Here is a 57,025-nt window from a genome sequence, read left to right on the forward strand (position 1 = left end):
CTCCCCGGCATCCCGAGCATTCCCGGCATCGGGGACATCGGATCCGGGCCCGCCGGTAGCTCCGGCGACGGCAGCCCTTCCTTGTCCTTGGAGGAGCCCGAGAGCGGCGGGGACACGCCCACCGGTACGGGCGACCAGCCGGGTCCGGCCACTCCGAAGACGTTCCCGAAGACCAGCGGGGGTTCCAAGCTTCCCGCCTGGCTCGAACGGGTTCTGGAGCGTGGCGCGAACGCCGCCATCGACCGGTACATCGTCGGCCGCCCGGGAAGCGGCCAGCCGCAGCGTCCCTCCCAGGGCTCCCCGGCACCGGCGCAGCGCGGCACGCCGGGCCAACCGGCCCAGCAGGCTCCCCAGGCCCGGCAGGACTCCTACGGCCGGCAAGGCTCGTACGACCAGGAGGGCTCGTACGGACGGCAGGGCTCCTACGGCCAGGACGGTTCGTACGGACGGCAGGGCTCGTACGGGCGGCAGGTCATGCGGTTGCGGCCGAGCCTGCAGCGGCAGACCTGCCGCGTCCCCGCCTACGTCCGCCTGTACGGGACGACGGCCCGCACGGGCAAGTTCACCCCGAGGTTCTACATCGGCGGCGACAACCTCGGCAAAACACTCGTCATCGGCGGCAACACCTATCTGGCACCCTTCGGCGACAAGCTCGCGAAGAGCAGCACGGCCGAGTACGCCTTCCTGTCCGAGTCGGGCGACGAGCTCCTCAACCGGCAGCCCACGGTCGCCAAGAACACCGTCCTGGAGGACCGCACCAGGTACGCCGCCTCCTTCCTGACCAGGGGCGTCCGGTACATCGTGATCGTCCGGTACGTGAACACGTGCGGCGAGCCGGTCGTCGACATCCTCGGCAAGGTCAAGGTGGGCTGACGATGAGACTCATAAGCCCGCGCCGCCTGCTGCCCGTCCTCGCCGCGCTCGCGGTGATCACCGGAAGCGGAGCCGTGGCGACCGGCCCGGCCCGCGCCGACGTCATCGACCTGTGGTCGGACCCGGAGGAGCCCAGCTGGTACGAGGACCTCTATGACGATGACACGGATGACGAGCCCGTGATCGAGGAGGAGGAAGAGAACCAGCGGCCCTCCCCCGGACCGACCCCCCTGAGGCCGCCCGACCCCGCGACGGCCGACAAGGAGTTCCACCTGGCCGTGGACACCGCGCTGTACCTGCTGGAGCGCCGCCCCCGCTGCAACAGCTTCGTCACCGGTCTGGACAGCCCCGGCGGCGAGAGCGCCCTGTCGATCCTGCGGGCGATCTGGAAGGCGCCCAGGCTGTTCGACCTGTACTCCAAGCACGGCACGCCCGCGCCGGACGGGCGCCTGCCGTACGCGGAGTCGACGACGGGCCGCGGCTCGGCCGGAACGATCTATCTCTACCAGGAGTGGCACCAGTCGAAGCCGCAGCCGGTGCAGTACAACAACGACGACGGCGGCACGCCGCTCGACCCCGACGAGTGGCGCACGCTGGTCCTGCTCCACGAGCTCGCGCACCTCACCGGCGCCATGGCGAGCCACCGGACCGAGGCGGGGAACACGAAGAACACCTACACGATGAACGAAGGCATCGTCCTGACCTGCCTGCGGGGCAAGGGCAGAGGGTAGGAAGCCGGACGCCTGGCGGGGAGCGGACGCGCCCCCGCCAGGCGCTTCGCCGCACGTGCAGTCCGCCGGCCGTGTGCCCACGAATAGGGGGCGACACTTCACGGCAGGGGGCACGATGACACACGACGGCACCACGACACGTGGGCGGCGGGAGCGGCCGGTGCCGCCCGGCCCGCTCCAGGACTTCGCCCAAGGATTGCGCGACCTCCGGGGGGCGGCGGGCAATCCGAGTTACCGGGCGATGGAGCGCAAAGCGGGTTACTCGGCCTCCGCGCTGTCCGCGGCGGCGGCGGGCGACCGGCTGCCGAGCCTGGCGGTCACGCAGGCGTACGTCGGCGCGTGCGGCGGCGATCAGGACGAATGGACCCGTACCTGGTACGCGATCAGAGCGAGGCTGGACACCACGACGTCGCCGCCGCCGGCCCGTCCGCGCCGCCGCTCGGCGCTGCTCTGGCTGGCCCTGGTGGCGCTCGGGCTGATCGCCCTGGTCACGGCCGGCACGCTCCCCAAGGACCTCATGGCGGCGACCGGGCCCGACCTCGCCTTCACGGCGGTCGCCGCCCCCAGCTGCCCGCGCGACGACACCCGCGGCACACCGGGCACGGGCTGCGGGAACACCTTCCAATGGCGGTTCACCACCGGACTGCGCGGCCGGCACCAATGCTTCGTGGACGTCTCCGTGGGCAGCCCTCCCCTCCCCACCCGGCAGGTCCGGTACACGGTCAAGGACGGCTTCGGCGACGACGCTCGCACCGTCGCCGAATTCACCCTCGACCAGCACACCCGCCAGGGCACCTGGGTCCCCGTCGACACCTCGGACGGCCTGGTCACGGTGGAGATCGCGGACCCGGCAGGCGCGCAGTCGACGGCGGCCGGCCCGGTCCGCCTCTCGTGCCGGTGAGCCTGACGAATAATTCGGTGCGTCGCGGTAATCCAGGGGCGTCCGGAGGGACTACTGGGTGTGGATGATCCCGAGGAACGATTCACAGACCTCTACGACCGGCACTACCGGAGCGTCCTGGGCTACGCCCTGCTGCGGGCCGAGCGCGACCTGGCCGAGGACGTCTCCAGCGAGACGTTCCTGGTGGCGTGGCGGCGGCTCGACGACCTGCCGGAGCCGCCGCTGCCGTGGCTGCTCGGGGTGGCGCGCAACCTGCTGGCCAAGCAGCGCGACTCGCGCCACCGGCGGCAGGCCCTGGTCGACCGGATCGTGGCCCTGACCACCCCGCGCGACCAGGTGGCCTGGGACGTGGCCGAGCACGTCATCGACCGGGAGACCGCGCTGGCCGCGCTGTCGGCCCTGCCGGAGCACGACGTGGAGGCCATGATCTTCGCCACCTGGTACGGCCTGCCGCCCGAGCAGGCGGCCTCCGTCGTGGGCTGCTCGGTCCGTACGTACAACGTCCGGCTCCACCGTGCGCGCAAGCGCCTCACCCTGGCCCTCCGCCTGGGCGGCGCGAGCCCGGCCCGCAGCCTCGACTCCTGACCACACCCTTGGAGGACCCCTCATGACCGACCGAATCTTCGCCGAGCTCAAGCCCGACGGGCTGGACGAGCTGGCCGAGGACGGCTACCGGCGGCGCCGCTCGGCCGACCTGGCCCGTGCCTTCGCCACGCCGCGCGTCAAGCGGCGCTCGCGGTGGCCGCTCCTGCTGGTGGCGAGTACGGCGGCGGCCGGGCTCGCGGCCGCCACCGTGGTCGTCGCCTCCGGCGGGACCCCGACCCCCAAGGCGCCAAGCCCGGCAGTCGCGGCCAAGCCGCTGACCGCCCGCTCCTTCCTGCTCGCGGCGGCCTCGACGGCGATGCGAGAGCCGGCCGAGTCCGGCCGCTACTGGTACTTGCGGGAGCGCACGTTCGCGAAGGTGCACAACGTGCCGGGCGACTACGAGGCCAAGCTCAATGCCCTGCTCAAGGCGCAGAAGGACAAGGAGGCGGGGCTCAAGGGCGCCCCGGAGCGGCTGGCCGCGGCGAAGAAGGAGTTCGACCGCCAGGTCGTGGAGCTGAAGACCAACGGGGTCGCCGAACTGCCGTACACGGCCTTCACTGCCGACACCCGTGAGACCTGGCGGCCGATGAAGGCGGGCGAGACCGGCCGCAGCGTGAGCAACCAGGACGTCGAGGTCACCTTCGGCTCCCCGCAGGACGAGGCCGACTGGCGGGCGGCCGGCTCCCCCGAGCTGGCCGAGAAGAAGCCCAAGACCTACGACGACGCCACCGAGCGGATCCTGTCGATCGACAACCCGAGCCTGAACCTGCGCAACCTCGCGGACCTGCCCACCGGCGAGGACGCGTTGCGCCGCCGCCTGGACGACCTCTGGAAGCGCAGCCCGAACAGCGCGGACATCGGCAAGGCCGGCTACCTCTGGCAGACCGCCGTGGACCTGATGACCGCGCCGCTCCAGCCGGGCACCCGCTCGGCCCTGTTCCGCGTGCTGGCCGACCAGCCGTCCGTGACGCTCGAGGGCAAGACCTCGGACGCGCTGGGGCGTACCGGGGTCGCCCTCTCGACGCCGACGGCGCGCGAGCTCACGGTGCGGCTGGTCGTGGACGAGCAGTCGGCGGAGCTGCTGCAGTACGAGCTGGCCGAGAAGGGCAAGCTCCTGCTGCGGGTGGCGCTGGAGGACATGGGCTGGTCCGACGAGCTCGGCAGGCGTCCGGCCGGCTGAGGCCCTGGGAGGCCCTGGCCGGACGCCTGCCGCTGCCCCGGGGGCTCAGCGGCGCCAGATCACCGCGGAGGGGGTGCCGGCGTCGACGGTGACATCACCGTTCCAGGTGAGGAAGGACGGCTGCGGCAGGTAGTCCTGCCCCAGGAAGAAGCCGCGCTTGATGCCGGTGACGTGCACGACGGCGCCGTTGTCGGTGCCGACCACGACGCGGTTGGCGGTGATCTCCTGGATGTCGTCGGCCGTCGTGCCGGGCGGCAGCTCCACCGTGGTCGCGGCCGGGTCGTCCCGCTGGATGGACCAGGTCGGCTCCACGTGGTTCGACAGGTAGACGGTGGCGCCGCTCTTGAGGCGTACGCCGAGCGAGACGCCGACCCAGGACGAGCCGGTGTTGGGCCGGTCGGTCGTCTTCTTGAGCACCGCGTACAGGTAGTTGCGCTGGTCGCTGACCTCCGGCGTGGCAGGCGTCGTGCCGGAGGCGGCCTCGATCTTGCCCTCCCGGATCATCTCCTTGGACATGATCTGGTAGGTCCAGGAGTTGGTGTCCATCATGTACTCGCGGGCCTCGGCGGCCGGCCGGGTCTGCAGCGCCGACAGGAAGAACCGCATCGGGTCGGTGACCTTGTCGCACATGTTGTTGTTGTTCGTGCAGGTCTCCAGCTGGGCGTGGTCGCCCTCGTACGTGCCGGCGAACTGCAGCGTCTGGTGGTTGGCGGCCTGGTAGGTGTCGCTGCCCGCGACCCGGTTGCCGCGCTCGTCGACCTCCATCGCGTAGACCCACTCGATGTCGGTGGTCCGGCCCCAGCGCGCCATCAGCGCCGGCGTGTTGGTCCCGCCGTCCTCGTTGCTCCACACGACGGAGTACGTGAGCTTCGTCCGGCCCGGCGCCGACCCGGGGCCGACCTCGTGCCAGGCGATGAGCGGCGTGTCGGTCGTCGCGTTCTGGTAGGGGGTGCCGAGCTCGGAGAGGTTGCGGCCGTAGACGATCGGGGCGTAGCGCAGCGCCAGGTACTCGGCGCTGCCCGGCGCGTACGTCGTCACCTTCACCCGGTCGAGCAGGACGGACGTGCTCCCCCCGGCGGACCGGTCACCGGCGAAGCGCAGCCGCAGCACGTGCGGCCCCTGCCGCACCGAGCCCAGCGCGAGCTGCCGGGGCAGCCGCTGGTCTCCGGAGACGACGAGGTCGGTGGCGTAGCGGTTGTCGACGTAGACCGACACGACGGCCGACTCGCCGCCCTTCACGGCCCAGTCCGTGCCGGGCGCGGCGGCGTTCAGGTCGACGACCGCCTCGCCGGCCCGCTTCACGAGGAACGGGACCCGTACGTCGGAGTGGTCGCGGCGAACCTGGATCGGGCGATCGTGATCGGCCTGCGCCACGGCGGGAGCGGCGAGCACGGCCGCCGTGGCGAAGGCCGCGGCCGCGGCGGTGAGCAATGGGACGACTCGCATCAGAGTTTCCTCCGTGGGGGATTGCACCGCGAACCCGCGGTCAAAGAGATTGTCAGACCTGTCGGCCAACGCCGAGAGAGCAATCGCTGAAAATCAGGACAACGCCCCAGATCTCCGGCATATCCGACCCAGAGGCGGACGTCTACGAACGCGAAGGCGGCTCCGGGCAGGGCTGACCGGACGAAAATCCAGCACGAAACTCGTGCTCCCGCACAATCCGGCCCACCACCCCGGCCGGGTACGGTGCGCCCATGGACACCCATGACCTCGTGCTGAGCGGCGCCCGGGTCCTCGACCCGGAGACCGGTCTCGACACCGTCGCCCACGTAGGCGTGACCGGCGGCGCGATCTCGGCCGTCTCGACGCGGCCGCTGTCCGGCCGCGAGCACCTCGACGTCTCCGGGCTGGCGATCGCGCCCGGCTGGATCGACCTGCACAGTCACTCCCACACCGTCGCCGGGCACCGGCTGCAGGCGCTCGACGGCGTCACCACCGTGCTCGACCTGGAGGCGGGGATCAGCCCCGTGGCGGAGGCGTACGACACGGCCGCGGCGGAAGGGCGCCCGCTCAACTACGGCTTCTCCGCCTCCTGGGGCATGGCCAGGATGGCCGCGGTCGGCGGGATGCCGCACGGCGGAGGGCTGGCCGCCGCGCTCGGCGCCATCGGCAGCCCGGCCTGGCAGGCGGAGGCGAGCCGGGAGCAGCTCCAGGCGCTGCTCGGGCTGATCGAGGCCGACCTCGCCGACGGGGCCCTCGGGATCGGCCTGCTGATCGGGTACGCGCCCAGGGTGGACCCCCAGGAGTACATCGCGGTCGCCGGGCTCGCCGCCAAGGCGGGCACGCCCACCTACACCCACGCCCGCGACCTGGTCGAGCAGACTCCTGACCTGCCGATCGACGGCGCCGAGGAGATCGTCATGGCGGCCGTCGAAACGGGCGCCCACATGCACTACTGCCACGTCAACAGCACGTCGCTGCGCCAGCTCGACCGGGTGCTGGCGCTGGTGGAGCGGGTGCGGGCCGAGGGCGCGCGGGTGACCACCGAGGCGTACCCCTACGGCGCGGGGATGACCGGCATCGGCGCCGCCTTCCTCGCCCCCGAGGCGCTGCCCGCCTCCGGCATCGGGCCTGAGTCCATCGTCTACGTCCCCACGGGCGAGCGGGTCGTCGACGCCGACATGCTCCGCCGGCTGCGTGCCGCCGACCCGGGCGGGCTCGCGGTCATCCACTTCTTCGACGAGGACGACCCCGCCGACCTGGCCTTCGTCGACCGGGCGCTGCTCAGCCCCGGCACCGTCGTGGGCTCCGACGCCATGCCGCTGACCTGGGTGGACGGGCCGCCCGAGCCGCTCGCCTGGCCGCTGCCGCCGTCCGCCGTCACGCATCCCCGTACGGCGGGGACCTTCTCGCGCGTGCTGCGCCGCCACGCCAGGGAGACGGGCCGCCTCACGCTGCTGGAGGCGGTGGCCCGTTGCAGCCTGCTGCCCGCCCGGGTGCTGGAGGACGCCGTGCCCGCCATGCGGCGCAAGGGCAGGATCCAGCCGGGCTGCGACGCCGACCTGGTCGTCTTCGACCCGGAGACGGTCGGCGACCGGGCCACCTACGCCCGCAGCACCACGCCCTCGGCCGGTTACGCGCACGTGCTGGTCGGCGGCCGGTTCGTGGTGCGGTCGGGAGAGCTCCTCCTCGACGCGCTGCCCGGCCGTCCCATCAGGCGCTGAGCCCTCAGCCGGCCTCCCCCGGCAGCAGGCGGAGTTCGAGCGCGGTCGCCGGGGATCCCCTGCGCGACATCGAGGCGCCGCGCCGGGTGCGCTTCGTCATGCAGGACGGCAAGGTGCGCATGAATTCCGATTAAACAAAGAATGTTCCAACGGTGAACAGACGATTCCCGACATCGTTTTAATAACCGATTGACTCGGGTTATCCTCTCGACCGAAACCCCTATAAGGTTGGCCCCGGCGCGCGGGCGGACGCGGCAGTCCGCGGCGATATATGAGGTCGAGGGGACACTGGTGGGCGACAATACTCTCCGTGAAGAACAGGCGATAAGCCGGGCCACCGACCACCTGGTTCAGGTTTACGCGGGCACTCACTCAACGGAGCACGTCAGAGCCGTTATGGAGGCCGCCCGTAAGCGTTTCGACGGCTTTCCCATCAGGGATTTCGTCCCCATTCTGGTGGAACGCATCGCGCACGGAGAGTTGGCGGCTGAGGCGCGGGCCGACGAGGTCGTGGACATTGAAGTTCCGGAGACGGCCGACGATGTCCCCGATTCACCGGAAATTCACTCGCCGGAAAACGATCGGCCATCCCCGCAGCCGTCCTCCCTCATTCGCAGTAAGGGATTTCTTTCACTCGTCGCGGCGGCGGTCGTCGTGGCCGCCGCCGTCGTCGTGGTGGTGAACGTCAGCCAGGACGACCCCCCGCCACCTCCCCCGCTCACGATCGTGCGCGGTGTGATCGGCTCCGAGAAGAAGGCGTTCTTCGAGGATCCGCGCGTGCAGCAGGCCCTCGCCGGCCAGGGCCTGAAGGTCGAGGTCGAGTCGGCGGGCTCGCGCCAGATCGCCACCTCGATCAACCTCGATCGGTACGACTTCGCGTTCCCGTCGAGCGCGCCCGCGGGCGAGTCGATCCAGCGCACGCGTCACGTCAGCACGAAATACACGCCGTTCTCCTCGCCGATGGCGATCGCGACGTTCCAGCCGATCATGGACGTGCTGACCAAGGCGGGCGTGGTGAAGAAGGGGCCCGTCCCGACCTTCAGCGTCGACCGCTACCTCGGGCTCGTCACGTCGGGCACGAAGTGGGCCCAGCTCTCGCGCAACTCCGCCTATCCCGTCGACAAGAACGTCCTGGTCTCCACGACGGACCCGCGCACGTCGAATTCCGCGGCCATGTACCTGGCGACGGCCAGCTATGTCGCGAACGGCAACGCGGTCGTGCACGGCGCCACCGCCGAGAAGAGCGTGCTGCCCCTGATGACCCGGCTCTTCACCAGCCAGGGCTACACCGACAACACCTCCGAGGGCCCGTTCAACGAATACCTGACGGTGGGCATGGGCCCGACCCCGATGGTCTGGATCTACGAGGCGCAGTACGTGGACGCCGCCGCGCGGGGCCGGCTCAAGCCCGGGATGGTGCTGATGTACCCGTCGCCGACCGTGCTGTCCCAGCACACGCTGGTGCCGCTCACCCCGACGGGCGACCGGATCGGACGCCTGCTGAGCACCGATCCGGAGCTGCAGGGGCTCGCCGCCGAGCACGGGCTCCGCTCGGGCGACGCCACCCGGTTCGCCAAGGTCGCCGCCGATCACAACGTGCCCGTCCCGAAGGACCTCATCGACGTGGTCGACATCCCTTCGTACGACACGCTTGAGCACCTGCTCGACGGCGTCGCCAAGTCGTACGGCTAGAGCCTCAGCGCTCGCGCGGGGCGTCGTTCAGGATGTCGAACGCCTGGCGGGCCAGGCCCCGCGCCGACTCCAGCGTGCGCTCCTCCTCGGGCAGCGCGTGGAAGGCCAGGACGGTGGCGCGCAGCGCGGCCACGCAGGCGCGGGCGAGCACGGAGGCGCGCAGTGACAGCGCCCGCTCGTCCTGCCCGCCGCCCGAGTCGCCCAGCCGGTCATGCAGGGCGGCCGTCAGGCCGTCCTCCAGCTCCAGCAGCACCGGCTGCGCGGTCCTGGCCGGGTGGGAGAACACCTGGCCGGGCAGGCCGCTGAACAGCAGGGCCACCCCGGTGCCGCGCACGGCGGCGAGGTGGAACAGCGCGTTGCGGACGGCGAGGTAGGGCCCCTCCTCCGCGGGCCTGCCCCGCACCAGCCGCGCGAACTCGGGGAACAGCTCGAGGATCTCCCCCAGGATCAGGTCTTCCTTGGACGGGAAGTAGCGGAAGAAGGTCCGCTCGGTCACCCCGACGGCATCGGCGATGTCGCGCACCGTGGTCTCGGCGTATCCCCGCTCCTCGAACATGCGCGTCGCGGCCTCCTGCAAGGCCTGCCTCGTCGCCCTCTTGTGCAGCTCGCGCCGTCCGGCAGTGACCATGACCGCATTGTGCCACGCCTCCGGAAACCTAACCCTCAAGAAAGTGTCAGGACTGACAGATTCTCATCTAAAGTGTCAGTCATGACACTTTTACGGAAGAGCGCCCTCCTCCTCTCAGGAGCGCTGACCCTGTTCGCCACGGGGGTGACCGCGACCAGCACGCGGGCCGCGACCGACGACCGCCCCAACGTCGTCATGATCCTGGCCGACGACCTGGACGACCGGACCACGCCGTACTGGGACGCCATGCCCAAGACCAAGGCGCTGTTACAGCAGACCGGCCTGACGTTCACGAACTCCTTCGTCACCACGCCGATCTGCTGCGCCGCCCGCGCCTCGATCCTGACCGGCAAGTACGGCCACAACAGCCACGTCCTGACGAACTTCGGGGAGTTCGGCGGGTTCGCGGCGTTCGAGGCCAACGGCAACGAGGACAGGACGTTCGTCAAATACCTGCACGACGCCGGCTACCGCACCGGCATGGCCGGCAAGTACCTCAACGGCCTCGAGGACTCCCCCGAGCACATCCCGCCCGGCTGGGACGACTGGAACGCCGGCGTCACCCAGACGCTCTACACCGGCTACAACTACACCCTCAACGAGAACGGCACGATGATGCAGTACGGCGACCAGCCGTCGGACTACCAGGTGGATGTCGTCGCGGCCAAGTCCAACGCCTTCATCAAGGAGTCCTCGGCCGGCGGCAAGCCCTTCTTCTGGTACGCCGCCTCCACCGCGCCGCACCTGCCCATGCCGCCCCCGCCCAGGTACGCGGACAAGCGCTTCGGCCCCACGCCTCACCTGGCCAACTTCCAGGAGAAGGACGTCAGCGACAAGCCCACCTGGCTGAAGCAGAGCAAGACAGTCCGCTCGGCGCTCGTCGCCGCCACCAACGACCGCGACTACCGCAACCGCATGGGCACCCTGCTCGCGCTGGACGACATGGTGGCCGGCATCGTCAAGACGTTGAAGGAGACCGGTGAGTACGACAACACGTACCTGATCTTCGCCAGCGACAACGGCTACAACCTGGGCGCCCACCGGCTGGTCCAGAAGATGGCGCCGTACGAGGAGTCCACCCGGGTGCCGCTGGTCGTCTCCGGCCCCCACGTCAAGCGCGGCGCCACCACCGCGATGGCCACCTCCATCGACTACGGGCCCACCATCCTCGACCTGGCCGGGGTGCCGATCCCCGGCGACGTGGACGGGGCCTCGCTCGTCCCGCTGTTCGGCGGCCGCACCCCCGGCGGCTGGCGCACCGACTTCTTCGGCCAGTACGCCGGCGACGGCGTCACCGACCGGGACGGGATCTTCCAGGAGTACACGCCGGGCGACACCAAGGAGGTCTACCTGATCGACGTACCGTCCTGGAGTTCGCTCCGCACCGAGCGCTACGTCTACACCCGGTGGTACGACTTGGAACGTTCCGCGGCCAAGCGTGAATACGAGCTCTACGACCTGACCACGGACCCGTACGAGCTGCACAACCTGCTGGCCACGGCGAAAGGCCGCGAGCGGCATACCGGCCTCGTGGCCCGCCTGAACAAGCGCATGGCCGAACTGAGCTCCTGCCAGGGCGCCACCTGCCGCACCTCCGGCTGACCTCACGCCTCCGCTTCACCTTCCCCCGGGAGGTGGAGCGGAGCTGTTTCACCGTACGCAGCCGGGGGCACACCGCTCACGACCGGAGGCCGTTGAGCGCGATCTCGGTGAACCGCCGCCGGTCACCGGCGGAGTGCCGGATGACGGCCGCCAGCCCGCACACGATCATGTTGACGTCCGCGGCCGTCACGTCCGCCCGGACCGTGCCGCCGGCTCGCGCCGCATCGATCAGCTCCCCGACGACGGCGTGGAGCTTCGCGCGCGGCTCTCCTTGCGGCTCGGTCGAGCCCATGGCCTGCTCGATCACCTCCGACATGCCGCGATCGCCCGCCAGCACCTCGCCGACATGCCCCAGGAACCGGGCCAGCGCCTGGGACGGGTCACCCTCGGCCAGGCATCGCTCCCGCGCGAAGGCGACCATCTCGGCGGAGCGGTGCGCGGCGACGGCCTCGATCAGGGCCTCACGGGTCGGGAACTTGCGGTAGAGGGTGCCGACGCCGACCCCGGCCACGCGGGCGACCTCCGACATCTGCACGTCATAGCCGTGCTCCGCGAACAGCGCGCGGGCCGCCTCCAGGACGCGGTCACGGTTGCGCTCGGCGTCGGTACGCGGCTTGCGGCGGGTCGGCGGAGTTGACATGCCTGGCGATCCTCTGTCTAGACTCAATTACGGAATCAGGATTCCGCATTCCATTATGCCACGTCCGAAAGGGCCGCCATCATGTCGAAGGATCGTTTCATCCTGCTCAACCCCGGCGAGGTGCGGCCGAGCCGGGTCCCCATGCCGCCCGTGTTCGGCCTCAAGGCCAGGACGGAGGACACCGAGGGCAGGCTCTCCCTCCTGGAGGTGACCCTGGCCCGCGACATCCCCCGGCACGTCCATCACGTGGCCGACGAATGCGTCTACGTGCTGGACGGCGTGCTGGAGGTCGAGTTCGACGACCGGGTCGAGCACGTGGCGGCGGGCGGGTTCGTGCTGTTGCCGCACGGCGTCCCGCACGCCCTGCGCAGGGGATCCACCCCGCCTCCGCGGGTGCTCCAGATCTCCACGCCGGGCGGATGGGAGTGCTACCTCGAGGACGCCGCCGAGGCCGGACCGGACGCCACCACCACTGACGGACGGTTCGACGCCAAGAAGCTCAACCTCATCGCCGCCAAGCACCAGATCACCTACGAAGAGCGGTAACCCGAGCCGGGCGGCTCAGGCCTTGACGACCTCCACCCGGTAGCGGCCGTCGCCGTCGCGGTGGGCGCCGTGGATCTCGGTGGCCAGGTCGGGGAAGGCCCGGTCGAAGTCCTCCAGAGCCCGCAGATAGGCCATCAGCGGACCGTCGGCCGGGCCGGTCGCCTCGCCGGGCATCAGCATGGGGATGCCGGGCGGGGTGACCACCACCGTGGCCGCGGCGACCCGGCCCGGCAGGTCGGCCAGCCGGACGCGTTCGGTGCGGGCCCGGATCATGGCCTGGTAGCAGTCGGCGGGGGTGGACACCGGCTCGGGCAGGGTGGTGAAGACCTGGTCGAGCAGCTTCCCGAGCTCGGAGTCACGCAGCTTCTCGTGGACCAGCGTGCAGAACTTCTGCAGCGAGACCGCGGGCGGCCCGAAGCCGGGCAGCACCTCCGCCAGGGGCAGGTCGTCGTCGTAGGCGTTCTTGAAGTCGGTGAGCGCGTCGATCAGCGTGCCCCATTTGCCCTTGGTGATCCCCATGGAGAACAGCACCAGCAGCGTGTGGTCGCCGGTCTTCTCCACCACGATGCCGCGCCGCTGCAGGTAGGCGGCCACGATGCGGGCCGGGATGCCCCAGTCGAGCGTGCCGGTGACGGCGTCGGCCCCCGGGCAGGTGATCGTCACCTTGACCGGGTCGAGCAGGCCGTAGCCCTCGGACATCCCGTCGAACCCGTGCCACGCCGCCCCCGCCTCCAGGGTCCAGCACCGGGGCTCGGCGCACAGCAGCGCCGGGTCGGCCTCGGCGAACGAGACGCTCTGCCCGGTGCGCGGGTCGGTGACCGTACGGGGCTGCCAGACGCCGAAGAACCAGTCGGGCCGCCGGCCGTCCTCGCGGATGCGCGCGGCCAGCCGCACCATCGCCTGCCGGAACCGGATCGCCTCGACGATCGCCTCCCCGGTGAGGAACGGCCCCGACGGGCCGTCCATCATCGCCGCCGCGACGTCCAGCGAGGCGATCATCGGGTAGAGCGGCGAGGTGGAGGCGTGCATGAGGTACGTCTCGTTGAACGCGTCGTAGTCGACCGGCGCCCGCTCCGCTGGGCGGACGTGCAGCATCGCCGCCTGCGACAGCGCGGCCAGCAGCTTGTGCGTCGACTGGGTGGCGAACACGGTGGGGCGGCCGGGACCGGGCAGCGTGCGCTCGTCGATCGCCATGCCGTACCGGCCGGCGTAGAGCGGGTTGAACCGGGCGTAGGCGAACCACGCCTCGTCGAAGTGCAGCCGTGGCACGCCGGCGCCCAGCAGCTCGCCGACCCGCACCGCGTCGTAGCACACCCCGTCGTACGTGGAGTTGGTGATCACCGCGTACGACGGCGCTCCGGCGGCCAGGGGGTGAGCGGCCACCAGCGCACGGACGGCGTCCGCCTCCAGCGCGGCGGGCGGGATCGGGCCCGCCAGCCCGAGCCCGTTGCGCTCGGGCACGAGGTAGACCGGGCGGGCCCCGCTGATGGCCAGCGCGTGCTGGACCGACTTGTGGCAGTTGCGGTCGACCAGGACGGTGTCGTCGCGGGCGATCGCGTGGTGACCGACGATGCGGTTGGCGGTGGAGTTTCCGTTGACCACGAAGAACGTGCGGTCGGCGCCGAAGATGCGGGCGGCGTTGCGCTCGGCCTCGCCGATCGGGCCGGTGTGGTCGAGCGGCGACCCCAGCTCGGTGACGGAGATGGACAGATCGGTGCGCAGCAGCCGCTCCCCGTAGAAGTCGAAGAACGCCCGCCCCACCGGCGACTTGAGGAACGCCACGCCGCCGGCGTGCGCCGGGGTGTGCCAGGAGTAGCGATGGTGATCCTCGAGGCGCCGCAGCGCGCCGAAGAACGGCGGCAGGATGTTCTCGGCGTACTGTTCTGCCGCGTAGGCGATGCGCCCGGCGATGAAGCGCGGGGTGTCCTCCAGCGGGAAGACGTAGCCCTGGATGACCTCGTACACCCACAGCGGAAGCTCCTGCTCCTGCGTCATCAGGAAGACGGGCAGGCCGCGGAACCGCCTGGAGACCGCGCCCAGGAGCTCCTCGGCGCCCGGCGCCTCCCACGCCACCAGCACCGCCGACAGCGACGCGTCGGACCCGACCACCGCCAGGGCGTCCTCGGCCCGGTGGGTCCAGCGCACCTGGAGCCCGAGCTCGTCCATCGCCGCGCACACGCGGCGGAGCTGCTCGGCGAGTGCCGAGTCGGCGTCGGGACGTTCGGTGACGGCGGCCAGAACCGTTCGCTCCATGCGGCACTCCGTGGTCAGGGGAAGGGGCGGGAAGGTCCTGCGGGGCCCCACGCAATAGTAACCCTTCGGAGTTGTACAGCAACTTCACGTAGTGGTTGCGGCAGGTGACCGTCAAGTACGTGAGAGTAAAGTGCAGCCTGTGACTGGACGATGGCAGATGATGGTCGCCCTGAGCTTGTGCGTGGCACTTTTCTCCGCGAACTGGACAGCGCTGTACGTGGCTCAGCAGTCGATCTCCAGAGACCTCCACCTCACCTCGGCCGCCGGCGTATGGCTGATCTACCTTTATCCCGCCGCCCTGTTAGGGGTGTTGATCCCCGTGAAGGGCCGGCTCGGCGTGCTCCTCCTGGGGCTCGGCGCGTTCTGCCTGGCCTCGGCGGTGGCCGCGCTCGCCCCGAACGGCGCCATGCTGATCGGCGGCCGGGCCGGGCAGGGGCTGGCGGCCGCGATCGTGCTGCGGGCGGGCTTCGAGCTCGCCCGGGAGCACTTCCGCGGCACCGAGTGGGGGCCGGCGCTGGTGATCCCGGTGGCGCTCGCCGTCCCGGCCCTGATCGCGGGGCCCGTGATCGGCGGCGTCATCACTGATTTCCTGTCCTTCCGGTGGGTCTTCCTGATCAATGTGCCGCTGACCGTCGTGGCCTTGGTGCTGGTCGCGCTCTTCACGCCCCGCAGGGCCCTGCCCGCGCACCCTCGACCTCGATGAGCGGCTTGCGCAGCCCTGCGCGCTCCTGACCGGCTTCGATATCGACTTTCCTATCGCAGCGCGAGCGTTGCCAATATTGGACACCGCATGATCGACTCTGGTCTGCTGGGGCGCATGTCGTTCGAGCAGACCAGTCTGTCCCGCCGTACCCTGCTGATCGCCTCGGCCGTCCTGCCGCTGGCAGGAGGCGCGGCCGAGGCGTCGGCCGCCGTGTCGGCCCGGCGCGCGAAGGACTACTACGACCGCGCGGCCGGGCTGGCCGGCGACGACCCGGTCCTGCGGCAACTCGTCAAGGCGCTCTCCCCCGGCGCCGTGATCCCTGAGGTGAAGGCCCCCAAGCCGCTGCGGATCTTCGACAACGTGGCCGTGGTGAGCACCGGCCTGGTCTCGGCCACGGCGCTCCTCACGTCCGGGGGCGTCATCCTCATCGACGCGCTGGGGTCGCCGGACGACGCCAAGAAGATCATCGTTCCGGAACTGACGTCGCTGGGGGTGGACCCCTCGACGATCAAGTACGTGGTGGCCGCCCACGGCCACAGCGACCACTTCGGCGGCGCCCAGTACCTCGCCGACCGGTACGGGGCCCGCGTCATGATGGCCCCGGCCGACTGGAAGCTCGTCGCCGCCGACCGTCCGGCCAACGCTCCGAAACGGGACCTGGACATCGCCGACGGTCAGCGGCTGACCCTCGGCGACACCACGGTCACCTTTCACCACACGCCCGGGCACACGCCGGGCACCGTCTCGCCGATCTTCCCGGTGCGGTGGAAGGGACAGCGGCACACCGCGATGTTGTGGGGTGGCACCAACCCGCCCACCGCCACCAAGGACAAGCGGACCTACCTCGCCTCCGTGCTCGCCTTCGCCGCCCGGATGCGGCAGGCGGGCGTGGACGTCGAGCTGAACAACCACGGGCTCTGCGACAACGGCCTGGCGCGCATGGAGGAGCTGCGCGGCGGGTCGTCCGGGGCCGCGAACCCGTTCGTCATCGGCGCTCCCCGGGCGCAGCGCTTCATGAAGGTCATGGAGACCATGCTGCGCGGCCGGATCGCCTCCGACCGGGAGGCGAGCACCGCCAGCCGCGCGCTCGGGCGGGACAGGTCGTAGCCGTCGCGCCGCCGGAACGCGGTCAGGAACGTCTCGGCCACCACGTCGGCGGCGGCGTCCTCGCCCAGCCTGCGCGTAACGTAGCGGGTGGCGTCCGCGGCGTGCCGGCGGAAGACCTCGGCGAACACCTCGGGGTCGCGCCGGGACCGTTCGATGCACGAGGCGTCATCCACCTCTGCCCGGCTCGTCTCGCTCGGCCTCACGGCTCTGAATTGACGCGCTCTCCGGCCTGAAGGGCCGGAGATTCTGGCCTGTGCCACGCCGTTCATGCGGCGGCACTTCCTCGGCTTCCTGCTTCGCCGACCCGTGCCGCCGCGAGCGGTGGTCTTACCGGCCCTCCACAGGCGTTTTGCCTCTCCGCCCGTCCGGCGGCGAGAATGTTGATCGCAGCGTTCACGTCCCGATCATGGACGGCGCCACACGGGCAGGACCATTTCCGCACGTTCAACGGCATCGTCTCGGCCAGTGCCCCGCAGTCCGAACACAGCTTGGACGACGGGAAGAACCGGCCGACCTTTGCGAACTGCCTGCCATCCAGCTTCGCCTTGTACTCCAGCATGCTCACGAACGCCGACCAGCCCGCGTCATGGACGCTCTTGGCCAGCCTCGTGCGCGCCAGCCCCTTCACGGCCAGGTCCTCCACGTAGATCGCTTGGTTCTCGCGGATCAACTGGGTGGAGGTCTGGTGATGGAAGTCACGGCGCGCGTCGGCAACCTTCGTGTGCTGGCGAGCGACCTTGCTGCGGGCCTTGGCCCGGTTGGCTGATCCTTTCTGCTTACGCGACAGCGCTTTCTGAAGCTTCTTGAGTTTCTTCTCCGCCCGGCGGAGGAAACGCGGAGAGTCGATCTTCCGGCCGTCCGCCAGGACGGCGAAATGGCCGAGTCCGAGGTCGATCCCCGTCTCGGCAGGCACGGCGGGCAGCGGCTGCTGACGCACCTCGACCACGAAACTGGCGAAATACCGGCCTGCCGCGTCCTTGACGATGGTGACCGAGGATGGTTGCGCGGGCAGCTTGCGCGACCACCGCACCGGCACATCCCCGATCTTCGGCAGGCGCAGCTTGCCAGCGACGGTGACGGCGAAGCGGGCGTTCTTGGTGAACCGGATCGCCTGCCGGTTGTCCTTGCGGGAGCGGAACCGGGGCGGCGCGAGCTTCGGCCCCTTGCGCTTCCCTTTGACCGAGGCGAAGAAGTTGCGGAACGCGGTGGTGCAGTCGGACAGGGCCTGTTGCAGCACGACCGCCGATACCTCGCCCAGCCAGGCCCGCTCGGGGCGTCGCTTCGCCTGGGTGATCACCGTGCGGGACAGTTGCGCATCGGTGACGAACGGCAGCCCCTGCTCGTGGGCGTGGTTGCGCAGCGCGAGCGCGTCGTTGAACACCACGCGGGCGCACCCGAACGCCTTTGCCAACGCGATGCGCTGCCCCGGCGTCGGATCCACACGGAAGGAATACCGCAGCTGCACGAGAGCCATCGTAGGAGTTGGTCCATGGCTGAGTACGGCGAAATCAGAACCGACAGACACTGCGTTTTCCTCTTGCACGCTCATTTGGTTTGCGTCACCAAGTTCCGGCACAAGGTGTTCACCGGTACCCACGTGACCCGCCTGGAAGAGATCACGAGGGCCGTCTGCGCCGACTCCGAGCGGGCGGCTGTCTGTTCCCGCGGCGGGCTTGTCACCGGAAATTCCGCCAATATTGGCCCATAGTCGCATTTCGGTCCTTACCATAATCGCCGCGGCGATCACCGGTGAGAGTCTCCGGTGCCGATGCCGCAGGGAGTTTCACGTGCGAAAGATCGCGGCCACCACGCTCGCCATCATCACCCCCCTCGCCGGAGCGAGCGCCGCTCCGGCAGCCGCCGAGGCCACGCCCGACCGGTCCCAGGTCGTCGTCATCGGCCACCGCGGCGCGGCGGGCCACCGCCCCGAGCACACGCAGGGCGGCTACGAGCTCGCCGTGGCCATGGGCGCCGACTGGATCGAGCCCGACCTGGTGCCGACCAAGGACCACGTGCTGGTCGTCCGGCACGAGAACGAGATCTCCGGCACCACCGACGTGTCGCTCCACCCCGAGTTCGCCACGCGCAAGACCACCAAGGTCGTCGACGGGCGCAACGTGACCGGATGGTTCACCGAGGACTTCACGCTGGCCGAGCTGAAGACGCTGCGCGCGGTCGAGCGGCTGCCCGCGATCCGCCAGCGCAACACCGTCTACGACGGCTACTACCAGGTGCTCACCTTCCAGGAGGTGCTCGACCTGGCCCAGCGGCTCTCCCGCCAGTACGGCCGGCAGGTCGGCGTCTTCCCCGAGACCAAGCACCCGACGTACTTCAGGTCGATCGGGCTGCCGCTGGAGGAGCCGCTGATCGAGACCGTCAAGCGCAACGGCCTCAACCGGCCGGGCGGTCCGGTGGTGGTGCAGTCGTTCGAGCCGTCCAGCCTCAAGCGGGTGGCCAAGGACCTGCGCGTGCCGCTGTGGCAGGCGCTGGGCACCACCGGCCGGCCGTACGACCTGACCGTGGCCGGGGACCCGACGACCTACGCGGACATGATGAAGCCCGAGGGACTGGCGAAGATCGCGCAGTACGCGCAGTGGATCGGGCCGGACAAGTCCTCGGCGATCCCGCTCAACCCGGACGGCAGCTCGGGCACCCCGACGACGCTGGTCTCCGACGCGCACAAGGCGGGACTGAAGATCGGCGTGTACACCTTCCGCAGCGAGAACCAGTACCTGCCGCTGCAGCTGCGCCGCGGCCAGGTCGCGACCGACCACGGTGACGCGCTGTCGGAGTACCGCGCGCACCTGGACCTGGGCGTGGACGCGTTCGTCACCGACTACCCGGACGCCGCCGTCCTGGCGCGGGGCGAGCGGGGCAAGCCGCACAAGCAGGTGCAGCCCCAGCAGCAGTTCGACAACGGGCTGCCGGAAGAGGGCCGACAGTAGGCAGTTGACCGGGGCCGCCTCCGTGCGGAGGCGGCCCTCAGCCTCTCCGGAGGCGCTTGATCAACGGCCAGGCCAGCAGCACGAGGATGACGGCGTAGATCGTGTAGGAGACGGGCCCGCCGAGCAGGCCCGACAGGTCTCCGCCGGACAGCTGCAGGGAGCGGCGGCCCTGGAGTTCGGCGCGGGGGCCGAGGATGACGCCGACGATCAGCGGCAGCACCGGCAGCCCGAAGCGGCGCATGCCGAAGCCGAGCAGCCCGAGGAGCAGCAGCAGGATCAGGTCGAACGGCTGGGCGTTGACCGCGTAGGCGCCCATGGAGGCGAAGAACAGGATGCCCGCGTACAGGTAGGGCCGGGGGACGCGCAGCAGCCTGGCCCAGGCGGGGGCGAGGGGCAGGTTGAGGACGAGCAGGAGCAGGTTGCCCACGAACAGGCTGGCGATCAGCGTCCAGACCAGGGTCGGCTGGCGCTCGAACAGCAGGGGGCCGGGCTGGATGCCGTACGACTCGAACGCGGCGAGCATCACCGCGGACACGGCCGTGGTGGGCAGGCCGATGGCCAGCATCGGCACCAGGGTGCCGGCGGCGGAGGCGTTGTTGGCGGCCTCCGGTCCGGCGACGCCTTCGATCGCGCCGTTGCCGAACTCCTCCGGCCGCTCGGCCAGCCGCTTCTCGGTGGCGTACGACAGGAAGGTGGGGATCTCGGCGCCGCCGGCGGGCAGGGCGCCGAAGGGGAAGCCGAGGGCGGTGCCACGCAGCCAGGGCTTCCAGGAGCGCCGCCAGTCCTCCGCGCCCATCCACGGCCGGCCGACCGGCACGACGGGCACGGCCTTGCGGCGCAGGTGCGCGGCCACCCACAGCGCCTCCCCGACGGCGAAGATGCCGACGGCGACCACGACCACGTCGATGCCGTCCGCGAGTTGCGGGATGCCGAGCGTGAGCCGCTGCTGACCGGTCACTCCGTCGATGCCGACGGTGCCGATGACCAGCCCGGCCAGCAGGGAGGCGAAGCCGCGCACCCGCGAGCCGCCCAGCGTGGCCGAGACCGCGACGAAGGCCAGCAGCATGATCGCGAAGTAGTCGGGCGCGCCCAGGCTGATGGCGAACCTGACCACCACGGGGGTGACGAGCACCAGCGCCAGGGTGGCGATCGTGCCGGCCACGAACGAGCCGATGGCCGCGGTCGCCAGGGCCTGGGCGGCCCGCCCGGCCTTGGCCATCTTGTTGCCCTCGATCGAGGTGATCACCGAGGAGGACTCGCCGGGGGTGTTGAGCAGGATGGAGGTGGTCGAGCCGCCGTACATGCCGCCGTAGAAGATGCCCGCGAACAGGATGAAGGCCTGGGTGGGATCCATCCCGTACGTGACCGGCAGCAGCAGAGCCACGGTCATGGCCGGGCCGATGCCGGGCAGCACGCCGACGGCGGTGCCGGCGACCACGCCGATGAGGGCCACCAGGAGGTTGCCCGGGGAGGCGACGTTGGCGAACCCGTCGAGCAGGAGGCGCAGGTTGTCCATCACAGGATCCCCTGCAGCACGCCGGCGGGCAGGTTGACGCCCAGGCCGATCGCGAACGCGTAGAAGGTGATCAGCGCGAGCGCGACGGCGATCAGCAGGCCCCGCACGTGGTGCCGGTTGCCCAGGGCGAAGGCCGATCCCCAGAACAGGATCGTGCCGCTGATGACCCAGCCCAGCCAGTCGATGAGGGCGGCGTTCAGCAGGAAGGCGCCGATCAGCAGCAGCACCGTGCGCCAGTCGACGCGGGTGGTCAGGTCGACGTCCTCGCCCGCCTCCGGCTCGCCGCGGCCGCCGCGGGCGACGTCGATGCCGTACGCGACGGCGACCGCGAGCAGGCAGGCCCCCAGCAGGATGGGGACCGGGCGGGGGCCGATGGGGTCGTTGCTGCTGGTCAGGTGCGTGATCCGGAGGGCGTCGGCGATCACCAGCGCGCCGGTCAGGGCCAGGAGGGCGCAGACGCCGTACTGGGCGCGGTCCCGGCTCATGCCAGCCCGAGTTCGGACAGGATCGCCGCGACGCTCTTGTCCTGTTCGGCGAGGTAGGCGGTGAACTGGTCGCCGGTGAGGAAGGCGTCCGTCCAGCCGCGCTTGGTCAGCTCGGTCTTCCATTCCTGCGAGTCGTGCATACGGGTGATGGCGTCGATCCAGGTCTTCCTGTCGGCGTCGCTGATGCCGGGGGCCGCCACGATGCCGCGCCAGTTGCTGAAGACCAGGTCGATGCCGGAGGCCTTGAGCGTGGGGACGTCCTTGACCACGTCGATCGGCTCCGCGCTGGTCACCGCGAGGATGCGCACGGTGCCGGCCTCGACCTGGTCGAGGAACTCGCCGTAGCCGCTCGCCCCGAACCCGATCTTGTTGCCGAGGATCGCGGGCAGCAGCTCGCCGCCGCCGTCGTAGGAGACGAAGTTCACCTGCTTGGGGTCGATGCCGACGGCCTTGGCCAGCTGCATCGGCAGCAGGTGGTCGGGACCGCCCGGCGAGGAGCCGCCGCCGACGGTGACCTTCTCGGGGTCCTTCTTCCACGCCGCCACCAGGTCGCCGATCGTCTTGTACGGCGAGTCCTTCGACACCACGATCGCGCCCGCCTCCTCGATGAGCTTGGCGATCGGGGTGGTCTGGGTGAGCGTCGCCGTGGACTTGGAGGCGTAGGAGGCGCCGACGACGCCCAGGCCCATCAGCATGGCCAGCTTGCCGTTGCCCTTTTCGTTGATCGTGCGCTGCAGGCCGACCGTGCCGCCCGCGCCGGGCAGGTTGAACACCTGCACACCCGAGGCGATCTTCGTGTCCTCCATGACCTTGGCGGCCGTACGGGCGGTGGTGTCGTAGCCGCCGCCGGGGGTGTTGGGCACCATGACGCGCAGCCCGCTGACGGGCTCGCCGGCCGCGCTCGCGCCCGTGCCTGTCTGCTTGGCCGCGGTCGCCCCGCAGGCGCTGACCGCGAGCATCGACAGCGCCGCCAGTGCGCCGAGGAGGGCGCCGATCCGATTTCTCACAATGGTCTCTTTCGCATGGACAAGTGCAGCGCCATGATTATGCGAACCCGGCCGACAGGCCGTCTGCCTTGTGTGACCAGCGGAGATTGTGTTCATTGTGTTCGTGAGACGCCGCCGCCCGACTCTGGCCGGAGAGATGCTGATCCTGCAACTGGCCATCGTCTTGATGGTCCTGTTCGCCGTCGGCGCCCTCTCGCTGGCCCAGTCCGAGGCGACGTTCGACCGCGTCGAGGGACGGCGGGTGACCGCGCTGGCCGAACAGCTCGCCTGGAATCCGCTCGTACGCGCCCGGATCGACCAGCCGGCGCCCGGCGAGGTGCTCGCCCCGCTGGTGCACGCGACGCTGACCCAGTCCGGCGTCACGATGGTCACCGTGGCCGACGCGAGCGGCAAGATCATCAGCTCGACCGACACCACCATCGTCGGAGCCGCGCTGCCGCTGGGCGATCCCGGCGTCGCCCGGGCGCGGGGCTGGTCCGGTCACCTGGTGGTCGACGGGGTGCCCGAGGTCGCCGCCCAGGTTCCCGTCCTGAGCGACGCTCCCGCCGACCACGGCGCTCACCTGGGCACGGTGATGATCGGCGTGGCCGCCCCCACGGTGGGGGAACGGCTGGTCGGCGCCTCCTCGTACCTGCTGACCTACCTCGGCGTCGCCGTCGCGCTCGGCGGCGCCGGGTCGTGGCTGCTGGCCAGGCGGATCAAACGCCAGACCCTCGGTATGGAGCCCCGCGAGATCGCCGGCCTGACCGAGCACCGCGAGGCCATGCTGCATGGCATCGCCGAAGGCGTGGTCGCGCTGGACCCGCAGCACCGGCTCACCATGGTCAACGACATGGGCAGGACGCTGCTCGACCTCCCCGACCACTGCGTCGGCATGAGCCTGACCGCGCTCGGCGTCCAGGGCCGCCTGTACGACGTGCTGAGCGGCGCCGACGAGGCCCACGACGAGATCGCCCTCCACCGGGGCCGCGTGCTGGTCATGAACCGCATGATGATCGACAAGGACGGCCGCCGCCTCGGCTCGGTCACCACCCTGCGCGACCGCACCGAGCTCGCCCAGCTCGAACGCGAGCTCGGCTCCTTCCGCAGCTCGACCGAGCTGCTGCGGGCCCAGGCGCACGAGTTCGCCAACCAGCTCCACGTCATCTCCGGGCTGATCCAGGTCAGGGAGCACGACGAGGTCGTCCGCTACATCCGGGCGATCCGCGAGCACCGCGAGTCCCTCGACCTGAGCCTCAGCAGCCGTGTCCGCGACACCTCCGTCGCCGCGCTGCTCATGGCCAAATCCTCCCTCGCCGCCGAACGCCGCGTCGAGCTGCGCCTGTCCGGACGCACCGCCCTGGACCGGCTGGACCCCCTGGACGCCGCGGACGTGGCCACCGTGACCGGCAACCTCGTCGACAACGCCATCGACGCCGCCTGCGGCAGCGGCGAGCCGGCCTGGGTGGAGGTGGAGCTGCGCCAGGACACCTCCAGCGTCGAGATCGTCGTACGCGACTCCGGCCCCGGCGTCGCACCCGAACTCGCCCATGAGGTCTTCACCCGGGGCTTCACCACGAAAGCCGCCCGAGGCGGCGAACGCGGCATCGGCCTGGCGCTCACCCAGCTCGTCTGCCGCCGGCGCGGCGGCGAGGTCGCGGTGACCAACACCGCCGACGGCGCCATGTTCACCGCCCGCATGTCCGTCGGCCGCCTGGCGATGGAGGTATCCCGATGATCGACGTACTGGTCGTGGACGACGACTTCATGGTCGCCAAGGTCAACAGCGGCTTCGTCAACCAGATCGAGGGCTTCCGGGTGATCGGCACCGCCGGCTCCGGCGAGCAGGCCCTGGAGCGCGTCTCCGAGCTCCACCCCGACCTGGTGCTGCTCGACCTGTACCTGCCCGACGTCTTCGGCCTGGAGGTCATCACCCGGATGCGCGCCGCCGGACACGACTGCGACGTCATCGTGATCAGCGCGGCCCGCGAGCTCGACGCGGTACGCGGGGCCGCCCGCCGGGGTGTCAGCGACTACCTGCTCAAGCCGTTCGACGTCGACGACCTGCGCGTCCGGCTGGAGCGCTACGCCGCCCGGCGCGCCGGCCTGGGCAGCACGGTCATCACCAGCCAGGCCGACGTCGACCGGCTCCTGGCCGGGACCGGCTCGGCGATGCCCGCCACGCTGCCCAAGGGCATGAGCGTGGAGACGGCCGAGCTGGTCAAACGCGCGCTCCGGGAAAGCGGCGGCACGCTGTCGGCCACCGAGTGCGCCGCCCAGGTGGGCGTCTCCCGGGTCAGCGCCCGCCGCTATCTCGAGCACCTGACCGCGATCGGCCAGGTCGAGGTCTCCCTGCGCTACGGCGGCACCGGCCGCCCGGAACGCCGCTACCGGTGGCACCGCCCGGCGTGATTCCCCGGGCCGGCGGGCACGCGGGCGGCCGCATCGGCATTAGGGTCTACTACCAGGTCACAGGCCGCGACAACTGGAGCGACACCCTTGCCGACGACACCGACAAGGCCGGATCCCCACTGCCGGATGCGCACTGGCTCGGACAACCCCACACTAATCAGGACATCTCATTTGGGTAGAGCTCTCCAATGACCTGGTCGGCCAGCCGGTGAGGACGTAAGTGATCGCAATGCCCCGCATCCGCACATCGCGAAGGGAAAGCATGACCTCCAGCACCACTCGCGCCACAGGCGAACCGGACCGCCACCGCACCGAGGCGGCCCCGGCCCGGCTCGCGCCGAACGACCTCACGTTGTTCCTGGGACAGTGGCTGCGATCCCCGCTGCGGATGGGCGCCGTCGCGCCCAGCTCGCGGCACCTCGCGCGCGCGGTCTCCTGCCCTCTCCCGGAGCGCGGAGAGCCCGTCGTGGTCGAGCTGGGCCCGGGCACGGGGCCGTTCACCGCGGAGATCCAGCGCCGGCTCGACGGCCGCGGCCGCCACCTGGCCATCGAGCTCAACCCGCGCCTGGCCGACCTGCTCCGCCACCGCTACCCGGGAGCCGAGGTGATCCAGGAGGACGCCAAGCATCTGCGGCGGCTCCTGGACGAGCGCGGGATCGAGCGCGCCGACGTCGTGGTGAGCGGCCTGCCCTGGACCCTCTTCCCGGCCGCCGACCAGCAGCAGCTCATGGACGCGACGACCGCGATCCTCGGGCCGTACAGCGTCTTCACCGCCTTCACCTACCTCCACGCCGTCCCGCTGAGCTCCGCGCGCCGCTTCCGCGACCTGCTGGCGGACCGCTTCGAGGAGGTCGTCCCCAGCCGCACCGTCTGGCGCAACTGGCCCCCGGCCTTCGTCCTGCACGCCCGCCGGCCCCGTTCCTGACGGGAAAGCGAGACGCCGCCCATGGCCATGTATCCGGGCCATGGGCGGCGTCAGCGCCGGCTGGTTCAGCCGGCCGTCTTGAAGGACGGGGTCACGAACGAGCCGCCCCAGTTGAGCCGGTCGGTCGGCCACAGCCGCCCGGGCTGCCGCTTGGCCATGATCTCGGCCTTGCCGCCCACCTCGCAGCGGTAGCCCTTCGGGGGCACCGTCAGCGAGATCAGGTAGTTGTCGATGGGCACCGTGCTGCACTCGTCCTTGCCGTAGATGCGGTGGCCCCAGCCCTCGTAGGTGAGCAGCGTCGCCTTCGAGCCGAGCTGGCGGCCCACGTTGGCGGACCACATGTACGGAGTGGCGGGATCGTGCAGCGAGTTCCCGAGCAGGATCGGGGCGTCACCCGTGTACCGCAGCGCGTGCGGCGGGTTCGTCGGGGTCGAGTTGAGGCAGATCGGCAGGTCGTCGTACGGGAACGGGTGGTACCGCACGTCGGGCGCCAGGCTGTTGGAGACCTTCATGAGAGCCGCGTACTCCGCGTAGTTCCGCACCCGGAGGTTGTAGTCCTGGCACAGGATCCGGGTCGGCAGCTCGGCCACGTCGCCCTCGACGGGGCCCCGCCCCGGCAGCGGCGGCACCCACGACGGCTCAGCGCCGCCGCTCAGCCAGTTGATGACCTCGCTCAGCGTGCGCCAGTCGGGCCCCTCGGTGCCGAGCGCGGCGTTGTAGATGACCTGCAGCTCCGTCATCGGCTTGTCTGGGGCGGTCGGGTAGTACAGCTCCCCGCGCCGCGCCTTGGCCAGCAGGTCCCGCCACATCGCGCGGACGTCACGCCCGTGCAGGATGCAGCTCTCGTCGGCCTCGCACCAGCCCACGAACTCGTCGAACGCGTCCTCGACCGCGACCGCCTCGGTGGCGAGGAAGCCCGCGACGCCGAGGCTGTGGTCCATGTTGCTGTCCAGCGCGAGCGCCCGGATGCGGTTCGGGAACATCTCGGCGTACATCTGGCCGATCAGCGTCCCGTACGAGATGCCGTAGTAGGTCAGCTTCTCCTCGCCGAGGGCGGCGCGCAGGGCGTCCATGTCGCGGGCCACGTTGCGCGAGTCGACGTGGTCGTACAGCGGGCCGGTGCGCTCCCGGCAGTCCTTGTGCAGCTTCTTGGTGAAGGCGTCCCAGGCGTCGAACTGGGCCTGGGAGGAGATGACGGTGTGCGGCATCTGGTTGTACACCGACGCCGAGCAGATCACCGGGTGGCTGCGGCCCACGCCTCTGGGGTCGAATCCGACGATGTCGAAGCGCCTCTGGAGCTCATCGGTGAACCAGGTGGCGCCGTACACGGACTCCACGCCGGACCCGCCGGGACCGCCCGGGTTGATCACCAGGGAGCCGACCCGGGCCGCGGGGTCCGTGGCCTTGCGCCGGGCGATGGCCAGGTCGATCTTCTCGCCGTTCGGGTTGGACCAGTCGACCGGGACGGCCAGCTTGCCGCACTCGGCGGTGGGCTCCTCCTCGCAGGGCGCCCAGGCGATGCTGCCTGTCGCGGTCTCCCCCGAGGCTCCGTCCCGCGTGGCCGCGCCTGCGGCCGGCGAGACGGGCAAAAGCGCCGCTAACGCCACGAAGGCGGCAGCCAGCACAGAGTACTTTCGTCGCACATTGCTCCAATCGTCGTCGGCTGGCCCCCGCGCGGCACGCGGCCGACTCTGATCATCCCCGTCGACGGCCCCGTAGCCCGGCGGCGCGCGGTGAGCGCGCGCACCATGGGCGGGCCGAGCGCAACATCCAGCCGATCCCCTACGTTCGCTCGTACGTCCTACCACGAAACATATGGACGTGTTCGGGACTTATTCAGACACGTCCAAAATCAGCAAGAAGCAACGGCAGGCGTCCCCTGTGGGAACAAGCTGTCGAACACCGCGACCCGGTCGAAGGACATCGCGCGGGCGCGGGCGCGAAGCTCCAGGTCCTGCCGTTCGGCGGCGGGCATGTCGAGGACCACCCGGTCCACGGCCGCGACCAGCCCGGCGACGTCCCCGGGTTCGATGACGACGGCGGTGTCGCCGACCGCCTCGAGGGTCCCGCCCGTCGTGGTGGTGACGATCGGCCCGCCGCCGGAGAGCATCTTCTCGGCCAGGGCGATGCCGAACGTCTCCACGAACTCGGGCTCGGGCTTGGTGGGCAGGACGTAGGCCGCGCAGCCGCGCATGAGCAGCGGCTTCTCCTGGTCGTCGACGTCGGTGAAGAGGACCACCCGATCGTCGCCCTCGGCCGCCGCCCGCACCTGCTCCAGCGCCGGGCCGGTGCCGACGACGGCCAGTTTCACCCGTGACCGGCAGCGCATCCGGCCGAAGGCGGCCAGCAGGTCGTGGATCCCCTTGGCCCGGGTCACGCGGGACAGGAACAGGATGTATCCGTCGCGCTCCAGGCCGCGTCGCGCGAGCGCGGCGTCCACCTGGGCCGGGTCCGGGTCGAGGAAGGCGGCGGAGTCGATGGGCGGGTAGCTGACGGTGACGCGACGCCGGCACTGTTCGGCGAACGTGGTGCCGCAGTGGGCGTCCACCTGCTCGGCCGAGGCGACGATCTCCTCTCGGGTGTACTCGGAGACCGCGACGACCTCGTCGTTGGCCAGGAAGGTGGTGAACAGCACGGTCGCCGCGCCGAACCGGCCTTCCCGCAGGCACGAGCGGATCACGTTGGTCACGTCGGAGCCGACGGCTTTCGCGATGGTGTGGACGTCCGGCGCGAACCCGGCCGCCCGCGCGGCCGCGACCGCGTCCACGACCACCGCGGTGTGCGGGGCGAGGTACATGGACAGGCAGGTCGTGCGTAACGGCTCGGCGAGCAGCTCGACGAGGCGGCCGGTGAGCCCGGCCTGGTGGCGTCCGTCGGGCACCCGGTAGTCGCCGACCGGTTCCGGCCGCTCCACGGTGATCCCGGCGCTGTACGGCAGCAGCCGGTCCAGCGGCTTGAGCGGCAGCCCGGCCGCCTGCAGCGTCGGGATCGGCCAGGTCAGCAGCCGTACGTCGTCGAATCCGCGGGTCAGCGCCACCTCGGCGAGATTGCGGGCCTCGCCGGAGTGGCCGCAGATGACCGGGTCGGCCCTGACCACGATGACGAGACGGCGACGGGGGTGGGTCATCACGGTTCCTCCGGTGTCGCGGGCGGATCGGACAGGGACGGCGGGCGGATCCCCCGGCCCCACGCCGACGGCTCCGGCCCCAGCCGCAGGTGCAACCGGCCGCCCCGGTGCACGGTGGCGGCGCTCAGGTGTGTCGCGTGCAGGGGCTCGCCGTTGAGGGTCGCCGACTGTACGTACTGCGCGGGCGGGTCGCCATCGATGCCGTCGACGCCGATCGGCGTCTCGCGGAGCCCGCTGGTCTCGATGACGAACTCGTTGCCGCCCGCCCGGAGCACGGCCCGTTCGAACGCGGGCGCGTTGACCAGGAACAGGTTCTGCCCGGCGACCGGGAACAGCCCCAGCGACGCCCAGACGTACCACGAGCTCAGACCGCCGGAGTCGTCGTTACCGGGCAGCCCTCCGGGACCGGTGCCGAACTGCCAGGTCAGCGCCGCCTGCACCACCTGGGCCGTGCGGTCGGGCCGGCCCGCGTAGTGGTAGGCCCACGGCGCCTCCATGTCGGGCTCGTTGTTCAGCCCTTCGAACCGGTTGAGGGCGTAACCGGCCGCCATCTCCGTTGTGCGCGGGCGGCGGCCGGGCTGCGTCACCGGTGCGGCGCCGAAGCCGAAGAACCTGTCCAGCTTGTCGATGAAGGCCGCGTCGCCGCCGGCCAGGGCGATCCTCGCGGCCATGTCGTGCAGCAGCCTGAACGAGTAGTTCCACTTGCCGCCCTCGTAGAACTCCGAGTCGCGCAGCAGCCCCGTGCCCGGGTCGAAGGCGTTGGACCAGTGACGGCTGCGGTCCTCGAGGTCGGCGGCGAGGCGCCGGTCGTTCAGCGCGCGGGCGACCTGCGCCGTGCAGTGGTGGGCGTAGGCGAGGTCGAGGGTGTGGGTGATCGGGTGCACCACTCCGTGCTCGAAGAAGTCCTCGCCGTACATCCGGCGCAGGTCGTCGACCATGTGCACGAGCGCCCAGTTCCAGTCCAGGCCCGCCCAGCCGAGCGCGTGGGCGTCCGCCAGCGCGGTGTGCGCGAGCGCGCTGGCCTGGCGGAAGAACCGGTCGGCGCCGCGGGACATCCGGTAGCCGATCGGGAAGTTGCCCTCTTCCTCGCAGACCCGGATCAGCGACTCCAGCAGGTCCGCGGCCCGGTCGGGGGCGACGGCCGCGAGCAGCGGCAGCTGGGTCTTGTAGATGTCCCACATGGTGCACACGTCGAACGCGAACGGCCCGGGAGTGGGCCAGAACGGGCTCTCGTCGTCGGCGACGCACGGCTTGATCAGCGCGTGGTAGAGCGCCGTCGCGAACACGGTCCTGCGGGCCGGCGTGCCGCCCTCGACCTGGACCCGGTCGAGGTGATCGCCCCAGCGGGCGCGGGTCCCGGCGCGTACCGCGTCGAACGCCGGCTGCCCCTGCCCGCACTCGCGTTCCAGGTTCTCGCGCGCCTGGTCGCACCCGCGCAGCGAGAAGCCCAGCCGTACCTCGATGGTCTGCCCCGGCGCGGCCGGGCCCATGTAGAGCATGCCGAAAGGGCGCAGCGTGGTGTGCCGGATGCTGTCGAAGTCGAGGCGCGTGCCGCCGTCGATGAGCCGCCGGTCGTACCAGAGCATCTGCCGCCAGCCCGGGCTGTCGACGTCCACGACGACCGACAGCGGGACGCCCTCCATCACGACCGTGCCCTGGGTCCGCCCGTGCCCCGTGCTCTCCACCTGGGCCCGCAGCGGCACCGTACGGCCGAGCTCGATGTCCAGGCCGCCGCAGGACAGATCGATCACCACACGGGCGCTGCTGTGCTGCGGGAACGTGTACCGGTGCACGGCGACCTTGGCGCCCACGGTGAGCTCGCAGCGGACCCCGGTGTCCAGGGTGGCCGCGTAGTAGCCCGCCTCCGCCACCTCGTCGTGCAGCGGCCAGGCCTCCCCCAGCGCGTCCAGCGGCTGCACCATCGGCGTGACCCGGACGTAGTTGTAGTACTTGCGGATCGCGCCGGTGCCGGACTGCTGGAAATGGGTGAACCCGGACGCCTGCAGCCGCTCCAGCATCTCCTCGGGCACACCTTCGGTGTTCTTCGTGTACCTCCCGTACCCCGTCGGGTACGCGCCGGAGTAGGCGCAGGCGGACACCATGCCGAGCGGCGAGGTGGCTCCCGGATGGGTGTTGCCCACCTGCGGTTTCGGCCACCACCAAGTGGCGGCCAGACCACGTGCCCGGGGCAGGTCGGTCGCCGAGGTGCCGATGAACGGATCAACGTTGTCGAGGATGGCGGGACTCTATCCGGCGCGATCCCGCCTTGGGTTTCGGCGAGATGAACTTCTTGGCCTGCGGCGAGTAATGAAGATTTGATCCGGCACCGCCGAAACGTCACTGGCCCACCTTCGCCAGGAAGTCCCTGGTGGAGGTGGTGTAGGCGGAGCAGAGCAGACTGCCCAGCCGCGTCGCCCCGCCGTCGCCGAAGCGCCGGGTCGCGACGCCCATGGCGTTCACGCTGCGCTCCACCGCCACGCTGGAGACCGCGACCACCGTGTCACCGCGCCGGTCGACCCAGCGGAACGCCTCCCGGAGCAGCGCGCGGGCGAGCGGCCCGAAACCCACCGTCGCCTTGTGGGACCAGGCGCCCGCGGTGGCCAGCCGGCTGAGCTCCCAGACGGCCGGATCGCACGGTGCCTGGCCACCGCGTAACGCCTCGGAGAAGACGTCGCGGAGCATGTAGGGACCGACGGTCGGGAGCAGCCGGCAGCACCCCATGACCTCCTGGCGGTCCTCCGCGTAGCCGATCACGTAGACCGGATCGCAGTCGTCGTAGGAGTCGCGCTCCCTGCCGTGGAAGCTGTCGACATCCCAGTGCAGGCGTTCGTAGAACACCGTGTGGCGCAGGCGGAACATGCCGTCGACCAGCCACTCCGGCAGTTCCCTCGCCCCGCCGACCACGATCCGTTGCGCGCATCTCTCCCCCGGCGAACCGCCCACGAGCGCCTCCGCGAATGATCAGGATCCCCTTTTGTGTGTTGTTCGCGGGAGCGGGGTCTCTGGATTCAGCGTACGGAGCAGATCGCGTCCTCGATCACCCGCGTCACGGCGTCCGGGTGCGAGATGAGCGTGAGGTGGGAGCCGCCGGGGAACTCGGTGACCTTCGAGCCCGCCCGCTTGGCCATCGCCCGCTGCGAGGCCGGCACGATGATCCGGTCGCCGGTGGCGATGAAGTACCAGGACGGGATCGTCCTCCACGCGGCGGCCTTCGACGGCGTCGTGAACGCGACCGTCGAGGCGGCCCGCTGGGAGGCCCACAACCGGTCGGCCGTCTCGCGGGGCAGGTCGGAGGCGAAGGAGCGGAGGAACACCTCCCGCTTCAGGTACAGGTCGGCCGCGCCGCCGCTCGATCCGGGGTAGGCCGAGCGGTCGTAAAGGGTGGCCGGGTCCCCGCCGAGCGCCGAGCCGGTGCCGCTGAGCTGTCCCGTGGTCTCGCCGACGTCCGGCGCCGCGGCGCTGACGTACACCAGCGCCTTGACGCGCGGGTCGCCGGCGGCGGCATTCGTGATCACCGAGCCGCCGTAGGAGTGCCCGACAAGCACGACCGGCCCTGGCAGGGTCCGCAGGAAGTCCCGTACGGTCTGCGCGTCACCGGTCAGGCCGCGCAGCGGATTGGCCACGGCCCGCACGGCGTGACCCGCCCGCTGCAGAGCCCGCACCTCCCCGCTCCAGCTGGAGGTGTCGGCCCACGCCCCGTGCACCAGCACGACCGTCGCCCTGCTCGCCCCCGGCGACGGACACGACCCGTGCCACGCCGCCGCCGCACCGGGCACCGGCACGACGGCCACGACCGACAGGAGAAGGACACACGAAACCCGGCATCTCGTCATGTCGTACCCCTCTCCTGCTGGACCTCAAAAGGGCCCTATTCATTCACGCTGACATCCGCACCACCCGAACAAGGTCATGAAAGTGACAAACAGCGCCTAAATCATCTGAGCCAGCTTCTGCTTCGTCATGGAGAACCTGCCGCACCTTGACCTCGCCTAGGTGGCGCAGCGCCGACGCCTGGAGTAGGCGGTCGCCATACGGCATAAGCTCCACGAAGCAAACAATGGGCGGTTACGCCATTCCCTATTCGAAGGAGTGCGGGTGAAAGCTGGACGCGTGGCCGCGGCGATGGCCTTACTGTCCTTCGTACACTTAGGCAGCGGCTGTGCCGCATGCACCGTCTCACAGGGCCCACCGGTTACCTTGCCCAAATCCGACGCGGCGGCCGACGTGGTGGTCCGCGCGTATCTCGCCGCCGTCGAGGCGCGTGACGCCGACGCGGCCCGCGCTCTGTCGGCGCCCTCTTATTACGAACGCGTCCACAGCTGGTCGAATGATCCGATCGATACATGGACCAGCCTGAAGGTCTCCGAGGTCGACAAGCCGGAGCCCGACACGTATGGGTCTGGCGGCTACCGGCAAGTACGGCGGGTCTTCGTTGATATCGAGGTTCACCGGTGCAACGAAGAGCCTCCGGACGACGACCCGCATTATCCCTACACCTTTCTGGTGGGGAGGCAGTCGGACGACGATCCTTGGAAGGTCATCGATTTTGGTGGATTGGCGTGAACGGTCGCGGTGGCCCTCAGGGGCTACGGCTGGTCGTCGAAGGTCACCACCACCTTCTCCGCCGCACCGGGCGTCAGCGTGAAATCGAAGGCGCGTTCGACCTCCGAGAAGGGGACGGTGTGGCTGATCAGCCGGGCGAAGCGCTCCTGGTGTGCCACGATCTCCGGGGTCACCTCGAAGATCTCCGTGGGGTAGCCCTGGGAGCCGAGGATGGTCATCTCGCTGCGGAGGATCGCGCCCAGGTCGATGGGCTCGGGCTTCGTGTGCACGGCCACCGTGACCAGTTTGGCGCCCCACTTCGCCGACGACAGCGCCGTGTTGACGACGGCGGCCACGCCCGCGGCGTCGATGTAGATGTCCGTGCCGGGGCGGGGCCGGCCCAGGGAGTCGGTGCCCTGGCCGTGCAGTTCCGTCAGGCGCGCGGCCACGTCCTCCCGTGCGGAGTCGATGACGGCGTCCGCCCCCACGGCCAGGGCGGTCTCCAGGCGCTGCGGGATGACGTCGGCGACGGTCACGTGCTCGACCCCGCGCAGCTTCAGCCAGATCGCGGCGCCCAGGCCGATGGGGCCGGCGCCGAACACCAGGACCTTGTCCGTCGGTCCGGCCCCGGAGCGGTTGACGCAGTGGCGGGCGACCGCCATGGGTTCGTTGAGCGCGGCGACGGCGAACGGCACCGTGTCGGGGAAGACCGCCACGCTCTTGCCCGCGACGGCGTTCTCGATGAGCAGGTATTCGCTCATGCCGCCGAGCGCGCCGCCGCAGCCGATGATGCCTGAGGGAGCGGCCTGCGGGTTGACGACGACGCGATCGCCGGTCTTCAGGGTGGTGACCTCGGCGCCCACCTCGACGATCTCGCCCGCCGGCTCGTGCCCGAGCCGGATCGAGGTCAGCCGCCCGTCCGGGCCCAGCGGCATGCCACCCATGCGCAGGAAGGTCAGGTCGGTGCCGCAGATGCCGCAGGCGCGGATCCGCAGCAGGGCGTCCTTGGGACCGGGGACGGGACGTTCGACGTCCACCATCTCGATCGTGCCCTGTGCGCCGGTCTGGACGGACTTCATCGTGGCCATGGAGGGACTCTCTTTCGAATGCGGGGCCCTTTTCACCAGGCCGAGGCGGGGAGTCGGTCGGCGCCGGCCGCGATCGCCTGGCGCCAGGGGCGGATCGCCTTGGGCGGCATGCCCACTGTGAGCACTCCGGTCAGGCGATCCCCGGTGCGGTACGCGGCCAGGAACCGGCGCTGGTCCAGGTCCCCCTCCATCACGGCCACGCCGTCATGGCCACGCAGCTGGCCGTACGCCTGGATCTTCATGTCGTACTGGTCGGACCAGAAGTAGGGCACCGGGGCGAAAGGCCTGCGCGCCTCGGGGTGGAGCAGGTTGCGGGCGGCGGCCATGCCCTGTTCGGCGGCGTTCGTACGGTGCTCGATCCGCATCGACGTGCCGAACAGCGGGTTGTGCCAGCGCGCGACGTCCCCGGCGGCGTACACGTCGGGCGCGGCGGCGCAGTGCGCGTCGCAGACCAGGCCGTCGGCCACTGTCAGGCCGCTGCCGGCCAGCCATTCGGTGTTCGGCAGGGAGCCGATGGCGACCAGGACCTCGTCGGCCTCGACCAGTTCGCCGTCCGCGAGCCGTACCCCGCCCTCGTCCACCTCGGTCACGGTGACCCCGGTGCGCAGGTTCACCCCGTGCTCCAGGTGGGCCCGGGACAGCACGCGTCCGACCTGTTCGCCGAGGGCGTGGGCGAGCGGGACCGGCGCCGGTTCGAGGAGGGTGACCTCGCAGCCGAGGCCGCGGGCCACCGCCGCGGCCTCCGCCCCGAGGAATCCCGCGCCGACCACGGCCAGGCGCCGCCCGGGCCCCAGCCGCCCCCGCAGGGCCAGGGCGTCGTCCAGGGTGCGCAGCACGTGCGCGCCCCGGCCGGGCAGGCGGCGCGGCCGCACCCCGGTGGCCACGACCAGCCCGTCGTACGGCACCACGGCCCCGTCCGCCAGCCGCACCGTACGTTCGGCGAGGTCAAGACCGGTCGCGGCGACCCCGAGCCGCAGGTCGAGGCCGAGCGCGTCGAGATCGGCGGGCGGGCGCAGCGGCAGCCGCCCGGCGCTCCACTCGCCCGAGAGGATCTGCTTGGACAGCGGCGGACGGTCGTAGGGAGCCTCCGGCTCGTCACCGACGAGGGTCAGCGTGCCGTCGAAGCCCTCTCTGCGCAGGGTTTCGGCCGCCGCCAGCCCGGCGGCCGAGGCGCCGACGACGAGGATCCGCTTCATCGTTCCACCAGCCGGATCGCCGCCGCGGGGCAGATCGCCACGGCCTCCCGGACCCCGTCGAGAAGCCCGGCGGCGGGAGTCTCGTCCAGCAGGATCGCGACGCCGTCATCGTCCCGCTGGTCGAACACCTCGGGGGCGGCCAGCACGCACTGCCCCGACGCCACGCACTTCGGTTCGTCCAGTTCTACTCGCATGGGATTTCTTCCTTCCTTGATCAACCGAGCCAGGTGACGGGCAGAGAACGCAGGCCGTAGGCGATGCCCTCGAACGCGAACGGGACCTCGTCCACCGGCACCGCCAGGCGGAGTGTCGGCACGCGGCGGTAGAGCGTGCCGTAGACGACCTGAAGTTCCACGCGGGCCAGCGACTGGCCCAGGCACTGGTGCGGCCCGTACCCGAACGCCTGGTGATGGCGCGCGGCCCGGCCCAGGTCGAGCCGCTCGGGCTCGGGGAACGTGCCGGCGTCCCAGTTCGCGGCGGACACGTCGAAGACGATGCCGTCCCCGGCCCGGATGACCTGGCCGCCGAGCTCGATGTCCTCCAGGGCGATCCGCCGGACCCCGGTGTGCACGATCGTCAGGTAGCGCAGGAGCTCTTCGACCGCGTTCGCGATCACCTTCGGGTCGTCGGTGTCGCGCAGCACGGCGAGCTGGTCAGGGTTCTGCAGCAGGAGCAGCGTGCCGAGGGAGATCATGCTCGCGCTGGTCTCGTGCCCGGCGATCAGCACGGCCACGCCCATGGTGACGGCCTCGGCGCGGGTCATCTCGCCGGCCTCGATCCGGGCGGCCAGCTCCGACAGCATGTCGTCGGCGGGAGCGGTCATCTTCTGTCCGAGCAGGCCGTCGAGATAGCCGTAGAGCGCGGCGCCCGCCTCCTGCGCCTCCTGCTCCGACGCGCTGTGGCTGACCGCGACGGTGCTGTTGCGGTGGAAGAACGCGCTCTCCTCGTACGGCACGCCCAGCAGTTCGCTGATCACCAGCGTCGGCACGGGCAGGCCCAGCGCGGTGACGAGGTCGGCGGGCCGCGGCCCGGCCAGCATGGCGTCGATCAGGTCGTCGGTGATCTTCTGGATCGCCGGGCGCAGGGCCTCGACCCGCTTGACGGTGAACGGGGCGTTGACCATCCGGCGCAGGCGGGTGTGTTCGGGCGCGTCGGTGTTGGTGATCAGCGCCGGAATGACCTTCGCGGCCTCCGCCCGGCCTCGGGTCATGTGCGGGAACCCGGGCAGTTTCTCGTCGATGCTGAGGCGCGGATCGTTCATCAGCGCCCGCTGGTCGGCGTGCCGGGTGATCAGCCACGGCGTGCTGCCGTCCCAGATCCGCACCTTGGAGACGGGCTCCTCGGCGGTCAGCCGCCGCACGTCCGCCGGTGGGTGGAACGGGCAGCGGCTGTCCCTGGGCATCGGGTACCCGGGAGCGTCGGCCATAGGTCTCTCCTTCGGTCCTGTACGACAAGTGCCGACCTAGCCGATCGGCAAGCTAATTCCTAGCCGATCGGCAAGCCGCAAACCAGGCATTGTGAGGTAAGTCACTTGCCGATCGGCAGGTTGGATGCTTGCCGATCGGCAAGCTAGAATCCGGACAGACCACAGGAGAGAAGGAGCAGACGTGACAGCGAGAACCGCCCGGAAGGGGCCCGTCGCGCCGGACACCCGGCAGCGCCTCATCGACGTCGCGGTTCGCCTGTTCGCCCGGCACAGCTTCGCGGGCACGTCGCTCCAGATGATCGCCGACGAGATGGGCATCACCAAGGCCGCCGTCTACCACCACTTCCGCACCCGCGAGGAGCTGCTCAGCGCGGTGGTCGAACCGGCGCTGCGCCAGCTGCGGGCGGGCATCGAATCGGCCGAGACGAAACGTACGCCCCACGCGCGGGCCGAGCACCTGCTCACCGCCTACGCCACCCTCGCCGTGGAGCACCGGGCCGTGGTCGCCGTCCTCGCCACCGATCCCGGAGCGATCGACCTGCTGCGCGGCCAGCCGGAGTCCAGCGACCTGATCAACCGCCAGCTGGCCATCCTCGCCGACATCACGCCCGGCCCGGCCGGCTACGTCAACGCCACCATCGTGCTGGCCGGCATCGCCTCCGCGGCCAGGCCGGCCCTGGTCCACGTCGACGACGACATCCTGCTCCGGCAGCTCGTCGAGGCCGGCCGGCGCGCGCTCGGGCTGCGGGCACCACGCCGCCCGGCCCCCGCCACGTCGCCACCCGAGCCGGCCTCGACGACCTGACCGTCAGGGGCGCTCCTGCGTGCTCGCCTCACCCCATCACGCCGGCCGGCATCTCAAGGCGATCGCGTGAGCGCCTGCTCAGAGGGCGAGCGCGCGGACGACCTCCTCGTCCACTCCGATCCCCAGGCCCGGGCCGGTGGGCACCTGGGCGACGCCGTCGGTGACCGTGATGACCGGATCCGTGGCGTAGGGGCTGGTGATGAACTGCCGGCCGTTGAGGTCCACCGGCGTGTCCACGCCGAACGCCGCGAACAGGTGGAGCGAGGCCGCCAGCCCGATGTCGGACTCGGTGAGGCCGGAGCCCATGATCGCCAGGCCGCAGTCCTCGGCGAGCTGGCACTGCCGCAGCGCCAGGGTCAGCCCGCCGCAGCGCTGCACCTTGGCGACCGCGACGTCGATGGCGTCGAGCCGGACGAACGTCGCCAGGTCGCTCGGATGGCGCAGGCTCTCGTCCACGGCCACCGGGATGGGACTGGCGTCACGCAGGCGGCGCAGGCCGGCCACGTCGTTGGACGGCAGCGGCTGCTCGAAGACGGCCACGTCCAGGTCGGTCAGGCGCCGGGCCACCCGGAGCGCGACGGCGGCCGTGTAGCCCTGGTTGGCGTCCACCCAGAGCACGGCGTCGGGAGCCGCGGCGCGCACGGCCTCCACGATGGCCACGTCCTCGTCCTCGGTGTGCAGGCCGACCTTGACCTTGACGTGGCGGTAGCCGAGCGCGCGGCCCTCGGCCACCGAGTCCGCGGCCACGGCGGCCGACTCGGTGGCCACGATCCAGGCCAGCTCGATGGTGTCGCGCCTGCGCCGGCCCCACAGCTCGCCGAGGGACAGGCCGAGGCTGCGGGCGTAGGCGTCGTGGCAGGCCACGTCGACCGCCGCGCGCGCCAGCGGCATGCCGATCGAGAAGCCCTTGCTGATCGTACGGTCGAAGGCGCGGCAGAGCCCGTCCAGGTCCCACAGCGGGCGGCCGACGGCCGCCGGGGCCAGGTAGTTCTCGATGGTGGAGACGATGGACTCGGTGGTCTCGTACGTCCAGGAGGGGATCGGGGTGGCCTCGCCCCACCCGATGGCCCCGTCGTCGGCGGTGACCTTCACCAGGACTCTGACGGCCGGGCGGCCGCCCTGGACGACGGACCCGCCCGCCACGGCGAAGTCGCGCAGCGAGGGCAGGCCCACGGTGAAGGTCTCGACGCGTGCTATCCGGTTCACGTGATTCAGTACCATTCGGACTTGTCGACCAGATTGATCAGTTCGCGCCCGGCCACGAAGCGCCGGGCGTTCTCCAGCAGTACGGCGAAGCGCCGCTCGTCGCCGTGCGGCCCCACGCCTCCCACGTGCGGGGTGATGAGCACGTCCGGACGCCGCCAGAGCGGGTGATCGGCGGGCAGCGGTTCGGTCTCGAAGACGTCCAGGGCCGCGCCGGCCAGGCGCCCTTCGGCCAGGGCGGCCGTCAGGTCGTCGAGCCGCACGATGGGCCCGCGGCCGATGTTGACGACGTACGCCCCGGGCTTGGCCAGCGCCAGCCGCCGCGCGTCCAGCAGGCCCTCGGTGGCCGGGGTGTGCGGAACGGTCAGGATGACCAGGTCCGCCTCGGGAAGCAGCCGGTCGAGGGCGTCGGCCGGCAGCACCTCGGCGAAGCCCGGCACGGGGCCGCCGCGCCGGGCGTCCACGCCCACCACCCTGGTGCCGAACGCCGCCAGCAACCTGCCGACCTCGGCCCCGACCGCGCCCACCCCCACCACCAGGGCGGTGGCCTCGCCCATGGACAGCACGGCGCCGGGGTCCCAGTCGGGCGCCCAGCGCGCGCGGGCCTGTTCGCGGGCGTACCTGGGCAGGCCCCTGGCCAGCGCGAGCACGAGCGCCAGCGCGTGCGCGGCAACGTGGTCGGTGTAGGTGTCGCGCATGTTGGTGACCTGCACGGGGTGCGCGACCAGGGCCGGATGGTAGAAGCCCGGAGGCGGCCCGGCCTGCGGGGCCTGCAGCCAGCGCAGCCGTCCGGCGTGCGCCAGCAGGTCCGCGGGCAGCGTGCCGTAGGCGGCGTCGGCCTCCGCCAGCGCCCGCGCCGCCTCCTCCTGGGTCTCCGGCTGGAGCACGACGAGCTCCGGCACCGCCTGCTCCAGCCGGGCCCGCCAGCCCGCGGTGGCCGGATCGTGCGGCGGCAGCAGCACCAGGGTGGCTGGGCTCACGCCCTCCTCGCCAGTCCGGACTCGGTGATCTCGTACAGCAGCGGCTCTCCCGCGATGTAGCGGGCCAGCTCCTCGGCCATCGCCTGTCCGTGGCGGCGCCGCTCGAAGCCCAGGCTGCCCGCCACGTGCGGGGTGACGACGATGTTGGGCATCGTGAACAGCGGCGACCCGGCGACGGGCGGCTCCGGTTCGGTGACGTCGAGGACGGCGAACAGGTCGGTCCGCCGGCTCAGCACGTCCACGAGCGCGGCCTCGTCGACGAGGGCGCCGCGCGCCGTGTTGATCAGGGTGGCGTCGGGCTTCATCGACTCCAGCAGCTCGGTGCCGACCAGGCGCTGCGTATCGGGGGTGAGCGGCGAGTGCAGGCTGACCACGTCGGAGGTGGCGAACAGCTCCTTCAGCCCGACGAGACGCACGCCGAGTTCCGCCGCCTGCGCCGGGTCTGCGTACGGGTCGTAGGCCTGCACGTCGAGGTGGTGATGGGCGAGCAGCCGCGCCGTGGCCCGGCCCGTGGCGCCGAGCGAGACCAGCCCGACCACCGCGTCGTAGGCCCCGATCTCGGGCCCGCGCGGGGCGGTGGCCGCGGCGGCGCGCGCGGCCAGCACGTAGCGCCAGCCGTGCTTGAGCGCGTACAGGATCTGCGAGAGCGCGAACTCGGCGACCGGCTCGGCGTTGGCCGTGGCCGCCGAGGTGACCCGCACCCCCCTGGCCCACATCTCCGGGGTGACCATCCCCTTGATGGAGCCCGCGCCGTACAGCACCAGCGAGAGCTTGGGCGCGGCGGCGAGCAGGCCGGCGTCCAGCTTGGGCGCCCCCCACCCGGTCACCAGCACGTCGAGGTCGGCGAGCACGTCCGGGGTGATCCGGTCGGCGGTGAGCGGGGGCGAGGCGATGGTCAGGTGCCGCTCGATCGCCTCCCTGGCCTGAGGGCCGTAGACGTCGTCGAAGCGGTTCGGGTCCATCACGTACAGCCCGTTCAGCATTGCCTCTCCTTCACGCGAGCCGCCGCCCGCACGCTGGCCAGGCGGGCAGGCGAGCCCAACCCGGCGTGGTAGTAACGTAGCTGCCGCGCTCCCCCTGCGATGAGGTCGGCGGCAAGTGCCGGGATCCGGGCGTACCCGTCCTCCAGCACGGTCAGGTTGGCGACGAGGGGGATCTCGGTGCGGCTCGCCGCGGCCTTCACCTGGGCAAGTGCCGCCTCCTCCGGGCCCCAGCACTTGAGCACGTACGCGTCGACCGGCGCGTCGAAGGAGGCCAGGTCGATCCCCACGTCGGGGCCGGTGACCTGCGGGTCGTCGGTGGCCATGAGCAGCAGCTCGCGGCCGGCGGCCGGCACCGCCACGTCCCGGACCAGGTCGGCGATGACCCGGCCGCGGTGGTCGTAGACGGCCTGGGCGCGCTCGTGGCCGAGCGCGTCGCCCAGGCTCTCCCCGGCGGGGACGCCCTGCTGGAGCTCCCCGTCCACGGCGGCGCGCACGTCGCGCGCCAGCTCCTCGACGTCCAGGCCGCGCTCCGCCAGCCCGCTCCGGCAGGCCGGGCAGAGGCAGAGCGACAGCAGGGCCCTGCCGCAGGCGGACAGGTGGGCGCCGGAGGTCTTCTCGTGGTGTCCGGCGTGCTCGGCGCCCAGCCAGCCGCACGCCTCCAGCATCAGCGCGGGCACGTCGTACTGCTCGCAGACCTCGCTCACGAGGGTGAGCGCGTAGTCGTGGACGGCGGGCTGGGCAGGGCAGAGCGCGTAGGGGTATGACTCGCCGTACGCGTTCCTGACCGTCAGGTCGGGCGCCTCGCGGCCCAGCACCGAGGAGTGCGTGAGCACCATCCAGGCCTCGGCCCGCAGCCCGGCCCCCGCCAGCGCGGCCAGCGCCGTCCCGAACCGGTCCTCGTCCGGCACCCCCCAGCTCGGCGGGTACGGCTTGAGCCGCCCCCGCCAGCGGTCGGGACGCAGCCGGAAGTAGGCCGCCGCGTGATCGGCCTGAACGATGCGGTGGCGCGGATGCCACGCGGTGGTGGCCCGGACCGAGTGGTAGGCCGCCTGCAGGGTCACCGTGCTCACACCGAGCCCGGCGATGCGCTCGGCCGCCGCGGGGTCGCCCACGAGGTCCCAGGTGTAGGCGAACGCGCCGTGCCTCATCTTCAAGCGGACTGTCACCCCTTCGTGGCGCCGGCCAGGCCGCGCGTGAAGTAGTTCTGGAAGAACAGGAAGATCGCCAGCATCGGCAGGAACGAGATCGTCATCCCGGCGGCGAACCCGGTCCAGTCGGTGGCGTGCTCGCCCTGGAAGGAGAGCATCCCGACGGCGAGGTTCTGCAGGTCGGGCTGGCCGAGCGTGAACACCAGCGGGATGTTGAACTCGTTCCAGCTGCTGATGAACTGGAAGATGACCACCACCGCGATGACCGGTTTGGCCAGCGGCAGGATGAGGCCGAACGTCTTGATGAAGCCGGCACCGTCGAGCTTGGCCGCCTCGAACAGGTCGCTCGGGACGCTGGAGAAGAACCCGACGAACAGCAGGACGTAGAGCGCGCCCGCGCCGCCGGACATGGCCAGGATGACGCCGGCCCGCGTGTTCAGCAGGCCGAGGTTCTCGATCAGCACGAACTGCGGGACGATGATCGAGGCGACCGGGATGAACAGGGTCCCCACGATCATCCGGTAGAGCAGGGTGCGGCCGGGGAACTCGTACCTGGCCAGCACGTAGCCGCACAGAGCCGCCTTGACCAGCTCGACGAGGGTCGAGGCGACCGAGTAGAGCACCGTGTTGAAGAAGTATCCGGAGAACCCGGCGTTGACCCAGGCGCGTACGAAGTTGTCGAAGTTCAGCTGGTCGGGCACGAGGCTCGCGCCGCTGGTGAACATCCCGGCCTGGGTCTTGAACGCGGCCGAGATCGTCCACAGGAACGGATAGACCCACACGAGCCCGATGACCACCAGGATGGGCAGGGCGATGAGGTTGGCCCGGGTCCTGTGGCTGCGCCGGGCGGCCTGGTTGATCGTGGTCATCAGACGCCGTACTCCTTCCTGAGCCGCTGGGCCCGGCGGACCGCGACGCCCTGGGCGGAGACCAGGACGAAGGCGATGACGGAGAACAGCAGCGCCGCGGCCGAGGCGTAGCCGTAGGCGAACGGCACCGAGCCGAAGGCGTTCTGGTAGATGAAGTAGGACACCACGTACGTGCTGGTGCCCGGGCCGCCCGCGGTGAGGGTGACGACCAGCCCGAAGACGTGCATGGCGTTCACGATGCCGAGCAGGGCGATGATCACGGCGACCGGCCTGATCATCGGCAGCGTGATGCGGGTGAGCTTCTTCCACTCGCCCGCGCCGTCGATGTCGGCCGCCTCGTAGACCTCCTCCGGCACGTTCTGCAGCGCCGCGATCCAATAGATCATGTACTGGCCGAAGATCTGCCAGACGGAGACGAGCACGAGCACGAGCAGCGCGCTCCACCGGTTGGCGAACACGTCGAACCCCTGGTCGACCAGGCCGAGGTCGCGCAGGATCGCGTTCAGCGCGCCGTTGGACGGGTTGAGCAGGTAGGTGAAGACCAGGCCCGCCATGGCGACGGGGATGATCAGCGGCGCGAAGAACAGGGTCCGGAAGAACCGCTTGCCGCGCAGCCACTTGCGGGTGAGCACGATCGCCGCCAGCAGCGAGATCGGGAGCTTGATGACGGTGGTCAGCACGGCGAAGATCAGCGTGTTGACCACCGAGAGCCAGAACAGCGGGTCGACCAGGATCGAACCGTAGTTGTCGGCCCCGACGAACTGGTCGATCGGGCCGATGCCCGACCAGTCGAAGAAGGAGTAGTAGATCGTCGCGGCCAGCGGCCAGAGGGTGAAGCCGAGGTAGAGCAGGAGGAAGGGGGCCAGGAAGACGACCAGCCAGACCCTGTCGAAGCCGCGGACGCGCTCGCGGGAGTGATCGACGCGTTCGGGCACACGCTCGGCGGGCGTCCGGTCCCTGTCCGGCACCCTCTCCCTACCGGGGGCGGGGGCGGTGGTTGTCATGGATGTCCTCACGAGGGAGAAGGGGGCGCCGTCCGGTCAGTTCTTGTACATGTCCTTCGTGTAGTCCTTGGTGTAGTCCCAGTCGGGGAAGGTGTAGCAGTCCATCGACACCTTCAGGCCACTGGCGGCCTCCTGCTTGAGCCCTTCCTCCAGGGCGGTCTGGCGCTGCTTGACGATGGCGGCGCCCACCGACTCCAGCGACTGGCCGCTGACCAGCGCCTCGCCCATGGCCTCCCACTCCCCGTCGGGGCTCTTCGCCAGCGCGTTGACGTACGCCTTGGACTTGGCGATGTCGGGGCACTTGAGCAGCGGCACGGGAAGCTGGACCCGGTAGCCCGGCTGCGCGCCGATCTGCATGATCTGCTTGAGCGCCGGGTCGCTGACCATCTTCTGGTTGTCGACGTAGGCCAGCGTGCCGAAGGCGCTCTTGTAGTACTGCTTGACGAAGTAGCCGTTGGGGTCGGTCATCCACTGGATGAACGTCCACATGGCGTCGGCGTTCTTGGTCTGCGAGCTGACCCAGTACTTGTTGGAGTCGTACTTGCGGCCGGCGGCGCCGGTCTGCCCGTCGTCCGGGTTGACGCGCGGAGCCACCACGTACTTGTCGCTGCCGAAGCCCTGGCTGGCCCACACGCTCGGCAGCCAGGTGCCGTCGAACATGATGCCGGCCTGGTCGGCGGCGAACTGCTGGCGGGAGAAGTTCTTGTCGTTGGTGCCCGGCGCCAGGTATCCGGCCTTCCTGAGCTCCTGGATGTAGGTGAAGGTCTTCACCTGCCCGGGCTCGGTCAGGTCGAACTTGCCCGTCTTGTAGTCGAAGAACTCATCCGTCGAGACGCTGCTGATCAGCCCGAACCAGATCCGCTGCATGTCCACGCCCTTGGTGGGGGCGGCGATGCACTCGGCCTTGGTCTTGGCCTTGATCTGCGCGCAGGCGTTCTTGAGGTCGGCCCAGGTCTTGGGCGGGTTGTTGACGTCCAGCCCGGCCTGCTGGAAGACCTGCTTGTTGAGGAACATGTAGCCGGAGCCCCAGTAGAGGTTCTCCGAGAACGGGAAACCGTACGTCTTCCCGTCCTGCATGTTGATGCCTTCCAGGAAGGACCCGTCCGGCCAGCGCTTGGTGAAGTCGGCGGGGACGGTGCCGCCAGGGCTGAGCGGGCTGATCCACTTCTGGTCCAGCAGCTGGGACAGCCCGGTCGCGTTCCAATAAAACATGTCCGGCGCCTGGTTGCTCTGGAAGGCCAGGGGCAGGGTCTTCATGTAGTCGGCCTGGGTGATCGAGCGCCAATCGATCTTGATGTTGGGATGTTCCTTGGTGAACTGCGCGCCGACGTCCTTGTGGAAGTTCACCTGTTCGGCGGAGAAGTCCCAGATCTGCAGCGTGGTCTGCGATCCGCTGCCGCCGTCGCGGCCGGTGCTCGACGTGCCGCACGCCGCCACGAGCAGCGAGGCCAGCATCGCGGTGATCATCGCGGGCCGATGGAGTTTCATGAAGCCCTCCCGAGAGACGGAGGTCAGAGGGGTGTCGGGCATCGGGTAAGCGCTTGCCCGAGAGGTGGGTCCGAGAGTAACCCCGGTCACAGGCCGATTCAAGACTTGTGAGAAAGCGGTTTCAGATCGATGCTCGGTCATGACACCTGTCCGTCGACGACCCGTACCGCCAGACATATGCTGGTTTTCCTGGCACTTCTCGGCGGCGCGCGCCGATAAGATCATGAGCTCGGCGCGCCGGAAAAATCTCTACAAGCGCTTTCAGAACTTCGGGAGTACGTGTGCGCCTGCTCGCCTTCACCAAGCCCTTCGGCCCGATCGACCCCGCCCGGCTGGCCGAGACCGTGGCCTCGGTGGGCGCCGAGGGGGTCGATCTCCTCGTGCGGGAGGGGCAGACGGTCAGCCCCGCCGACCCGGGTGGCATCGCCGTCGTCGCCGCCGAGCTCGAGCGCCGCGGGCTCACCCTCGACGTCGTCACCACCGACCTGCTCGACGCCGACGCGGACGCCGAACGGATCATCGCGGCCTGCGGCGAGAGCGGCGTCCCCCTCATGCGGGTGGGCTTCTTCCGCTACGACCCCGCCGCCGGATACCGCCGTCAGCTGGCGGAGTCCAGGGCCGCGCTGTCCCGCCTGGCCGCCGTCGCGGCCCGGCACGGCGTGCGGCTGGCGGTCCAGTTGCATCACGGTACGATCCATCCATCCGCCTCGCTCGCCCTCGCACTCGCCGGCGACCTGGACGACGTGCGCTTCTACGCCGACCCCGGCAACCAGGCCAAGGAGGGCAGCGAGGCATGGGCGCTCAACGTCGACCTGCTGGGCGATCGGATGGCCTGCATGGGAGTGAAGAACGCCGTCTGGCGGTCCACCGCGGACGGCTGGGTGTGCGAGTGGCAACCGTTCGCGGACGGAGGCGTGGTCCCCTGGCCGGAGATCGTCCCCGGGCTGCGCGCACGCGGCTACACCGGAGTGCTGTCGCTGCACGTCCACTACCCGGCGGCCGACCCGGCGGCGGCCGTACGGCGGGATCTTGATCATCTACGCGGGCTGCTCGGCTGACGGGCGCTCCACGGGGGGAGGAGGAGCGGGTGCGTAATCTGCGGCAGGGCCGCTCGGCCCGGGTGACGATCAGCGACGTCGGGGCGGCGGCGGGGGTGTCGGCCTCGACGGTCTCCCGCGTGCTCAACGGCACGGCCAAGGTCGCCCCCTCGCTGGCGGCGCGCGTCCACGACGCGGTCAGGCAGCTGGGCTACCGGCCCAACGCCGCGGCGCAGGGGCTGGCCCGCGGGGAGTGGGGCACCATCGGCGTGCTGGTCCCCAACCTGGCCAACCCCTACTTCCCCGACGTGCTCAAGGCGGTCTCGGCCGTCGCCCGCTCCCACGGGCGGCGCGTCATGGTCATGGAGTCGGACGACGACCCCTCGATCGAGCACGACCTGGTCGCGGACCTGATGCGCAGCTGCGACGGGGTGCTGCTCTGCTCCTCCCGCCTGGAGCGCTCGGACCTGGTCGTGCTGACCGCCCGGGACCACCCGCTCGTCCTGCTCGACCGGATCGTCCCCGGCATCGCCGCGCCCGCGGTCTCCGCCGACTTCTTCGGCGGGATGATGCTGATCTGCGGCCACCTGGCGCAGCTGGGCCACCGCCGGGTCGCCTACCTGAGCGGGCCCGAGGTGTCCTGGGCCAACGCCGAGCGGATCAGGGCGCTGGAGGCGGCCAAGGCGTTCGGCATCTCCGTCACGATCCTGCCGTGCGGGTCCACCAGCCGCTCCGGGTACGACGCCGCCGCCGAAGTGGCCGGCACCGGCGCCACCGCGCTCACCACCTACAACGACCTGGTGGCGCTGGGGGCGGTGACCCGGATGCGCGAGCTCGGGGTACGGGTTCCCGAGGACCTGTCGGTGGTCGGGTTCGACGACATCGCGCTGGACCACGTGGCGCACACGAGCCTGACCACGGTGTCGGTGCCGCGCGGTCAGCTCGGCAGGCAGGCGGCCGAGATGCTGGAGGCCCTCATGACCGAGGGGCACGACGGGGAGCCGGTGTACCTGCCGATGGAGTTGCACGTCCGCGACAGCACGGCGCCGCCCCACTGTTGACAAGTGCGGCCGGCGGCGGGAACCCTGTCTTTCTGAAAGCGCTTTCCCAGCGGAGGAGAGAGAACCCGTGGACACCGACGACCGCGCAGGGCGGCCTGGCAGCGACCGAGACGATCTGCAGCGGCAGGTCCTGGACCTGGTCGCACCACTGACCACCAGATTCAGCGCGGGCGGGGGGCGGCTGCGGCTGGGGTTCAACACGGCGCACTACGACCGGGCCGCCTCCGAGCTGGAAGCGTTCGCTCGGCCGCTGTGGGGGCTGGCGCCCCTGGCGGCCGGCGGCGGGGCGTTCGACCACTGGGAGCTCTGGCGCGCCGGGCTGGCCGCCGGGACCGACCCCGAGCACCCCGACTACTGGGGCGCCGCCTTCGACCGCAACCAGCGACTGGTCGAGACCGCCGCCATCGGCCTGGCGCTCGCCCTGGCCCCCGAGCAGGTCTGGGACCCGCTGACCGGCCCGCAGCGCGACACGGTGGCCGCCTGGCTGCGGCACGCGGTCACCGTGGAGCCCAACGACAACAACTGGCTGTTCTTCCCGGTCATGGTGGGGCTCGGGCTCGACCGCGTCGGGGTCGCCCACGACCGCGAGGCCAACACGGCCAGGCTCGACCGGCTGGAGGAGTTCGACCTCGGGCGCGGGTGGTACTCCGACGGGCCCAAGTGGCAGCGCGACTACTACATCCCGTTCGCCATGCACTACTACGGCCTCATCTACGCGGCGCTCGGCGACGACCCGGCCAGGGCCGGGCGCTTCCGCGAGCGGGCCGCGGTGTTCGCCCATGACTTCCAGCACTGGTTCACCAGCGAGGGGGTCGCGGTCCCGTTCGGCAGGAGCCTGACCTACCGCTTCGCGCAGTCGGCGTTCTGGGGGGCGCTGGCCTTCGCCGGGGTCGAGGCGCTGCCGTGGGAGGTGACCAAGGGCCACCTGCTGCGGAACGTGCGCTGGTGGGGCGGCCGGCCCATCCGCGACACCGCCGGGCTGCTCACCATCGGCTACGGCTATCCCCAGCCGCACCTGGCCGAGCAGTACAACGCGCCCGGCTCGCCGTACTGGGCCATGAAGGCGTTCCTGCCGCTCGCCCTGCCCGCGGAGCACCCGTTCTGGGCCGCGAAGGAGGCCGACGCGCCGCCGCTGCCCGAGGTCAGCACCCAGCCGGAGGCGGGCGTGGCGCTGCTGCGCTGCGAGGAGGGGCGGCACGTGGTGCTGCTGAGCGCGGGGCAGCACGCTCCGTGGATGCGGCACGGCGCGGCCAAGTACGCCAAGTTCGCCTACTCCACGCGTTTCGGCTTCAGCGTGCCCGCCGGGACGCTGGGGCTCGAACAGGGCGCCTTCGACAGCACGCTGGCGCTCAGCGAGGACGGCGAGCACTGGCGGCCGTGCGAGCTGCCGTACGACGTCTCCGCCTCCGACGGCGTGCTGCACGCGCACTGGAAGCCCTGGGACGACGTGGAGATCGAGACCTGGCTGGTGGCGCTGCCCCCGTGGCACGTACGGGTGCACCGGATCAGGACCGGACGGGCGCTGCGCACGGCCGAGGGCGCCTTCGCGGTCGACCGGGACCGGCCGCCTACCCGAGTGGAGACCGGGAGTGGGTGGGCCCGGCTCGACTCGCCGAACGGCCTGTGCGTGATCGAGGACCTGTCCGGCGGGCGAGAGGGCGCCCTGGTCACGCCCCTGCCCGGCACCAACGTGTTCGCCCCGCGCACCACGATCCCCACGCTGACGGGCGAGCTGCCGCCCGGCGAACACCTGCTGGCCTGCGCGGTCATCGGCCTGGAGGCGGCGGAGGGGAGCGAGTGGCCGGCGCCTCCCGCCTGGGACTCGATCGAGCCGCTGCTCGGCCCGGCGCCGCGGCCGTGATCTTGATGCCGGACAGCGGGCGGCCCGCCAGGTCGCCCGCTGTCCGGCGGCTCACCGGCAGAGGCACGCCGGGTTTGCCGTACCGCTTCCTGATCGCGTCACAAGACCACCCTCGCGTAACCGATCCGCCAGCCTCTCTCCTTCACGTCGGAGACCCTCTTGTCTAGCTTCTTGGTGCTGTGCGCGGTGTAGAAGATCCCTCTTTCGCTGGAGGACGTCTTCTTCGTGACGATCGACATATGGTCGACCCCGTTGTGGTTCTGCGGATCGAAGTCCCAGTACATGATGTCGCCGACGCGCACGTCCGAGAATGTGGAGCGCCATTGGATCCGGTGGCGGTTGGCCATGTGGCTCATGCTCTTCGTGACGATGACGAAGGTGTTCGAGTCCTTGCCGACGGGGGCTGCCCAGAACCAGTTGTTCGGGTTCTCGCGTTTCTGCTTCGCCGTTGACCCGTAGTTCCGGATCTCCAGGACGCCTCCGCCGAATCGCAGCGCCTTGGAGGCGAAATTGGTGCAGTCGCCGCCGCGGTGCCAGAAGTTGTCGTACTCCTGGTGGCTGTTCCAGTTCCTCCTGGCCCAGCCGGCGATGCCGGACTGGTTCACGTAGTCGGCCGAGACGGTGTCCGCCGGGGCATCGCCGGGTTCGGGCACGGTCGCGTCTTCGTTCATGTCCGCCGTGGCCGACCCGTCGGGGTAGACCTGGGAGTCGACCGAATCGCCGTCCGCCTGACCGGTGAGACCGTCGGAGGAGCCGTCCGGATGCTGGCTCTGGCCTGCCACGACGACATTGAAGGAATAGTCCGCGTCGTTCTCCTCTTCTTCCGTGGTCTTCTCCCCGGTCGGGTCACGCCGGAGCCGGGACTGGTGCACGGTCGCGCGGACGGTCGCGGTCCTGCCGTCGGCCGACAAAGAGACGAGGGTGTTGCTCAGTGTGGTCGTCGAGCTTTCCTGAGCCCCGCCGTCGGCGTCAGCCTCGGATTTCGCCACCACGAGCGCTTGCTCGTCCGCCTGGAGCAGCGACTCGAACCGATTGCCCTGATCATGTTTGCCGATCGCGTCGGAGGCGCCCGCGAAACGTCCCTCGACGATGCCCTCCCGGCTGTCCAGATATTGCGTGACAGCGTCGAGGTATTCCTGCCCATCGGGAACGGCCTGCGGTTTCACGGCCGCGGTGGTGCTCCAGGCGCCGCTGCCTTGTTCGTTCTCGGCGCGTACCCGGAAGACGTACGCCGATCCGTTGGCCAGCCCGGTGACGACGGCCCTCGGTTCGGACGGCGTCAGTGTCTTGACGACGGTTCCCGCGCTGTCGAGAACGTCCAGGTCGAACCCTGTGATGCGCGTGTCACCGGTCGAGTCGGACGGCGGCCCCCAGGTGACGAGCGCTCCGCCGTCACCTGGCCGCACGCTGACGTTCTGCAGGGTTCCCGGCGCGCCCGGCGGGACGTAGGTGACGGTGATGGTCAAGGGGACGCTCACGCCGGCGGAGCCGAAGGTCGCCTCCGGTGCCGCGGGATCGGTGGTTCGCAGCGCGAGCTCCGCGAAGCCCTGACCGTCCTGACGGTCTCCCTGTACGGACCCGGAGATGTCGATCTTCGGGTTGGCCAGGTCCACCTCGGCGAACGGCTCGTCCAGCAGCTTGGAGGAGACCTCTGCCCCCGACGCGTCGGCGGCGAGGCCGTCGGCCAGTTCGTACGCCGACACCTTGAGGCTGGCGGGGCACGTGGCGGCACATGTGGGGGTTCCGAGATCGAGCGTTGCCGAGGCGATCTCCGCACCCGCCGGGATCGCGGTGAGGTCCGCCTTGAACGTGGAGATCAGGCCGCCTCCCACGTGGAACACGGCGGCCTTCTCGAGCGGGCAGGCGTGCCCGTCACAGGCGTCGGAAGCCGTCTTGGCACCCCGTATGGCGAGTACGCCGGCGCCGAGGGTGGTGGATCGAGTGGGTTTGTCCGCCGTCGGTCGCGGAGCTGTGAAGGTGACCGGGGCAGTACGGGCGCTGCAGGCGGAGCCGACACACGCTTCCATCTGCCACTTGTAGACGGCGCCGGGCGTGATGAGGTCGGAGGAGACCTTCAGGGCGGCGCGCTGCCCGCCCTGAACGGTGCTGGACCCCGCCGGGCTCGGTCCCACGACGGCGCCGGCACTGTCGTAGAGGTAGAACCTGGCGGTGAGCGGCTCTCCCGAGGGCCGCAGGAGCACGCCCGACAGCACGACGGCTGACGGGTCGCTCACGCCGGTGGCAAGGCCGGTGGGCACCTTGGGCACGTCCGTCGCGAACGGTGTCCACGACGACCAGCCACTCGCTCCGGTCAGGCTCGTCACCCTGACGCGGAACCGGTACGACCCGGGGTTCAGCAGGGCGCCCGCCGGCGGCGTCCAGGTCGCGGTGGCACCGGAGGCCACCGCCTTGGGGCCTCCCGTGGCGACCACGTCACTGCTGCCGGCCTTGGTGACTTCGAACGTGTAGTTCAGCGGCGCTCCGGCGGGATCGGTCGCCTTGGCCGACAGCGTGGGCGTGAGGCTCGCGACGGTGTTGACCGCCGGGTCGGAGGAGGCTCTGGGCGCGATGTCGAGCCCTGAAGGGGTGCCGATCTTGTAGGTGAAGGTGACGCTGAGCGCGGGTTCCTTCTCCCCTTGGGCGCCGGAGACGTAGTTCGAGGAGTAGTACCGGCGCCAGGTCGAGGCGTCCTTCTCGTCCGCCCCGCGCAACTGGATGCCGTAGTCCGGCTGGCCGTCGGCCCATGCCTGCACGATGGCGTCGGTGTCCCAATGCATGAAGTCCTGGGGGCAGCTCGCCGCCCCGTGCGCGGTCTTCGTGATCACCGCGCCGCTGGTCGTCGTGGCCGGCTCCGAGCCGTACTTGATGGTGTCCGGATCCCAGGCCGCCGTGATCCGGCGTGCCTGCACCCCCGCGCTGGGGTCCACGCACACCGATGACCAGAACGTCCACAGCCGCAGGTCCGTGTCCACGATCTGGGTGCCGCGCAGGTCCTCGATGTGCCGGAACTTCAGGTACGAGCGGGCGATGTGGGAGCCGTCGTACGTGCCCGCTTTCAACTCGGTCGAGCCGCGCTGCGAATCGGGGATGTCGCTCTGCACCCAGGTGTCGGTCTCCACGGTGAGCGTGCTCGTGGGGTCCACGGTGACGGGGTACTTCACCGCCGGGTCCGAAAGAAACCTCGGGTCCGGCTTCAGCACCAGCACCGCACCGTCGCCGCTCTGCCGCACCGTCGTCTCGATGGCGGCCTGATGAACGGGCTCGCCGGAGCGCTCGTCGGTCGTGGAGTCCCACATTCGCGGGGCCGGAGCCGACGCCAGCACCTTGCCGGCACCATCCTGAAGGTTCAGGCCGTGATCGGCGGCCTTGGAAAGCCTCAGGCCTTTCGTGACCACCGGCAGCGTGAACTCCAGCGGTCCCGTCGGACGCCGGTGCAAGACGATCGAATGGCTGAATCCGTTCGGCAACGCCCTCACGGTGAGGTCACCGCCGGGCACCACGTTCTCGTAGGTCGCCGTGTCCCCCTTGATCTGCGGCGACGGCAGAGCCTTGCCCCACGAGACCGCGAACGAGCGATCCGCGCCCCGCACCTCGGCAAAGGGCTCCAGGCCGCCGTCGGACAGGCGGACGTCCGATGCCACGGCCTTCGGCCGCAGTCCCGCCTCGCCGTCACGCACCAGGGACGTGTCGATGGGGCGCCACTCGCCGCCGTCCTTCACCCGTACCGGGCCGGGGAAGGTTTCCAGCGTGAACGTGCCGTCAGGGTTGGCCCAGAGCGAGGAGCTGTCGCTCTTCTCGCTCTCCACCTCCACCCGCGTGCCCTGTGTCTTCGCCGATCGCGCGGCGGCCACCCGGTCGGCCGGAGGGCTCCCGTCGTCGGCCACCGCGGCCGAGCCCCCGGAAACCGGTCCGGCCAAGGACGCGGCGACCATCAGGGCCACCAGGCCGCCGAGCGCGCCCCCGCGCCGCTCACCCACCGCGCGGTGACCGGCTAAGAGACCGCCTGTCCCCCGTGATCGTTTCACCGTGTTACCTCCTCGTCACAGCCGTCACAGGCTGTCGTCGCCGGCCGCCGCCCCGTCCGTCACCGGCACGCCTCTGGGCCGGAAAGCCGGACATTCGCGCCCCGGAGAAGGGCGGCGGTCACAGACCAGCCATCATTTTCAGCGCGGCTCCGGCCCAGGCGAAGATCGTTCCATCACAGCGCAAATGTCCTGGAAGAAGCCCTGCGCGAGGGACCGGACACCGCGCGGCCGGGGCACCGGCGAACTTGACCGCGCTGATCGCCGTCGAAGTAGGTGCTTCCGTCGGAGTGCACATGCCGAACGGGGCACGTCGATCGGAGGATCCATGGCGCTGAGAATCCATTTCACGGGCGAGGATCTCGCGCGAACGCGCATCGCCCCCGGGTGCGACGCCATGTGGGAGGTGATGCTCAGCCTCTACAGGTTGCGCCGCCGGGAGCGGACGATCGTCTTCAGTCAGTGGAAGAAGGAGGCGCTGGCGAGGGCGCCCGCGGCGACCCGGATACTGACGACCCTCGCGCCCGCGCGAGGCTATACCGTCGACTTCCTCACCCCGCGCACCGAGCCGGGCTCGATGGCGGCGGGAACCGAGGCCCTGCGCCGAACCACACGTGAGCGGCTACATCTCGACCTGACCGAGTTGTCCTGGCGCCATCCCGGCAGGCGGTTGCCCGGGTGGGTCGGCCACCTCGCCGAGGGCGGCTCGCAGACGCTGGGCGCCGTCGCCGACGCGGCCGAGGCCTACTTCGAAGCATGCTTGTCGCCGTACTGGCCACGGATCCGCGCGCAGGTCGCCCAGGAACGCGCCCGCCGCGCACGAGTGCTCTTCGAAGGCGGCTGGGAGGCGGTGTTCGCCACGCTCCACCCGTCGGCGCGGTGGAGCTTCCCGACGCTGGAGCTCGCCTATCCGGCCGACCACGACATCCATCTCAACGGCCGGGGCCTGGTGCTGCAGCCCTCGTTCTTCTGCAGGCAGACGCCGATCACCCTGCGCGATCCCGAGCTGCCCCCGGTGCTGGTCTATCCGATCGAACACGACCCCACCTGGGCGCACGGCGACGCGACCGACCGGCGTCCGACGCTGACGAGCCTGCTCGGCCCCACCCGGGCCCAGGTGCTCGAGACCATAGCCCACGGTGACTGCACCACCGGCGAGCTCGCGCGTCAGCTGGACATTCCCGGCTCGACCGCCAGCCGCCAGGCCACCACACTTCGCCAGGCCGGCCTGGTGACCAGCCACCGCCTGGGCCAAGCAGTCATCCACACCGTCACCGACCTGGGCACCGCACTCCTCAACAATCACCACCCCGGCCTGATCGCCTGAAGGGTGTGCCATGCGGGCAGCGGCGGGCTCACACGGCGATGGGGAGGTCCGCGCGCTGGTGCAGGGATTCGGCGGCGTTGATGAGCATGCTCGTCGCGTGACCGAGCAGGGGGTTGGGGTCGGTGGCGCGGCACACGGTGAAGACCCTGCGGACCTGGGAGGGGTCGCCGAGCCGGAACACGCACACCTCGCGCGACTCGATCATCGCCAGCTCCGGCACGATCGCCACCCCCAGCCCCTTGCGTACGAGCTCGAAGGGCAGGTTGTAGTCGTTGGTTCGGAACAGCACGTCGGGGTCGAAGCCGCTGGCCGCGCAGATGTGCGACAGGTTGAGCGAGGCGTCCATCCCCTCGGTGTAGGAGATCCACCGTTCGGCTGACAGCTCGCCGAACTGGATGCGCTTGCGGGCGGCCAGCCGGTGACCGGTCGGCACGAGCACGTAGAGCGGCTCCTCCATGATCAACGTCATGGTCAGGTCCTTCGGCCAGTTGTGCGGCACCATGCCGTACTCGAAGACCACGGCCAGGTCGAGCCGCCCCTCGTTGACGGCGGGAATGGTCCGGTGCGGATCGCCTTCCTCGTAGCGGATGTCCACGTTGGGCCGGTCGCGCAGGAACTCGGCCAGCACGGCGGGCACCAGCCGGAACCCGGCGGACCAGAAGCTGCCGAGCCGCAGCCTGCCCCGGTGGGTGGTGGCGAAGGAACGCATCTCCTCCTCCGCCGCCTCGAGGTCGGCCAGCAGCCGGGCGGCCTTGCGGGCCAGCTCGGCCCCCGCCGCGGTGGGCCGGATGCTGCGCGGCAGGCGCTCGAACAGCTGGACGCCCAGGGTCCGCTCCAGCGAGGAGACCTGCTGCGAGATGGCCGACGGGGTGAACCCGAGGCGCTTGGCGGCGGTCCGGAGCGAACCGGTGGCGACCACCTCACGGATCGCCTGAAGCTGGGCGGGAGTAAGCATCGGCTCAACTTAACAGTCCGGCGATAAGCATCACCAGACCGCGGACCATCTTGAGGCCAGGCGATCGATCACCTGGGCGGCTACCTGGGGCGGATGAGAAAGAGGATAAGGAGGAGTGAACAGGATGTGCACCAATGCGCATGCTCGCTTACCTTGTCGTATCCAAACGGACCCCCAATATTGGTGTTTACGGAACGTAGTAGTACCAAGCGCGAGAGGTGGTGTCCTGCGCGATGCGGTTCACCCAAGCAGCCGCCGCATTCGGCCTGGCGGGACTCCTGTCCCTGACAGCTTGTTCCGGAGGCGGCGCCTCCCAGGCGGCCGCCCCGGCACAGCAGAAGAATCAGGAACTGCACGACCTGCTGCCCGACAAGATCAAGAAGAGCGGCACGCTCAACGTGGCCGCTGGTCACAACTACCCGCCGCTGGTCTTCCTCGACACTGACAACAAGTCGGTCATCGGCCTCGAACCCGAGCTGATGAAGGCCATCGGCCAGGTGCTCGGCGTCGAGGTGACGTTCAGCCAGGCCAGCTTCGACAGCCTCATCGCCGGTGTGCAGGCACGCCGCTACGACCTGGCCATCCAGGCGATGCTCGACAAGCCGGAACGCCGCGAGAAGGTCACCTTCGTCGACTACTTCAAGACCAGCAGCTCGCTCCTGGTCCAGGAGAAGGACGCCCAGGCGATCAAGTCGCTCGACGACCTCTGCGGGAAGACGGCGGCCGTCGAGCAGGGCACCGCCCAGGCCGACGACGCCGAGCAGCAGAAGAAGAAGTGCACGGACGCGGGCAAGCCGGCGGTCCAGGTGCTGGTGTTCCCCGACACGGTCGGCTGTCTGCAGGCCGTCTCCACCGGCCGGGCCAACGCCTTCATCGGCGGCACGCCCACCATCACCTACCAGGCCGAGCAGTCCGGCGGCCGGATGAAGCAGGTGGGCGAGCCCTACCGCTTCCTGCCGTACGGGATCCTCGTCAACAAGGAGGACCAGAACCTCTCCAAGGCCGTGCAGCAGGCGCTGCAGAAGC

49 protein-coding genes and 1 pseudogene (2 of these 50 running past the window's edge) are annotated in these 57,025 nt (G+C 70.6%); 24 read left to right on the forward strand and 26 right to left on the reverse strand.

All coding sequences use genetic code 11. The features are described 5' to 3' along the window. The 5 genes from ACWDRB_RS35850 to ACWDRB_RS35870 form a co-directional block, all read left to right on the forward strand. Window positions 1-873: the 3' portion of a hypothetical protein gene (locus tag ACWDRB_RS35850; RefSeq protein ID WP_449901294.1), read on the forward strand. Its footprint begins 177 nt before the window's first position; the window shows 873 of its 1,050 coding nt (coding positions 178-1,050); the start codon falls outside the window, past its left edge; its stop codon occupies window positions 871-873. Window positions 874-875: 2 nt separating this feature from the next. Continuing rightward, window positions 876-1,604, forward strand: coding sequence for a hypothetical protein (locus ACWDRB_RS35855; protein WP_449901296.1), 729 nt, complete (start codon window positions 876-878; stop codon window positions 1,602-1,604). A gap of 115 nt (window positions 1,605-1,719) precedes the next feature. After that, complete coding sequence (locus ACWDRB_RS35860; RefSeq protein ID WP_449901298.1) at window positions 1,720-2,505, forward strand: helix-turn-helix domain-containing protein; 786 nt, start codon at window positions 1,720-1,722, stop codon at window positions 2,503-2,505. A gap of 60 nt (window positions 2,506-2,565) precedes the next feature. Beyond that, the gene (locus ACWDRB_RS35865; RefSeq protein WP_350731760.1) at window positions 2,566-3,090 is read left to right on the forward strand and encodes an RNA polymerase sigma factor; all 525 of its coding nucleotides are present in this window, start codon (window positions 2,566-2,568) and stop codon (window positions 3,088-3,090) included. A 22-nt stretch (window positions 3,091-3,112) separates the two neighbouring features. Then, on the forward strand, window positions 3,113-4,270 hold the full coding sequence (locus ACWDRB_RS35870) for a CU044_5270 family protein (protein ID WP_449901300.1): 1,158 nt from the start codon (window positions 3,113-3,115) through the stop codon (window positions 4,268-4,270). Between the two features lie 45 nt (window positions 4,271-4,315). On the opposite strand, the gene ACWDRB_RS35875 is transcribed toward ACWDRB_RS35870, so the two are convergent. Then, entirely contained in the window at window positions 4,316-5,716 is a 1,401-nt protein-coding gene (locus tag ACWDRB_RS35875; protein WP_449901303.1) for a hypothetical protein, read from the reverse strand. A 251-nt stretch (window positions 5,717-5,967) separates the two neighbouring features. Here ACWDRB_RS35875 and ACWDRB_RS35880 point away from each other — a divergent pair, with 251 nt between their 5' ends. The 3 genes and pseudogenes from ACWDRB_RS35880 to ACWDRB_RS35890 all read left to right on the forward strand — a co-directional run bounded on the left by ACWDRB_RS35880 (window position 5,968) and on the right by ACWDRB_RS35890 (window position 9,129). Then, window positions 5,968-7,437, forward strand: coding sequence for an amidohydrolase family protein (locus ACWDRB_RS35880; RefSeq protein ID WP_449901305.1), 1,470 nt, complete (start codon window positions 5,968-5,970; stop codon window positions 7,435-7,437). A 291-nt stretch (window positions 7,438-7,728) separates the two neighbouring features. Then, window positions 7,729-7,908, forward strand: a pseudogene (locus ACWDRB_RS35885) (three-helix bundle dimerization domain-containing protein); the annotation flags it as partial. A gap of 183 nt (window positions 7,909-8,091) precedes the next feature. Then, window positions 8,092-9,129 carry a hypothetical protein gene (locus tag ACWDRB_RS35890; RefSeq protein WP_449901447.1) on the forward strand — a complete coding sequence of 346 codons (1,038 nt, stop codon included), beginning with the start codon at window positions 8,092-8,094 and terminating at the stop codon, window positions 9,127-9,129. A gap of 4 nt (window positions 9,130-9,133) precedes the next feature. On the opposite strand, the gene ACWDRB_RS35895 is transcribed toward ACWDRB_RS35890, so the two are convergent. Continuing rightward, window positions 9,134-9,757: a TetR/AcrR family transcriptional regulator gene (locus tag ACWDRB_RS35895; RefSeq protein WP_364246233.1), complete on the reverse strand. Its 624-nt coding sequence runs from the start codon at window positions 9,755-9,757 to the stop codon at window positions 9,134-9,136. An 81-nt stretch (window positions 9,758-9,838) separates the two neighbouring features. Here ACWDRB_RS35895 and ACWDRB_RS35900 point away from each other — a divergent pair, with 81 nt between their 5' ends. Beyond that, window positions 9,839-11,359, forward strand: coding sequence for a sulfatase family protein (locus tag ACWDRB_RS35900; RefSeq protein ID WP_449901308.1), 1,521 nt, complete (start codon window positions 9,839-9,841; stop codon window positions 11,357-11,359). 76 nt (window positions 11,360-11,435) lie between these two features. Here ACWDRB_RS35900 and ACWDRB_RS35905 read toward each other — a convergent pair whose 3' ends face one another. Next, window positions 11,436-11,999, reverse strand: coding sequence for a TetR/AcrR family transcriptional regulator (locus ACWDRB_RS35905; protein ID WP_350731771.1), 564 nt, complete (start codon window positions 11,997-11,999; stop codon window positions 11,436-11,438). An 81-nt stretch (window positions 12,000-12,080) separates the two neighbouring features. Here ACWDRB_RS35905 and ACWDRB_RS35910 point away from each other — a divergent pair, with 81 nt between their 5' ends. Then, window positions 12,081-12,545, forward strand: coding sequence for a cupin domain-containing protein (locus ACWDRB_RS35910; protein WP_449901311.1), 465 nt, complete (start codon window positions 12,081-12,083; stop codon window positions 12,543-12,545). Window positions 12,546-12,560: 15 nt separating this feature from the next. On the opposite strand, the gene ACWDRB_RS35915 is transcribed toward ACWDRB_RS35910, so the two are convergent. Continuing rightward, window positions 12,561-14,798 carry an Orn/Lys/Arg family decarboxylase gene (locus ACWDRB_RS35915; RefSeq protein WP_449901314.1) on the reverse strand — a complete coding sequence of 746 codons (2,238 nt, stop codon included), beginning with the start codon at window positions 14,796-14,798 and terminating at the stop codon, window positions 12,561-12,563. A gap of 139 nt (window positions 14,799-14,937) precedes the next feature. On the opposite strand from ACWDRB_RS35915, the gene ACWDRB_RS35920 reads away from it, so the two are divergent. Both ACWDRB_RS35920 and ACWDRB_RS35925 read left to right on the forward strand, forming a co-directional pair. Then, the gene (locus tag ACWDRB_RS35920; RefSeq protein ID WP_449901316.1) at window positions 14,938-15,501 is read left to right on the forward strand and encodes an MFS transporter; all 564 of its coding nucleotides are present in this window, start codon (window positions 14,938-14,940) and stop codon (window positions 15,499-15,501) included. An 87-nt stretch (window positions 15,502-15,588) separates the two neighbouring features. Further along, a complete protein-coding gene (locus ACWDRB_RS35925; protein WP_449901318.1) occupies window positions 15,589-16,608 on the forward strand; it encodes an MBL fold metallo-hydrolase in 1,020 nt (339 codons plus the stop codon). A gap of 265 nt (window positions 16,609-16,873) precedes the next feature. Here ACWDRB_RS35925 and ACWDRB_RS35930 read toward each other — a convergent pair whose 3' ends face one another. Further along, on the reverse strand, window positions 16,874-18,073 hold the full coding sequence (locus ACWDRB_RS35930; protein WP_449901320.1) for an RNA-guided endonuclease InsQ/TnpB family protein: 1,200 nt from the start codon (window positions 18,071-18,073) through the stop codon (window positions 16,874-16,876). A gap of 24 nt (window positions 18,074-18,097) precedes the next feature. Between ACWDRB_RS35930 and ACWDRB_RS35935 the strand changes: the two genes are divergently transcribed. Together ACWDRB_RS35935 and ACWDRB_RS35940 are read left to right on the forward strand one after the other, a co-directional pair. Continuing rightward, window positions 18,098-18,316, forward strand: coding sequence for a transposase (locus ACWDRB_RS35935; RefSeq protein WP_449901323.1), 219 nt, complete (start codon window positions 18,098-18,100; stop codon window positions 18,314-18,316). A gap of 79 nt (window positions 18,317-18,395) precedes the next feature. Continuing rightward, window positions 18,396-19,553 carry a glycerophosphodiester phosphodiesterase gene (locus tag ACWDRB_RS35940; protein ID WP_449901325.1) on the forward strand — a complete coding sequence of 386 codons (1,158 nt, stop codon included), beginning with the start codon at window positions 18,396-18,398 and terminating at the stop codon, window positions 19,551-19,553. 37 nt (window positions 19,554-19,590) lie between these two features. On the opposite strand, the gene ACWDRB_RS35945 is transcribed toward ACWDRB_RS35940, so the two are convergent. The 3 genes from ACWDRB_RS35945 to ACWDRB_RS35955 are packed head-to-tail and all read right to left on the reverse strand — an operon-like array spanning window position 19,591 to window position 22,561. Then, window positions 19,591-21,069: a tripartite tricarboxylate transporter permease gene (locus ACWDRB_RS35945; protein WP_449901328.1), complete on the reverse strand. Its 1,479-nt coding sequence runs from the start codon at window positions 21,067-21,069 to the stop codon at window positions 19,591-19,593. Then, window positions 21,069-21,554, reverse strand: a complete 486-nt coding sequence (locus ACWDRB_RS35950) for a tripartite tricarboxylate transporter TctB family protein (RefSeq protein WP_449901330.1) — start codon at window positions 21,552-21,554, stop codon at window positions 21,069-21,071. Before ACWDRB_RS35950 ends, ACWDRB_RS35945 begins: the two co-directional genes overlap by 1 nt. After that, window positions 21,551-22,561, reverse strand: coding sequence for a Bug family tripartite tricarboxylate transporter substrate binding protein (locus tag ACWDRB_RS35955; protein WP_449901332.1), 1,011 nt, complete (start codon window positions 22,559-22,561; stop codon window positions 21,551-21,553). Before ACWDRB_RS35955 ends, ACWDRB_RS35950 begins: the two co-directional genes overlap by 4 nt. A gap of 103 nt (window positions 22,562-22,664) precedes the next feature. Between ACWDRB_RS35955 and ACWDRB_RS35960 the strand changes: the two genes are divergently transcribed. The 3 genes from ACWDRB_RS35960 (at window position 22,665) to ACWDRB_RS35970 (ending at window position 25,877) form a co-directional block, all read left to right on the forward strand. Continuing rightward, complete coding sequence (locus ACWDRB_RS35960) at window positions 22,665-24,278, forward strand: ATP-binding protein (RefSeq protein ID WP_449901334.1); 1,614 nt, start codon at window positions 22,665-22,667, stop codon at window positions 24,276-24,278. Further along, the gene (locus ACWDRB_RS35965; protein ID WP_449901337.1) at window positions 24,275-24,952 is read left to right on the forward strand and encodes a response regulator; all 678 of its coding nucleotides are present in this window, start codon (window positions 24,275-24,277) and stop codon (window positions 24,950-24,952) included. The genes ACWDRB_RS35960 and ACWDRB_RS35965 overlap by 4 nt, the downstream gene beginning before the upstream one ends. Before the next feature lie 262 nt (window positions 24,953-25,214). After that, window positions 25,215-25,877 carry a class I SAM-dependent methyltransferase gene (locus ACWDRB_RS35970; RefSeq protein WP_449901340.1) on the forward strand — a complete coding sequence of 221 codons (663 nt, stop codon included), beginning with the start codon at window positions 25,215-25,217 and terminating at the stop codon, window positions 25,875-25,877. A gap of 65 nt (window positions 25,878-25,942) precedes the next feature. Here the strand turns inward: ACWDRB_RS35970 and ACWDRB_RS35975 are convergent, their stop codons facing one another. The 5 genes from ACWDRB_RS35975 to ACWDRB_RS35995 form a co-directional block, all read right to left on the reverse strand. Then, the gene (locus tag ACWDRB_RS35975; RefSeq protein WP_449901342.1) at window positions 25,943-27,520 is read right to left on the reverse strand and encodes an alpha/beta fold hydrolase; all 1,578 of its coding nucleotides are present in this window, start codon (window positions 27,518-27,520) and stop codon (window positions 25,943-25,945) included. 209 nt (window positions 27,521-27,729) lie between these two features. Beyond that, window positions 27,730-29,004: a glycosyltransferase gene (locus tag ACWDRB_RS35980; protein ID WP_350731789.1), complete on the reverse strand. Its 1,275-nt coding sequence runs from the start codon at window positions 29,002-29,004 to the stop codon at window positions 27,730-27,732. Further along, entirely contained in the window at window positions 29,004-31,241 is a 2,238-nt protein-coding gene (locus tag ACWDRB_RS35985) for a glycoside hydrolase domain-containing protein (RefSeq protein ID WP_449901449.1), read from the reverse strand. The genes ACWDRB_RS35980 and ACWDRB_RS35985 overlap by 1 nt, the downstream gene beginning before the upstream one ends. A gap of 100 nt (window positions 31,242-31,341) precedes the next feature. Then, window positions 31,342-31,947 (reverse strand): acyl-homoserine-lactone synthase, encoded by a 606-nt coding sequence (locus ACWDRB_RS35990; RefSeq protein WP_449901344.1) that lies wholly within the window; start codon window positions 31,945-31,947, stop codon window positions 31,342-31,344. A 65-nt stretch (window positions 31,948-32,012) separates the two neighbouring features. After that, window positions 32,013-32,795 carry an alpha/beta fold hydrolase gene (locus tag ACWDRB_RS35995; RefSeq protein WP_449901346.1) on the reverse strand — a complete coding sequence of 261 codons (783 nt, stop codon included), beginning with the start codon at window positions 32,793-32,795 and terminating at the stop codon, window positions 32,013-32,015. A 304-nt stretch (window positions 32,796-33,099) separates the two neighbouring features. Here ACWDRB_RS35995 and ACWDRB_RS36000 point away from each other — a divergent pair, with 304 nt between their 5' ends. Beyond that, window positions 33,100-33,567, forward strand: a complete 468-nt coding sequence (locus ACWDRB_RS36000; protein ID WP_449901349.1) for a hypothetical protein — start codon at window positions 33,100-33,102, stop codon at window positions 33,565-33,567. Window positions 33,568-33,590: 23 nt separating this feature from the next. Here ACWDRB_RS36000 and ACWDRB_RS36005 read toward each other — a convergent pair whose 3' ends face one another. From ACWDRB_RS36005 to ACWDRB_RS36020, 4 genes are read right to left on the reverse strand one after another with little or no spacing between them, the layout of a single operon-like run. Then, window positions 33,591-34,634 (reverse strand): zinc-dependent alcohol dehydrogenase, encoded by a 1,044-nt coding sequence (locus ACWDRB_RS36005; RefSeq protein ID WP_449901351.1) that lies wholly within the window; start codon window positions 34,632-34,634, stop codon window positions 33,591-33,593. Between the two features lie 32 nt (window positions 34,635-34,666). Further along, window positions 34,667-35,830: an NAD(P)/FAD-dependent oxidoreductase gene (locus tag ACWDRB_RS36010; protein WP_449901353.1), complete on the reverse strand. Its 1,164-nt coding sequence runs from the start codon at window positions 35,828-35,830 to the stop codon at window positions 34,667-34,669. Further along, window positions 35,827-36,024, reverse strand: a complete 198-nt coding sequence (locus ACWDRB_RS36015) for a ferredoxin (protein WP_397230572.1) — start codon at window positions 36,022-36,024, stop codon at window positions 35,827-35,829. The genes ACWDRB_RS36010 and ACWDRB_RS36015 overlap by 4 nt, the downstream gene beginning before the upstream one ends. A gap of 20 nt (window positions 36,025-36,044) precedes the next feature. Continuing rightward, window positions 36,045-37,256 (reverse strand): cytochrome P450, encoded by a 1,212-nt coding sequence (locus ACWDRB_RS36020; RefSeq protein WP_449901357.1) that lies wholly within the window; start codon window positions 37,254-37,256, stop codon window positions 36,045-36,047. Between the two features lie 181 nt (window positions 37,257-37,437). Between ACWDRB_RS36020 and ACWDRB_RS36025 the strand changes: the two genes are divergently transcribed. Continuing rightward, window positions 37,438-38,061 carry a TetR/AcrR family transcriptional regulator gene (locus ACWDRB_RS36025; RefSeq protein ID WP_449901359.1) on the forward strand — a complete coding sequence of 208 codons (624 nt, stop codon included), beginning with the start codon at window positions 37,438-37,440 and terminating at the stop codon, window positions 38,059-38,061. A 78-nt stretch (window positions 38,062-38,139) separates the two neighbouring features. Here the strand turns inward: ACWDRB_RS36025 and ACWDRB_RS36030 are convergent, their stop codons facing one another. From ACWDRB_RS36030 to ACWDRB_RS36060, 7 genes are read right to left on the reverse strand one after another with little or no spacing between them, the layout of a single operon-like run. Next, window positions 38,140-39,267, reverse strand: a complete 1,128-nt coding sequence (locus tag ACWDRB_RS36030) for a mandelate racemase/muconate lactonizing enzyme family protein (protein ID WP_449901361.1) — start codon at window positions 39,265-39,267, stop codon at window positions 38,140-38,142. A gap of 5 nt (window positions 39,268-39,272) precedes the next feature. Beyond that, window positions 39,273-40,244 (reverse strand): D-2-hydroxyacid dehydrogenase, encoded by a 972-nt coding sequence (locus tag ACWDRB_RS36035; RefSeq protein WP_449901364.1) that lies wholly within the window; start codon window positions 40,242-40,244, stop codon window positions 39,273-39,275. Further along, window positions 40,241-41,227, reverse strand: a complete 987-nt coding sequence (locus ACWDRB_RS36040) for a hydroxyacid dehydrogenase (protein WP_449901366.1) — start codon at window positions 41,225-41,227, stop codon at window positions 40,241-40,243. The genes ACWDRB_RS36035 and ACWDRB_RS36040 overlap by 4 nt, the downstream gene beginning before the upstream one ends. Further along, window positions 41,221-42,381: a hypothetical protein gene (locus ACWDRB_RS36045; protein ID WP_449901368.1), complete on the reverse strand. Its 1,161-nt coding sequence runs from the start codon at window positions 42,379-42,381 to the stop codon at window positions 41,221-41,223. Before ACWDRB_RS36045 ends, ACWDRB_RS36040 begins: the two co-directional genes overlap by 7 nt. Before the next feature lie 8 nt (window positions 42,382-42,389). After that, window positions 42,390-43,244, reverse strand: a complete 855-nt coding sequence (locus ACWDRB_RS36050) for a carbohydrate ABC transporter permease (protein WP_449901370.1) — start codon at window positions 43,242-43,244, stop codon at window positions 42,390-42,392. After that, window positions 43,244-44,248 carry a carbohydrate ABC transporter permease gene (locus ACWDRB_RS36055; protein WP_449901373.1) on the reverse strand — a complete coding sequence of 335 codons (1,005 nt, stop codon included), beginning with the start codon at window positions 44,246-44,248 and terminating at the stop codon, window positions 43,244-43,246. Before ACWDRB_RS36055 ends, ACWDRB_RS36050 begins: the two co-directional genes overlap by 1 nt. Window positions 44,249-44,284: 36 nt before the next feature. Beyond that, entirely contained in the window at window positions 44,285-45,736 is a 1,452-nt protein-coding gene (locus ACWDRB_RS36060) for an ABC transporter substrate-binding protein (protein WP_449901376.1), read from the reverse strand. A 281-nt stretch (window positions 45,737-46,017) separates the two neighbouring features. Between ACWDRB_RS36060 and ACWDRB_RS36065 the strand changes: the two genes are divergently transcribed. The 3 genes from ACWDRB_RS36065 to ACWDRB_RS36075 all read left to right on the forward strand — a co-directional run bounded on the left by ACWDRB_RS36065 (window position 46,018) and on the right by ACWDRB_RS36075 (window position 49,695). Further along, complete coding sequence (locus ACWDRB_RS36065; protein ID WP_449901379.1) at window positions 46,018-46,794, forward strand: sugar phosphate isomerase/epimerase family protein; 777 nt, start codon at window positions 46,018-46,020, stop codon at window positions 46,792-46,794. Window positions 46,795-46,823: 29 nt separating this feature from the next. Then, the gene (locus ACWDRB_RS36070; protein WP_363983320.1) at window positions 46,824-47,834 is read left to right on the forward strand and encodes a LacI family DNA-binding transcriptional regulator; all 1,011 of its coding nucleotides are present in this window, start codon (window positions 46,824-46,826) and stop codon (window positions 47,832-47,834) included. A 67-nt stretch (window positions 47,835-47,901) separates the two neighbouring features. Next, the gene (locus ACWDRB_RS36075; RefSeq protein WP_449901383.1) at window positions 47,902-49,695 is read left to right on the forward strand and encodes a DUF2264 domain-containing protein; all 1,794 of its coding nucleotides are present in this window, start codon (window positions 47,902-47,904) and stop codon (window positions 49,693-49,695) included. A 98-nt stretch (window positions 49,696-49,793) separates the two neighbouring features. On the opposite strand, the gene ACWDRB_RS36080 is transcribed toward ACWDRB_RS36075, so the two are convergent. Beyond that, window positions 49,794-53,720 (reverse strand): DNRLRE domain-containing protein, encoded by a 3,927-nt coding sequence (locus ACWDRB_RS36080; RefSeq protein WP_449901386.1) that lies wholly within the window; start codon window positions 53,718-53,720, stop codon window positions 49,794-49,796. Window positions 53,721-54,045: 325 nt separating this feature from the next. Here ACWDRB_RS36080 and ACWDRB_RS36085 point away from each other — a divergent pair, with 325 nt between their 5' ends. Then, window positions 54,046-55,044: an ArsR/SmtB family transcription factor gene (locus tag ACWDRB_RS36085; RefSeq protein ID WP_449901388.1), complete on the forward strand. Its 999-nt coding sequence runs from the start codon at window positions 54,046-54,048 to the stop codon at window positions 55,042-55,044. A 28-nt stretch (window positions 55,045-55,072) separates the two neighbouring features. On the opposite strand, the gene ACWDRB_RS36090 is transcribed toward ACWDRB_RS36085, so the two are convergent. Further along, window positions 55,073-55,999: a LysR family transcriptional regulator gene (locus tag ACWDRB_RS36090; protein ID WP_363983332.1), complete on the reverse strand. Its 927-nt coding sequence runs from the start codon at window positions 55,997-55,999 to the stop codon at window positions 55,073-55,075. A 233-nt stretch (window positions 56,000-56,232) separates the two neighbouring features. Between ACWDRB_RS36090 and ACWDRB_RS36095 the strand changes: the two genes are divergently transcribed. Beyond that, window positions 56,233-57,025, forward strand: partial view of an ABC transporter substrate-binding protein gene (locus ACWDRB_RS36095; RefSeq protein ID WP_350731817.1) — the 5' portion only. 95 nt of this gene lie beyond the right edge of the window; the window shows 793 of its 888 coding nt (coding positions 1-793); its start codon is at window positions 56,233-56,235; its stop codon lies off the right edge, out of view.

It is taken from the genome of Nonomuraea sp. NPDC003707 (genome assembly GCF_053587055.1).

What these genes read in the sequence shown, in the direction of transcription:
- ACWDRB_RS36090 (WP_363983332.1), bottom strand. Translation starts at nt 55,999, where the DNA reads ATGCTTACTCCCGCCCAGCTTCAGGCGATCCGTGAGGTGGTCGCCACC.
- ACWDRB_RS35935 (WP_449901323.1), top strand. Translation starts at nt 18,098, where the DNA reads ATGGCTGAGTACGGCGAAATCAGAACCGACAGACACTGCGTTTTCCTC.
- ACWDRB_RS35875 (WP_449901303.1), bottom strand. Translation starts at nt 5,716, where the DNA reads ATGCGAGTCGTCCCATTGCTCACCGCCGCGGCCGCGGCCTTCGCCACG.
- ACWDRB_RS36005 (WP_449901351.1), bottom strand. Translation starts at nt 34,634, where the DNA reads ATGGCCACGATGAAGTCCGTCCAGACCGGCGCACAGGGCACGATCGAG.
- ACWDRB_RS36060 (WP_449901376.1), bottom strand. Translation starts at nt 45,736, where the DNA reads ATGAAACTCCATCGGCCCGCGATGATCACCGCGATGCTGGCCTCGCTG.
- ACWDRB_RS36015 (WP_397230572.1), bottom strand. Translation starts at nt 36,024, where the DNA reads ATGCGAGTAGAACTGGACGAACCGAAGTGCGTGGCGTCGGGGCAGTGC.
- ACWDRB_RS35855 (WP_449901296.1), top strand. Translation starts at nt 876, where the DNA reads ATGAGACTCATAAGCCCGCGCCGCCTGCTGCCCGTCCTCGCCGCGCTC.
- ACWDRB_RS35915 (WP_449901314.1), bottom strand. Translation starts at nt 14,798, where the DNA reads ATGGAGCGAACGGTTCTGGCCGCCGTCACCGAACGTCCCGACGCCGAC.
- ACWDRB_RS36010 (WP_449901353.1), bottom strand. Translation starts at nt 35,830, where the DNA reads ATGAAGCGGATCCTCGTCGTCGGCGCCTCGGCCGCCGGGCTGGCGGCG.
- ACWDRB_RS35980 (WP_350731789.1), bottom strand. Translation starts at nt 29,004, where the DNA reads ATGACCCACCCCCGTCGCCGTCTCGTCATCGTGGTCAGGGCCGACCCG.
- ACWDRB_RS35965 (WP_449901337.1), top strand. Translation starts at nt 24,275, where the DNA reads ATGATCGACGTACTGGTCGTGGACGACGACTTCATGGTCGCCAAGGTC.
- ACWDRB_RS35900 (WP_449901308.1), top strand. Translation starts at nt 9,839, where the DNA reads ATGACACTTTTACGGAAGAGCGCCCTCCTCCTCTCAGGAGCGCTGACC.
- ACWDRB_RS36055 (WP_449901373.1), bottom strand. Translation starts at nt 44,248, where the DNA reads ATGACAACCACCGCCCCCGCCCCCGGTAGGGAGAGGGTGCCGGACAGG.
- ACWDRB_RS36085 (WP_449901388.1), top strand. Translation starts at nt 54,046, where the DNA reads ATGGCGCTGAGAATCCATTTCACGGGCGAGGATCTCGCGCGAACGCGC.
- ACWDRB_RS35925 (WP_449901318.1), top strand. Translation starts at nt 15,589, where the DNA reads ATGATCGACTCTGGTCTGCTGGGGCGCATGTCGTTCGAGCAGACCAGT.
- ACWDRB_RS36040 (WP_449901366.1), bottom strand. Translation starts at nt 41,227, where the DNA reads ATGCTGAACGGGCTGTACGTGATGGACCCGAACCGCTTCGACGACGTC.
- ACWDRB_RS35870 (WP_449901300.1), top strand. Translation starts at nt 3,113, where the DNA reads ATGACCGACCGAATCTTCGCCGAGCTCAAGCCCGACGGGCTGGACGAG.
- ACWDRB_RS35950 (WP_449901330.1), bottom strand. Translation starts at nt 21,554, where the DNA reads ATGAGCCGGGACCGCGCCCAGTACGGCGTCTGCGCCCTCCTGGCCCTG.
- ACWDRB_RS36020 (WP_449901357.1), bottom strand. Translation starts at nt 37,256, where the DNA reads ATGGCCGACGCTCCCGGGTACCCGATGCCCAGGGACAGCCGCTGCCCG.
- ACWDRB_RS35910 (WP_449901311.1), top strand. Translation starts at nt 12,081, where the DNA reads ATGTCGAAGGATCGTTTCATCCTGCTCAACCCCGGCGAGGTGCGGCCG.
- ACWDRB_RS35905 (WP_350731771.1), bottom strand. Translation starts at nt 11,999, where the DNA reads ATGTCAACTCCGCCGACCCGCCGCAAGCCGCGTACCGACGCCGAGCGC.
- ACWDRB_RS35880 (WP_449901305.1), top strand. Translation starts at nt 5,968, where the DNA reads ATGGACACCCATGACCTCGTGCTGAGCGGCGCCCGGGTCCTCGACCCG.
- ACWDRB_RS35895 (WP_364246233.1), bottom strand. Translation starts at nt 9,757, where the DNA reads ATGGTCACTGCCGGACGGCGCGAGCTGCACAAGAGGGCGACGAGGCAG.
- ACWDRB_RS35860 (WP_449901298.1), top strand. Translation starts at nt 1,720, where the DNA reads ATGACACACGACGGCACCACGACACGTGGGCGGCGGGAGCGGCCGGTG.
- ACWDRB_RS35945 (WP_449901328.1), bottom strand. Translation starts at nt 21,069, where the DNA reads ATGGACAACCTGCGCCTCCTGCTCGACGGGTTCGCCAACGTCGCCTCC.
- ACWDRB_RS35970 (WP_449901340.1), top strand. Translation starts at nt 25,215, where the DNA reads ATGACCTCCAGCACCACTCGCGCCACAGGCGAACCGGACCGCCACCGC.
- ACWDRB_RS36050 (WP_449901370.1), bottom strand. Translation starts at nt 43,244, where the DNA reads ATGACCACGATCAACCAGGCCGCCCGGCGCAGCCACAGGACCCGGGCC.